Genomic DNA, 56722 nt, shown 5'->3' with positions numbered 1-56722 from the left:
TTTCGGCCGATGATCGATGGCAATGCGCAACGGATCGAGATCGCTCTCGGCGAGCGTGTCGTCGGCTTGCGGCGGGCCCACGCTCAGCACCGCGCCGAGCGTTTCGTTCGGGCGATAGGTGGCGAGGCCTTTGAGGCCGCTTTTCCAGGCATCGAAATAGAGACTTTCGAAGGCGTCGAACGGATAGTCGGCGGGCACGTTGACGGTCTTCGAGATCGACGTGTCCACGTAAGGCTGCACGGCCGCCATCATGTCCAGATGATCGCGCGCGGACATTTGCAGCGCGCTGACGAAATAGTCCGGCAGCCTGTTCACGTCGCCGCCCAGCTCGCGATACAGCCGGTACGCGTAGTCTTCGACATCGAACGATTCACGGCCGCCGTCGGCCATCACCTTCATGCGCTTATAGGTCCATGAGAAGGCGGGCTCGATGCCGTTCGACGCGTTGTCCGCAAACGCGAGGCTCACGGTGCCGGTCGGCGCGATGGAAAGAAGGTGGCTGTTGCGAATGCCGTCGCGGCGGATCGCCTCCTTGACGTCCTCGGGCAGGCGCGACGCGAAGGTGCCCGCTTCGAGGTAACGCGCGGCATCGAAAAGCGGGAATGCGCCGCGCTCCTTCGCGAGTTCCACCGACGCGCGATAGGCCTCGTCGCGCATCAGCCGCGCAATGCGCACGGCGAAGTCGCGGCCTTCCTGCGAGTTGTAGCGCAAGCCGAGCATCACGAGCGTATCGCCGAGTCCGGTAAAGCCCACGCCGATGCGCCGCTTCGCGCGCGACTCGTCGTATTGCTGCGGCAGCGGCCACAGCGTGACATCGAGCACATTGTCGAGAAAGCGCACCTGCGTGCGCGTGCGTTGGGCGAGGCCGTCCCAGTCGAACGAAGGCTGGCGGCCTTTGAGCTGCGCGAACGGATCGGTCACGAAACGCGTGAGATTCAGCGGCCCGAGGTTGCAGCAGCCGTAGGCGGGCAGCGGCTGCTCGCCGCACGGATTGGTCGCGCGAATGGTTTCGACCGCGCGCAGGTTGTTGTCTTCATTCATGCGCGAAATGAAGACGATGCCCGGTTCGGCGACGTCGTAAGTGGAGCGCATGATGCGGTCCCAGATCTCGCGCGCGGGCCGCTCGCTGTAGACCCACAGGCCGTCGTCGCGCTGCCGGACGTCGCCGGCCGCGCGCAGCGCCGGCGACGGCTCCGCGCGATGCACGAGTTGCCACGGCTGATTTTCTTCGACGGCGCGCATGAATTCGTCGGTCACGCCGACCGACACGTTGAAGTTGTTCCAGCGTCCCTTCGAGTGTTTCGCCTCGATGAACTCGAGCAGGTCCGGATGGTTGCAGTCGAGCACGGCCATCTGCGCGCCGCGCCGGGAGCCGGCGCTTTCCACGGTCCGGCACGACGCGTCGAACACGTCCATGTAACTGCATGGCCCGGACGCGGACGAACTCGTGGTGTGAACGCGCGCGCCTTTGGGGCGGATCGCGGAGAAGTTGTAGCCGACGCCGCCGCCGCGCCGCATCGTTTCGGCGGCTTGCAGCAAGGCCACGTAAATGCCGGGAAGCCCTTGTTCGTCGACGCCCTGAATCGCGTCGCCGACCGGCTGCACGAAGCAGTTGATAAGCGTGGCGGCGATGCCCGTGCCCGCAGCGCTCATGATGCGGCCCGCGCCGAGCGCGCCGTGCCGCAGGTTCTCGACGAACTGCGCTTCCACCGGCTCGCGCAACGCGGGCGGCTCGGCCTCGGCGACGCCGCGGGCGACGCGCCGGTATACGTCGTCGGCGGATTGCTCGGCGCCTTTGGCGTATTTCTCGAGCAGGACGTCGGTGGAGAATTGCTGCGGAGCGACTAGCGGGACGGGAGGCGCGCCGCTCGCGGCGGTCTTGCGATGATCAGGCGCGGTGCCTGGCTGATGCGACGTGCGCGGCGTGTCTTCTGCCATGGTAGGCCCTCAAGCGGCGCCGTGGCGGCCACGGCGCGGTGGGTGGTATGTCACCTGCTACGAGTCACTTTAGCGCCGCGCGTCGAGCCGGCTGGATGACGCGGCGCAAGCAGATCCACCTTAACGCACGTGGCGAAGGGCCGCAATCGGGTAGGCGGGTCCGCGGCGCGCCCGGAAAATCTCGGCCAGCAAACCGGAGGACGGGCAGAAATGCCGCGGAAAATTCAGGCTTCGGCCGGCAAGGCACCGAGGATTTCGGCGCAGATCATCGCGGATGCATTGGCCGGCGCGGGGCGCTCGGCCGGCTTGAACACGGCGTCGCCACGGCGAATCTTGCGGCGCGATACTGCGCACGTTCCCGATGTGTGCGCCGACCTGCGCCGCCACCGCTGCTCGCCGTAATGACATCGTCCGGGCTCGACCCAGCGGATCACCAGCGTCGTGTCGGAGCGCTCGAGGATCTCGATGCGTAGGCCGTTGGTTCCGTCAAGGGGGATGGACTCCAGGGTCATCATTGTCGGCTCCGTATTTGTGGGTGTGCCGAATGTAGTCCCGCGCGGGCCGGAGAACCATTGTGTCCGAGTTGAAACACTGTTCCCTGATTAGCAACAATCGGACTTGACTTTTTGTGGCGCTCGAAGCGGCGCGGCCTGGCGGAGCGAGATTTACTCGCAATTGAGATAAGAGCGTTTTTTGCAACGCAGTGTTGTAACCAGTGAGACACCGAAACCGCGTCCAGAAGCGGCTCGCGGGCTTCCTTTAAGATGTTGTTGTTGTTGTTGTTGTGATTGTTGTTGTGATTGTTACTGCCGCTGCGCGAGCGCGTCCCGCAAGTCTAGCGGGTTTGCTTTTTTCGAGTCGGCTCGCGCGCATCTTCCAGCTATGACCCGGACCCACATGAATTCACGCCCACCTGCAGCCCATCCCGAAACGAAGCGTCCCACGTCGTCGCTGCTGACGCCTGAGCGCGTCAAGAAGCAGAGGGCGGCCTCGCTCGTGCTCTACATTGGACTCGTGCTGCTTGCTTTGTGGGTCGTGCGCGACTTCATTCCCGTGGTCGCGTGGGCGGGCGTGCTGGCCATCGCGTTGTGGCCGCTGTTGCGCAAAGTGGAAGGCAACCGCTGGCTTACCGGACGCACCACGCTGATCGCCGTGGTGCTGACGCTCGCGATTGCGTTGCTGGTGGTGCTGCCGGTGGGCCTCGGGATCGCGCAGGCGTTGCGCGAGGCGCGTGATCTGACCGACTGGTTCAAGACCGCGCAGGAGAACGGCATTGCAATGCCGGATTTCATCCACCGTTTGCCGGTTGGCTCGCAGCAACTCGCGGCGTGGTGGCAAGCCTATCTCGCGCAGCCTTTGCGCGATTCGGCCGCGATGAAAGGCTTGCACAGCACCACGGTCGTCACGCTCGGCCGCCACTTCGGCGCGCGCGCCGTGCACGCCGTGACCGTCTTCGCGTTCATGCTGGTGACGCTCTTCGTGATCTTTCAGGCTGGACCGCGTCTGTCGGGCGCGCTCGTCAAGGGCTTGCGGCGCGGTGTCGGCGACGACGGCGCGGAACTCGTTCAACGCATGGCCGCCGCGGTGCGCGGCACCGTGTCGGGACTCGTGGTGGTCGGACTCGGCGAAGGCGCGTTGCTCGGCGTGGCCTATTTCGTGACCGGCTTGCCGCATGTCGCGTTGCTCGCGCTCATCACGGCGATCGCGGCGATGCTGCCGTTCTGCGCGCCGGTGACGTTCGGTCTTGCCGCCTTATGGTTGTTCTCGCAAGGTTCGGTGGCGGGCGCCGTCGGCCTCGCGGTGTTCGGCTCGATTGTCGTGTTCGTCGCCGAGCACTTCGTGCGACCGGTGTTGATCGGCAATTCGACGCGCCTGCCATTTCTGCTCGTGCTGTTCGGGATTCTCGGCGGCGCGGAGACGTTCGGGCTGCTCGGGCTCTTCATCGGTCCCGCGCTGATGACTGTGTTGATGGTCTTGTGGACCGATCTCGTGGAATAGTCGCAAGCGTGCCGCTGCGATCCGCAACCGGCGCGCGCCGGGCTCAAGGCCGCTGATTCGACGGATGCTCCTGCGCCGGCAACCTCGTGCAGCCGAGCGTGTATTTCAGCGCGCCCGGCAGCAACGCGCTCCATACATCCCACGTATGCGCGCCGTCGATAATGCGCAGCGCCGCCGGATTGCCCGCCAGCCGAAGCTGCGTATACAGCAACGACGCGTCGGCCTGGATCGCGAGGTCGTCGTCGCCGGCCGCAATGAACATGGGAACGCGATACGGCCGGCTCATATACCGGTCCCACTGCGCCGGATAGTTCAGCTCATGCCAGATATGCGGATCGAACTGACGCTCGCCGAACACGCCGACGCGCCGCGCGGCCGAGCTGCGCGGGGGCTCGTTCACATAGATGGCGGGGCTCAGCAGCAGCGCGCCGCAAAAGCGCTCCGGCTGCGTCAGCGCGTAGCGCAACGCGCCGAAGCCGCCCATCGACACGCCGCCGATCATCCGCCCCGCGCGCTGCGTCGACACGGCGTAGTGCGTTTCGACTTCGGGCAGCAGATCGTCGAAGAACGCGCTCTCCATTTTCTCCTTGCGATCCACGTACCAGTCCGTGCCGCCTTGCGGCATCACGATTGCGAGCGGCGGGATATCGCGGTGTTCGATCAGCGCGTCGACGGTCGTTTGCAGATGGCCGCGCGTGATCCAGTCGTTGGCATCGCCATTGTTGCCGTGCAGAAGATAGAGAACCGGAATGCGCGCTGCATCCGGACGGTAGCCGGTCGGCAGGTAAAGCGTGTAGGACCAGTCGCGTCCCAGCGCGGACGAATGGAAGCTGTGAGTCGTCACCGTGCTGGCGAACGAGGAAACGCCGAACGCGGCGCACAGAACAACCAGCGCGGGACAGAGGAATAGACGCATGTCAGTGTAGGGAGCCGACGCGAGGGATGACGCGCGGCCGTCATGCTATCAGCATCTCGAGCGCCGCTCACCCCCTGCGGCTCACGGCCATGTGCGAAGCCGCGCGCCGAACACGCGCGTCATCAGGCGCTTGAGCGGCCCGGCGCCGCACGCGACGGCGAACAGCGCCGCGACCGCACAGGCGTCGGCGAGCAAACCGAGCGGGTAGTTCAGATAGCCGTCGGTGGCCGCGTACAGCACCGAGTCGACCACGAGCGAGATCACCGCGCCGGCGATAAAGCAGAGCAGCCCCTTGCGCCCGATCAAGCCGATCAGCGGCAAGCGCTGCGCGAGCTTTTTAGCCCAGCCGAGTTCGATCAGGTTCGCCACGAGCCACGCGATGGCCAGGAAGTTGACGGACCGCAAGTAGGACAGGTTCTGCTTGAAGCTTGCATCGAGCGGCTCGCGTTCGATGAAAAGCTTGTAGTAGGCCGCGGCCGCCACCACGGCGCACGCCGCGAAGGTCGCGAGCCAGCCGAGCCGATGGGCGCTGACTCGCTGATAGACCGGCTGGCAACGCGCGAGCGCGCCGAGCACGAACAGCAACTGCCAGGCAAACGGATTGAAGTCCCAATGCATGTCCGGCGCGGCGGGCAGGTAGGCGTTGATGGCCGGCGCGCCGGCCCACAGCGCGACGCTGCTTGCCAGCAGCAGCCACGGCTTGCTGCGCGCGAGCGGCAGGATCATCGGCACGAGCAGCGCGAAGAGCGCGTACATGGGCAGCACGGAAGCGAGATAGGGCTGACGGCGGAACAGCAGGATGTCGCGCAGAGCCGCGACGGGCGTGTCCATCAGGTCGTCGAGGTCGGTGGTCGCGAGATTCGGCGCGTCGATATGGAGCGCGCTCAAGACCGCGCTCACCAGCAGCATGAGGCCGGCCGTCACGAGAAATGCGCGATAGATTTCCAGCGAGCGGCGCAGGAAGCGGCTACGCGCGATCGTTTCGTTGCGTCGCTCGGCGAGTGCCGCGTAGGCGGTCGCGGTCGCGAAACCGCCGAGAAACACGAAGACCTCGGCGGCGTCGCACAACGCATAAGCATGCAACGTGACGCGCGACAGAATACTTCCGCCGATGTGGTCCACCACGATGATCAGCAGAACGAGTCCGCGAAAAAAGTCCAGCTCGATTAGACGGGATTGCGACGTTTGCATTCTTCTTTTGCCAAAAAGCAGCCCCGTGCGACGGCGCGCTCTTTCAGCGCGTCGGGCGTCTCACAAGGCTTTGGAATAGTGGATTGATGCTGCGGCGGATACGCGACCCGCATCGCCGCTTTCAACCGGCCGGTCTGGCGGCTCGATTGTTCAGGGCAGTAAAAATGACCCCGGCAGCGCGGGGTAGTTCCGCTTCTGCGCTGCGAAAGTCAGCAATTATATTTCTTTCTGTGACGGGCCTGTTTGCCGTCGCACGACCGCGAAAGCCCGTCCAGTCTGCGTGTGCGCCGAAATGGCGCTAACCGGCAGTGGAGATTTCGCAACGTTTTGAGATATCCACGCGACACCCAATGGACGGACGGCCTCCGGCATGTGAGGATTTCCGAACGCGCGTCGGACTTTAGAAGCGCGCTCCCGGCAGACATTGCCGCACAGTCAAGAAGAATGCGTCGGATCGGTTGTTCTGTTAGCCGCGTGCAGGGGGATCGTCATGAACAAGCAAGTGTTCGCGCTGGCTGTTTCCACGGCTCTTTCCGCCGCTTTTGCCGCGCCGGCTTTGGCGCAGACGAGCGTCACGCTATATGGCGTGCTCGACGAAGGTATCAACTACACCAACAATGCCGGCCGCGGCCATGTCTACGAACTGGCAAGCGGCTATGCGCAAGGCAGCCGCTGGGGCCTCAGGGGCGCCGAAGATCTGGGCGGCGGCCTCAAGGCCATCTTCCAGCTCGAAAATGGTTTCGACGTGAATTCCGGCCGGCTCAATCAGGGCGGCCGGATGTTCGGGCGGCAGGCGTTCGTCGGCTTGAGCGCCGAGCGCTACGGCGTGTTGACGTTCGGGCGGCAATACGATTCGGTGGTCGATTATCTGGCGCAGACCACGGCCAATGGCAACTGGGCCGGCTCGCTGTTCTCGCATCCCTACGACAACGACAACACCGACAACACATTTCGCCTCGACAACACCGTCAAATATACGAGCCCGTCGATCAGCGGTTTTCAATTCGGCGGCACCTATAGCTTCAGCAACGCCACCAACTTCGGCAATAACCGCGCATACAGCGTGGGCGGGCAATATGTTTATGGCGGCCTGCTCGTGAGCGCTGCTTATTTGCAGGCGAACAATCCGGGTAATGGCGCGAATGGCGCAATCACCGCCAACGATGCGAGTTTCATTGCGACTCGCATGCGCGTATTCGGCGGCGGTATTACCTATAGCTTCGGTCCGGCTACGGCGGGCTTTGTCTATAGCAATTCGAATTATCTGAATCCGACCGGAAACGGTTATCTGGGTATTACGCCGCTCGTGCCGCCGGGTGTATTGCTGAATTCGCTGAAGTATCAGAATTTCGAGGTGAACGGAAAATACCAGCTTTCACCGATGTTTTTTGTCGGCGCGCAATACGTGTACACGATCGAAACCGTCGATGCGTCGAGCGGCGGCGTCAAACCGAAAATCCATTCGTTTGGTTTGATGGCCGATTACAACCTGTCCAAACGAACCGACGTTTATATTCAGGGCGAATATCAGCAGATTACCGGCGACTCGACGTATTCGATACTCGACGACGCTTTCATACCAGGCGCGCAAGCGCCGTCATCGACATCGAAACAGGTGGTGGTGCGCGCGGCGATCCGGCATAAATTCTAGATTCGCTGGATGGGCCGGCCGCGCTCGAACAGATCGGGCCGCCGCTCAGCTCGTCAGGAAGTTTTGAACCAGAATGCCGATCATCACGCCTGCGGGAATGCCGAAAGTCCGGCCGCGCAGCGTCGCGCTCAGGTCTTCGTCGAGGATGAAACCGCTGCGGCGCTCGCTCCACACGGTCTTGTACAAAAGCGGTTTCGTGCCGCCGATAACCAGCGCGATCAGGGCCGTCGCAATGACCTGTCCGAGCGCATGCACTTTGGCCATGAAGGGGAAGAACTGGCCCGCGGTGCCGAGCGCCACCATGATGGCGGTCGCGATCACCGCGCCAAAGAAAAAGCCGTTCATGAAGCGGTTTGCTGATGTAAGAGAATCCACTTGAACCTCTGAAGGAAAGGTGTTCCGGCGGTGCGCAAGGCGTTTCGCGGCCGGCACTCGAAAAGAGACGTAAGAATATTTTTTTTGCCTTCCCCAACCTATCGTCCATTTCCTAATAAGGCTTCGGAGAAATCCTAAAGCGTGAAGGCGAATGCCGACGCCGCGCATGAACTCCTGCTCGACGACCTGCTCAAACCGAGCGCGCCGCAACCTTCCAGGGCGCCTTTTTTTCGCCGTATCCGAGTCTGGTTTCTTTCACGGAGATGTCATGAGCAATCGCGCGACGCAAATCCTTCCTCACCATCGCTATGTTCATTCGCTGGGCGCGCCGCTGGCCTGCGTGCAAGGCACCATCAGCAAAGTGTTCGCGAGTCCGGACAATCACCACGGCGCGAATCATCAGCACCTGGTCATCAAGATCGACAAGGTATTGAAGTTCGAAGGCGGCACGCAAAACCTCGTAGGCACTGAGGTGTTCGTGGCGATCCGTTTCGGCGACAACGAGGGGCTCGCCCAGGAAATTCCAGGCCTGCAAGCCGGTCAGCCGATCGAGGCGCAAGGCGAATACATTTCCGAGGCAAGCGCCTATCCCACCGAGGACAACACTAATCCCGTGTTGCCGGTCCTGCACTTCACGCATCATCCCGTGGGCTATGTGCGCTACGACGGGCAGTACTACAGCTGAGCCCGGTCAAGGTGCTTGCGGCATGCCGCGATGGACGCAAGATCCATCGCGTTTTTTTTGAAAACCGCCCATTCAAGTTGGCGCGACTTCGTGCCGTTACACAGAGGGCCGAAGTCGCGCGTAACGTTTGTATCAGACTGTGTGACGCGCGATGTTTTCTGTGAAACCCACTTTACAATTCGGCTGGAAATTTAATCTAATCTGGCCCTGTCCAGTCGACGGACAGGACCAGCCGACAAGACCGGATGACAGGCCGCACGAGGCGGTCTCGCCAGGTCGCGACGACACGCAGCGCGTCATTCGGATCGCGCGCATCGAAGCGCCGGGGCGGCATCCCGCTTGTCTATAAACATAAAGCAGGAGTCGGACATGATGGGAAAGCGTTTCGACCGGGCGATGCTGGCCGGCCTTGCCGGCGCATCGCTCGTGCTGGCCATGAGCGGTTGTGCCAACGTGGGGCAGCAGGGCGTCGAGACCGGCGCTGCATCGGCGGCGTCGGGCGTCGCGGTGGCCGGCGCGGCGAATGCGCCGGGTTCCGCGAGTGTGTCGGCGGGAACCGGCGCCCTTGCCGCCACGCCGTTGAAGAAAGCGCCGCCGCTGGTCTACCGTGTCAGGCGCGGCGACTCGCTCGCGCGCATCGCGCAGCACCATCATTGCAGCGTCAAACAGTTGCAGGCATGGAACGGCCTGAAGGCATCCTCGCGACTCCGCACGGGCCAGGTGCTGCACGTCGCGTCGCCGGAAACCGTGCAGGCGGTCAATGCCGCGGCCGCTGCCGCGAAAGCTGCCGCCGCTGCGGCGGCGAGCGCGGGTGCCGCGCAAGGCTCGTCGGCGGCCGCGCCTGTGGCCGCGTCCGGCGGTGCGTCGCAAGCTTCGCCCGCAGTCAGCGGCGCCGTAGCGCGCGAAGTCGCGCATCAAACCACGCGGCACGCAAACGGCGTGTCGCTTACGTGGCCGGCGGGCGGGCGCGTGGTCGAAGCATTCCAGCCGGGCGAGACGCGCGGCATCGAGATTGGCGGCAAGCCGGGCGATCCGGTTCGCGCCGCGGCCGACGGCAAAGTCATGTACGCCGGCACGGGCTTGAACAGCTACGGCAGTCTGATCATCGTCCAGCACAACAAGGACTTTCTGACCGCGTATTCGCACAATCGCAAGCTGCTCGTCAAAGCGGGCGACATCGTTCGACAAGGCCAGCAGATCGCCGAGATGGGCGACGAAAACAACTCCCGCGTCTCGGTCGGCTTCGAGTTGCGCCACGACGGCAAGCCGATCGATCCGATGCCGTACCTGCCGCAAGGACGCGGCTAGGCGCGGGGTTGGACGCAAGGCGTCCGGGTCGCTTCAGTCGAGCCACCTGAGCGCCGCCGCGACGATCGCCTCCGGTGCGTCTTCCTGCATCAGATGACCGGCCCGCGCCACAGCCTGAAAGCGCGCCTCGGGAATCAACGCGGCCAGATGACGGCCGCGCTCCAGCGGAATCCACCGGTCCTCTTCGCCCCACAGAATCTGCGTCGGACAGCGCACGTGCGGATAGCGCGCTTCGACTTCGTCGGTATAGCGCTGATCCATTTGCGCGATCTGCCGGTAGAACGCGGCTTGTCCCGTGGCGCCGAGCCATGGCGCGACGTAGGGCGCGAGTTCTTCGTCCGCGATGTCGCGCGCGATCGCGCCGCGCACATAGGCCTTCACTACGGCTTCGTGAATATACGGCGGCAACCCTGAGAACGCGTCGCCGTGGCGGCGCACATGCTGCACGAAGGGCGAGCCCCACGGTGCGACTGCGACCGGATCGATCAGGGTGAGGCTGCGATAGTCGCAACCGTCGATAAGATGCGCGCGCAACGACGTCGCCCCGCCGAAGTCATGCGCGATCACGTCCGGGCACTCCAACCCCCAATGAGCGAGCAATCGCGCCAGCAACTCATTCTGGATGCCGAGCGACACGTCTTGCCCCTCGCGCATCGCCGACTGGCCATAACCGAGCAGGTCGTAATAATGGACGGTGCGAATCTGCGCGAGATGCGGCGCAATGCGATGCCACACGTACGAAGAGAACGGCGTGCCATGCACCAGCACGAGCGGCGGGCCGGTTCCGGTCACATTGAAGCGCACGGTCTGATCGCGGAACGTATAGCTTTCGGGAAGCGGCCAGTTGTTCATGACGGTTGAGCGGTCGTGATGAAGTCCGCTTACCTTAGCAGGGCTTTGCGCCGCCTGCATTGCCGCTTTTCCGTGGACGCGTCCCGCAAAAGCTCACCTTTGATTTGTTCAGCAAACCCAGGCAATTTGAGCAATGCACCGTGCGTCCCTGTGTTCGACACCCCAAGGGCCGAGCCGAGACCAGTCACATCTTTACGAATCCAGTATGAATCGCGCGGAAACAGCGCGTTTTTGCGCGGATGAAGTTAAGTAAGCCTGGTAATCCTGCCTAACCGGCGCAAGTTCACGAAAAGCACTCGCACGCGATGAGCCTCGCCAAGCTCGAATCGCGTGCTTCCCAACGGTGAGCTAATCCGGGAGCCGCCGGTCTGAACTCGCCGTTTTCAGTCAGCCCGTGCGCCGCGCAACAGCTGCGACACCTGGCCATGCAGATGCAGTATTCCCGGATCGGCTTGCAACAGCGGCAGATAGCGCGGCAAGAAGGCGTTGTTCGGATCATCGGCGGAAAAGAGGCCCGTGACGGCTTCCGCAGCCGCGAGGCGGTCGGCGTCGTCGGCTTCCTTGTCGTCGAGAATTTCGTCGACGTTCGCGATGATCGTCGATAGCGGCGTCAGCCAGCGAAACCCCGAACCGTTGATCAGCACTTGCAGAAACGCCGCGGGCGTGACCGGGCCGAATTCTTTTTCGTACGACGCGCGCTCGTGATCGAGTATCGCTTTATGCAGCGCGAGCAGCGGCCTGCGGATGTCCGAAAGGAATTGGGTGCATTGCGGGTCGTTCATGATGCGGCTCCTTCGGATAGTCGGTACGGGTCGAGGCCGTGGCGTCACGTCGCGTCCATGCTAACAAATTGCGCGGCTGCGGTCCGCGCTGTGACACCCGAAGGTTGGGCACGCGGCGAATTTTTCAATGCCCGGCCGGAGTTCGCGGAATTCTCCCGCGCCGCCGCATAAAAAAAGCGCCGGCCGTCCCAAAGACGGCTGGCGCTCTTCGTGACGCGCGGCATGGGGAATGCTAGCGATGCTGTCCCGCCTTCTGCCGCTTTTCCAGAACGCGCGCGTACCAGGTCAGCGGGAAGCACATCGCGAAGTAGATCATGGCGACCATGCCGTAGATCGGAAACGGCCGGAACGCCGCGTTGGTGATCATCGTGCCGGTCTTGGTCAGTTCGGTGAAGCCGATGATCGACGCCAGCGCCGTGCTCTTCACCACCTGCACGAGAAAGCCGACCGTCGGCGCAACGGCGATTTTCAGCGCCTGCGGCCACACGATATAGCGCAGCTGCTGGCCGAACGTCATGCCGAGACTCGCGCCAGCGGCCCATTGGCCGCGCGGCACGGCTTCCACGCAGCCGCGCCAGATATCGACCAGATAGGCGCTCGTGTACAGCGTCAGCGTGACGGCGGCGGCGACCCACGGCGACACGTCGACGCCGACGAGCGGCAAACCGAAGAACGCGAGGAAAAGCTGCATCAGCAGCGGCGTGCCCTGAAAGACTTCCACGTACAGCACGACGATGCGGCGCAGCGACGCGAGCGGCGACACGCGCATGGCGAGCAGAAGCAGCCCGACGATGCCGCCGCCGACAAACGCGATCAGCGAGAGCAACACCGTCCAGCGCGCGGCGAGCAGCAGATTGCGGGCGATGTCCCACAAGGTGAATTCGACCATGATCAGCGCTCCGTCGGCAGAGTGCGGGCGCCGCGCAACCCGCGCAACATGAGGCGGCTGCGCCAGTTGCGCGGCGTGGCGTCGGCGCCGCGCGCCGCACGGCCCGCGAACAGGCCGCGGCCGAGGCGGTTGAGGATTTGCCGCAGCGCGATGGACAGCAGCAGATACGTCGCGGTGATGATCACGTAGCTTTCGAACGAGCGGAAGTTGCGCGACTGAATGAAATTCGCCGCATACGTGAGATCGGGCACCGAGATTTGCGACACGACCGCCGAGCCGAGCATCACGATCAGCACCTGGCTCAGCAGCGCGGGAAACACATTGGCGAGCGCCTGCGGCAGCACGATATAGCGAAATACCTGTCGCCCATGCAGGCCGAGCGCCTGCGCCGCCTGCACCTGGCCGCGCGAAATCGAATCGATACCGGCGCGCACGATTTCGATGGCATAGGCGCCCAGATTGACGGTCATCGCCAGAATCGCGGCCTGGATTTCGTCGATATGCAGGCCAAGGCTCGGCAAGCCGAAGAACACGAAGAACAACTGCACGATGAACGGCGTGTTGCGGATCAGTTCCACATAGCTCGCCACGAGCCAGCGCGCCCATTTCGGTCCGGCCGCCGCGACGCTCGCGCCGGCGATGCCGACCAGGCCGCCGAGCAAGGTCGAGACGGCCGTCAGCCCCAAAGTCACGGCGACGCCGCGCGCGAGCATGCCCGCGTAGAGGCCGAAGCCGCTGAAGTCGAACGCATAGGTCATGACGGCGCGCTCATCGTGAGGTCAAACTCCGTGCTGGACATTCGCGGCATTCACAGATCGGCCGGCAACGGCGTGCGCAGCCATTTCTGCGAGATCGCGTTCATGGTGCCGTCCTTGCGCGCCTTGGCAATGGTGTCGTCAACCTTCTGCTTCAGGCGCGGCTCGTTCTTGTTCAGGCCGACGTGATCCGGCGAGCTGAAGAGCGAGAACTTCTGCTCCGGATCATTGGCGGGATGACGCGCGAGAATCGTGGCGCCCACGTCGTTGCCGACCACCATCAACTGTGCCTGACCGGACAGGAACGCCGAAATCGCGCCGTTCGGATCGTCGAAACGTTTGATGGTCGCGCTGGGCGGCGCGATCTTCGTCACGCTCAGATCTTCCAGCGTGCCGCGCGCGACCGAAATCGACTTGCCGGCGAGATCGGCGGCGTTCTTCACCGGCAGCGCTTTCGGGCCGAACACGGCGAGGTAGTAGGGCGCGTAGGGCTGCGAGAAGTCGATCACCTTCTCGCGCTCGGGCGTCTGGCCGACCGACAGCAGCATGTCGGCCTTGTGATCCGCGAGGTAGGCCATGCGGTTGTCGCCCGTGACCTGCACGAGTTCGACCTTCGCGTTGAGCGCCTTGCCGATCAGATTCGCGACGTCGATGTCGTAGCCCATCGGCTTCATGTCCGGGCCGATCGAGCCGAACGGCGGATAGTCCATGAACACGCCGATGCGCACGGTGCCCGACTTCGCGATGCTATCGAGCGTGTCGGCATGAGCGGCCGGCGCGAACGCACACAGCGCACCGAGGCTGGTGAAGGCGAGCGTCGCGGCGAGTGTGGCGAATGCGCGGCGAGCGGTCGAGCGAACGGGCTTCTGCTGGTTCATGGTCTGTCCTCGGTCGAAAAATGTCGGGTTGTGCGGAGGTTGGTTTAGGCGTGTGGTTCGGCAATGAAATCGGCGTCGCTGCATTGCGCGCGGCGATCAGCCTGCACGCGTTCGGCGGCAATTCCGCGAGCACCGGCATGTCGGGCGCGAGGCCCGGTTGCCGCGTCGCACGTGATGCACTCTAGGTTTGCCAAAATTCCTCAACAAACGAAATATGCGCATGAGCAGCATGACGTAAGCTCATGCGCCGGTCCGCGCGCGATGCGCTCGCGCGCAGCGGCCAACGGGCGAAAAGGCTGACGCACTGGTGCATTGGGGTTAACGTCCATATTTCGGATGGCGGTGTGGTGTCGCGGAGGTATGAGCAAAGCTCGGTTCCGGTGCAGTTGGGCGCGCATCGTGCACCGCATGGGTGCGCGGCGGCGCGCATGGGGCGTGTTTGTGCCGCAGCGCATGAGCCGCGCGCATGCGCCGGACTTCGCCGCGACTCGTGCGGCACTGCGCGAATCGCGTATCCTGTGGGGCTGCAAGCGGTGTCGGCGATCAGCCTCGCTCGACGCCTCAATGATTTTTTCTGATCCGGACACTTCGATGCGACGTCTTCCGCCCTTGAACGCGCTACAGATTTTTGAAACCGTGGCGCGCCATCGCAGCTTCACGCGCGCGGCCGAACATCTGTGCCTGACGCAAGGCGCGGTAAGCCGGCAGATCATCGCGCTGGAGGAGTACTACAAGTTCCCGCTCTTCAAGCGGCACGCGAAAGGGCTGACGCTCACCGCCGAAGGCGAGATGCTGCTGCCCGCGGTAAAGGAAAGTTTCGCGCGCATCGAGGACATTTCGCTGCGCCTGACACGGCAACGGACGGACCTCGCGCTGAAAGTGCCGACCTGCGTCATGCGCTGGATGCTGCCGAAAATCATGCGCTTCCAGACCGAATATCCCGATCTGCACGTGCAGATCACGACGACATGGCAGCACGACGTGGACTTCCAGCTCGAACCGTTCGACGCCGCGATTATTTACGGCTCGTCGCCGGGCGCGGACGTGCAATCGGTGCCGCTGTTCGAGGAGCGTCTCACGCCGGTGTGCGCGCCCGATCTGCTGAAGGACAAGCCGCTTGCCGGGCTCGCCGATCTCGCGCGTCACACGCTGCTGCATCCGACGCGCGATCACCGCGACTGGAAGATGTGGCTTGCCAAGGTCGCGGAAGCGGACCCGAGCCACGCGCAGTCCATCGACGCCGAACACGGCCCGAGCTTCGACACGCTCGACATGGCGACCAACGCGGCGTTGCAGGGCTTCGGCGTAGCCATCAGCGATCTCGCGCTGATCGACGAAGACGTGGCCGCGCGGCGTCTCGTGCGGCCGTTCGAGACGGTGCTCAAGACAGGTTGGCGCTATTACTTCGTGTATCCCGATTCGGTCGCGCATCAGCAGAAACTGAATTTGTTTCGCGACTGGATCGCGGCGAATTGGGAAGAGTAGGCGGGCGCCCAATGCGCCCGTGCTAAATCGCGCGCTTCACGGCGCGAACGACAGGAACAGATACGCGGCGAACAGCGACAGATGCACGGCGCCCTGAAGAATCGTGGTGCGCCCGGTGCTGAGCGTGAGCGTGGCGACCAGCAGCGTCAGGACGAGCAGCACGGTTTCCTTACCGTCGATGCCGAGCACGAGCGGCTGTCCCGTCGAGAGAAACACGCCGGCCACGGTCGGAATCGTCAGGCCGATACTGGCGAGCGCCGACCCGAGCGCGAGATTCAGGCTGTTTTGCAGCCGATCCGCGCGCGCCGCGCGCACCGCCGCGAGACCTTCCGGCAGCAGCACCAGCGCCGCGATCACAATGCCGACCACGGCGGGCGGCGCGCCCGCGTTCTGCACCGCTGTTTCGACCACCGGCGAGAGCACCTTTGCGAGCAGCACGACCGCGACGAGGCACACCAGCAGCAGGCCGCCGCTCATGAGCGCGAGCCCGGCGCTGGGCGGCGCGGCGTGCACGTCTTCGTCGGGCACGCCGGCGAGAAAATAATCGCGATGCCGCACCGTCTGCACGAACACGAACACGCCGTACAGCACGAGCGACGACGCGCCCGCAAACGCCAGTTGCGACGGCGACAGCATGGGGCCGACACTCGTGGTCGTGTAGTTCGGCATGACCAGCGTCAGCACCGACAACGACGCCAGCACCGCCAGCGCCGCCGCCGCGCCGCGGCTCTGAAAATCCTGCTCGCGATGGCGAATGCCGCCCACCAGCAGACACAGCCCGACAATCCCGTTGCAGACGATCATGACCGCGGCGAACACGGTGTCGCGCGCGAGGCCGGCTTTTTCCGGGCCCGAAGTCAGCATGACGGAGACGATCAGCGCGACTTCGATCACGGTGACCGCGACCGCGAGCACGAGTGTGCCGAACGGTTCGCCGACGCGATGCGCGACGATTTCCGCATGATGGACGGCCGCGAACACCGCCGCGCACAACGCCACGCCCACCAGCACGAGCAACAGCGCACTGCCCGGCAACGCGTAGGACACGCCGAGCACGATCCACGCGACAAAAGGCACGGCCAGCGTCCAGCGAGGCGAGACAGTCGTGGGTGTGGGCATGAGTTCCTTTCCTGTCATCGTTCCTGCTTGCGCAGTCGTTATGAATTCGCGGTAATTCGTTGAAGATTAACGATTTATATTTATTGTCGAAGCTCGCTTGAGGGGCCTCGGCCGAGAGCATCGCGAGCGCCAATGTCCGTGCGACCGGACATTGGCGCTCGCCACTTAGCGGCGCGCGCGAGCCGCGCCCGCTCGTTACTGCCCAACCGGACGAACCGTCAAGCCGTTCTTCACCGACGTCACGCCCGCCACACCTTGCGCCGTTTGGGTCGCCAGATCGATTTGCGACTGCTCGGGCACCGTGCCGGCCAGCGTCACCGCACCGCCGCGCGCACGCACGCTGATGTTCGCGACGCTCATGCCTTTCGTCTTGGCGAGCGCGCTGCGGACCTTGCGTCCGAGCGAGCGGTTGGCGGCCTTCGCCTGCTTGCCCGTCGCCGTCGACGATGCCCCCGCCGAAGGCGTCGCCGCTGTATCGCTGCTTTGCGCGGACGCGTTGAGCGATGCCAATACGATCAGCGCGCCGCCGATCATCCTGATTGCCGTGAATGCTTTCATGTCAGATTCTCCTGTCGACCGGAGTTGACGCGTGAGCGTCTTACTCCTGTCTCATGCAAGATAGTTGCGGTTGTCGTCGATACGCCTGTCCCCGGACGGGGACCGTGTGTTGCACTACAGGTACTGCGGAACCGGATTGGAAGGAATGTTGCTACGGGTCTTGCGAATGCGTCCGTCTGCGTGCCGGGCGAGGCTGCTTCGCGTGAACGGAAGCGAGCACGGGCCGGCAGCCAACGATACTCCAATTGGTTCCATATTGAACGCGGCGCTGCGAGGAAAGCAACGCAACCCGAACGCGCCAACCCGAACGCACAGCGAGGGCCCAACCGTATGCGCAAGTCCCGGCTTCCCATCATCCCCTTGACGCGTGACGATTTGCCCGTCGGCGCGGCCGATCTCGCGCGCTTTATGGTCGGCAAGTACCTCGTGCGCGATGTGCCCGAAGGGCGCATGAGCGGGCGCATCGTCGAGACCGAGGCGTATCCGGTGGGCGACTCGACCGGTCACGCTTTCATCGGACGCCGGGCGTACAACGGCTCGTTGTTCCTCGCGCCCGGCCATGCCTACGTGCGGCTCACCTACGGCGTTTCGTACATGATCAACATGTCGGCCGAGGCGGAGGACGTGGGCGCCGGCGTCCTCCTTCGCGCAATCGAGCCATTGGAAGGACTGCCGCTGATGGAAGCGCGCCGGCCCGGCGTGCCGCTGCGCGATCTTGCGCGCGGACCGGGTCGGCTCACCGTGGCGCTGGGCATAGGCCAGTCGTTCGACGGACACGATCTCTGCACGGGCCGCGACTTGTGGATCGGCGCAATAGAAAAGGGCGGCACGCCGGTGGGTGTGACGACGCGCATTGGCTTGTCGCGCGAAACGCATCGGCCGCTGCGATTTTTCGAGCCCGGCAGCGCGTTCGTGAGCGGCCCGCGCAAACTGCTTCTGGCGCCGCACGCGGAGTTGGGTCGCGACGAGCAGATTTGACCACTTGACGCGGCTTCGGCTGCAAAACCGGCACGCTAACCGTGATGCACGGATACGTCGGACACAAGCCGTTACGAATTCGCTAACTATTGCGTCACTCTTGCGTGCGGCATCGCAAAGAGCGGCAATTTCGTCGCACTTTTTCGTTTCCCACAATTATGTATCTCACAATTAGGGGTTTTCCCTTGGAGAAGCGGTGACTAGACTGGAATCACTCGCTTCCACATGGTGTGGCTAGCGCAGCAAATAAAACCAAGTCTGGAGGTAATGATCATGAAATCGCTTATCAAGGCAGTCGCCATTGCAGCCGCTCTCGCCGCTCCGGTCGCTTCGTTCGCGCAGTCGAGCCAGCAACCCGTGACCCGCGCGGAAGTGCGCAATCAGTTGATCCAGCTGGAACAAGCCGGCTATAACCCGGCTGTGAGCAACGACCCGGACTATCCGGCCGACGTCCAGGCCGCCGAGCGTCAAGTGCAGGCTCAAAATCCGGCCATGGCGCAAACGCAATTGCCGGTCGCCGATACGAGCGGCTACGGCGGCGCGACGAGCGGCTCGTCCAATCGGGCAATATGGGCGCACGGATGACCGCACCAACGAGCGGCCCGAAGTCGGTGTACTTCGGCAACTAAGCCAAGTTGAGTAACCAGGCGGTATCGCGTACGAGGCGGTCCGCCGCACGCAATACAAATCTGGATGTCGAGTAACAGTGCGGGCGCCGCGATGAATGCGGCGCACGCGGCATGAACCGAGGCAAAATCCCCGTCTCAAGTAACGCGCGAAGCAGCGTCGCGAACATGCGACGCCGGCGCGAGACTCGAGCGCGAGTCCACAGGAAAATGCGGCGCGGCGAGTTGCGCCGTCCGCGGTCCACAGGAACCTCCGCTGCCGAAAGGTAGCTTCGCCCAACCGTTTTGCGATTGGGCTTTTTTTGCGGCTTTATCAGGAAAAGGCGCAGGCAAACACGGAGCTATGCGGGCAGACACGCGCGATGCGTCACGGACGCTCGCCGTGAATATAGAACTCGAGCTGCTGAATGGTGAACTGCTGCTCGGCGATGATGTTTTTCACGAGGTCGCCAATCGACACCATGCCGATCAGCCTGTCGTTTTCGATGACCGGCAGGTGACGCATGCGCCGTTCTGTCATGAGCGCCATGCAGTCTTCGGAAGTCTGGTCGGGACGAACGAAGCGCACGGCCTTGCTCATGATTTCGCGCACCGGCGTCGCCTTCGACGACCGGTCCATCAGCACCACCTTGCGCGCGTAGTCGCGCTCGGTGATGATCCCCGCGATGCTGTCGCCATCTGTCACGACCAGCGCGCCAATGCCTTTTTCAGCCATCAGCTTGATCGCCTCATAGACGGAGTCGTCGGCTCCGATCGTATAAACGGTCGTGTTATTCGGTTTCGTTTTAAGAAGCTGTGCAACGGTTGTCATGGAGCGGCTCCGTTTCGCAGTGCAGCACGCCGGCGCGGCGGGCTGTCGAGGACAGGCCATTCCAGTATAGGCGCGACGCGTCAGCGAGTGTGTCCGGGAATACCTGGAGCGCGCAACGCATCGAGATCGGTTAGCGTGCCGCGCTGCGCGTCGTTGCGTCGTTGCCTCCTTGTGTGGCGTTTACGCCTTGCCGGAGCGGGGTTTTGTGCGCCGCGCATGGGCATGCCGATGCGCGGCGCCGATTAGCGGTAAACTCCTGTCCGTACCTAATCCCCGGTTTGCTCGGGTTCATGTCCAGCACCACTGTCTAAAGCCATGCTCACGTCTCACGATCCGTCGCCCGCAGCAGACGGCGCAATCAACGGCGAATGCGTCGTTCTCGACGCCACCGCCACGCTCCCCACGCGCTACGGCACGTTCACTTCTTACGTGTTTCGCGTGGTCGACAGCGGCGCCGAACATCTCGCGCTCGTCATGGGCGATGTCGCGAACCAGTCGTCGGTATTGACGCGTTTGCACTCCGAATGTTTGACCGGCGACGTGCTCGGCTCCTACCGCTGCGATTGCGGCGAGCAACTTGATCTCGCGCTGCGCTATATCGCGGCCGAAGGCTGCGGCGTGCTGTTGTATCTGCGCGGTCACGAAGGTCGCGGCATTGGCCTGTCCAACAAGATTCGCGCGTATGCGCTTCAGGAGCAGGGGCGCGATACTGTCGAGGCCAATCTCGATCTCGGTTTGCCGGACGACTCGCGCGAATACGACTCGGCAGCGGGCATTTTGCGCACGCTGAAAGTGACGTCCGTGCGGTTGATGAGCAACAACCCCGAGAAATTCGACACGCTCTCGAAGCACGGCATTCCGGTGTGCGAACGCGTCGCGCTGGCCATTCCGATGCGCGAGGAAAACGAGCGCTATATCCGCACGAAGCAGCTCAAGTTCGGACACTACTTCGACGAAAACGAATAGCGGAAATCTGGGACTTGTCCAAGTTGTTCCCAGTTAAGCCGATAAGTACATTAAGTCTATGTATTAAAAGAAAAATTTGATGACTTTTCTGGCTTGTATATCACGTTATCGCTCGTCGGCGTGTGACTGAGCTCGCTGCAATGGCGTAGGTTTTTAAAGCGTTGTGCGGGAAACCTACGCCAAGTATGCTTTCCCTCAGAAAAACCTACGCCGAGGGAAGTATGCGCTTTGATGCACGTGCCGCAGCTAAGGTGCCTAGCGGCGAGCACATGACGTTTGAGGGTTTTCCAGGACTGAGACTTCAAGCTTCGACGAGCCGCAAATCCTGGACTTACCGCTACAAGTCGCCAGTCGACAGTCGGATGCGCCAAGTGAAGCTTGGTGAATGGCCGGCAATGTCGTTTGCCGCAGCTATCGCTGCATGGGAGAAGTGCCGGGTCGAAAGGGACTCCGGAGCTGAACTCTCTGCGCTGCGTCGAAAGCAGGAATCAGAGGCTTCTCGGGCGTCACCAGAGGATTACACCGTCAAGCGGCTGTGCCGCGACTATCTGCAGGGATATGTCGAGGTCAATCGAAAGAAAAAAGGCGCGGTCGAGGTCGCACGCATTTTCAAGGCGATGTTGGGGCCCATTGCGGATGTGCGCGCGGCTGCTTTGACGCGTGCCCAGGCTTTCGATTTTCTGGAGTCGTATCGGTCTACGCCTGTACTCGCTGCGCGCCTTCGCATGGAACTCGGCAGTGCGTGGCATTACGCGCTGGATGCAGGTCGCCTTCCCGAAAACGCTGCAAACTGGTGGAAGGAGATTCTAAGAGGGCGGCTGAAGAGCAAAGGACGCAAGATCGAGGGGAAATACACCGGGACACAGAAGAGGGTGTTATCGGTCAACGAACTCGGCACATTAATTCGGTGGTTGCCGAATTTCAGTCTGACTGTCGCGGATGCGTTGACGCTTTATCTATGGACGGGCACGAGAGGGGGCGAAATTGTTTCTATGGAGAGCACCGAGATTGCGGACGAGAGTGACGGTCTCTGGTGGACGATCCCAAAGCAAAAGACCAAGGGGCTTAATAACGAGAAGGCAACGGATCTGCGCGTGCCGCTCATAGGCCGTGCCGAAGTTATTGTGCGACGACGTCTCGATCAGGCAAAGGGAACGGTTCTGTTTCCTAACGCGCGGGGGGAGGCGATGAACCAGACCGTGGTCCAGCACGGCGTCTACTACCATCAGCCGTACTGCAAGATTGCTCCGAACCACGATCGGCCGCGTTTGCCTGTCACCCATTGGTCCGCTCACGATCTTCGACGGACCACCCGGACGCTGCTCGCAACCATCGGATGCCCAAACGAAATTGCCGAGGCCGTCCTCGGACATGTCCAGCCTGGCATTATTGGCGTCTATAACCGGCATACGTACGACAACGAACGGCGCGGGTGGCTTACGCACTTGTCACATCGCCTGGAAGCGATTGCTGCGGAATATTCTTCGAAGAAGTAGCACATGCAATCACTGCGCTGGAATGCTGCAGGGTGTGAGATTAGATACTGGGGCTTCGATTATGCTAGAGGTCATGCCCAGGCTAAGCGATACCATGGTCCACGCCGCATAGAGCGATACCTTTTCGGTCACAGTTGTGCATCGGGCGTTTCGTGTGCTCTCTGGACAGATTCCGACGGTACATTCTGTGCGGCGGTCACCAATCGGAGAGGCGGCGATAGCTTTGAGAGCATGCCGATCAGCGAGTAGGGCATTCTGCATTTCTGCGCGCTGCACGGAATTCAATGATTGAAGTTCAATTGAGAGGGATTGACGCTATAGAAGATGCGTTTGGGAGTTTTCGGCTCAGCTTTGGCTGGCTGGCGGCATTCCACGGAACTTTCGGGAAGTGCATTGTCTGGCGGCTACGGTGCCGGAAGGAATTTCCTTTCTTTGAGGGCGTTTGCCACAATTCCGGCCGCCAGCTAAATTCCTCTGTACATGCTCGACTTTAACGATGAATTGTTGTTCATCTTCCGTCCGTTCGTTTCTTCATGTTGACGGTTTCTCAGGTCGATCAGGAGCTAGCGGAAACAGAAGAACTCGGAGTCGCAATGAAGATTTGTCTCTCGCTGAAAGAAGTGGCAGAGGCGCTGTCTCTGTCACCGACCACCGTCCAGCAACTGGTTCGTGAGAAAACGTTCCCGGAACCACGATTGCTGTCTGGGCGGAGGGTGGGATGGCTCGCACATGAGGTGCAGAGATGGGCCGACACCCGTCCGGTTGCCAGGCTACTACCTCCGGAGAACTCCGGATTCAAAAGGCTTCAAGCCCTTCAAGAAGTGAGAGATCAAATCAAAGACGATTTGGGACTCCTTTTCGAAAAATATAACGATTGATGATGCTGCGGTGTCGCTTAAACGCGGTGTCGGACAGAGTGAAAAAACACGGCGGACGACAGCGGAGTGCGCGTCGCCAATCAAATGACTCACATAAGGCAGAAAACGGCCCCGCGCAACTTCTTTGGCAATGCGAACCTACTTATGCCGCGAGCGTAGGAAAGGGACGCAAACCAGAAGTTAATGGCTCAAACTTTTTAAGCAATCCCCTCCATTTCAGCATCATCTTCCTTGTTCAGGAGGAGCTTGGAATCGCGGAAAGCCTTGCTGGTGGTGGTTTAGCGACTCCTTGAAGGTTGAGAAAGCCGATTTTTACCCGCAATTTACCCGCTGATAGACTGTGAAGATGTTCGGCAATCAACCGTCCCTGCCCGAGCTTTACGAATGGGCATTTTCGACGCCAGAGCCGTCTCCCGATTCACCACTTAATCGATGCCCGTTTCCGAGCGTCAACCGGTCTTCCAAATGAGCGACCTAATTGCGGATCGCTAGCCGTGCCGTTCTGGCCTTGGCGTTTGGTGGGCGGCAGATCGCACAGGAGAACGGCCGCGTGCTGATAAACATCGCATACCATGCGGTGGATATCGCGGCCAACGGTGAAGAAACGGCCAACGGGTGATCAATACAGATCATCGGCTTCGGTCATGTCGTCCCGGTGTAGCTACAGCGTCGCGGGGTCGCCGGCGCCGAGCCGTGCGCGCAGCCTGCGCACCGACACGATCTTGCGGAAGCGGGCGTCGGACGTGGGGGCGGTGTCGCCGGCCTCGGCGAGCATCGCGAGGACGGTGGTGCGGATCGCATCGGGGGTGATGGCGGCGGGGCGGGACATGTCGGCACTCCAGCGCGCCAGGGTCACACGGGTAAAACCCGTTGCACGGGGCGCAGGGCGGGATTTTCAGTGTGGATTACGCACGCGGCTAATGCAAGACAACCCGATCTGGCGTGATTAAAAAGGCGGCAGCGGCGATAAACGCCCTTATCGCGGCTAGCGCGATACAAAGCTCGCGCGCGGGGCGAGCATAAGTATTCGCGGCAATGGCCGAGAACTAGCGGTGGCGGGGAGAGGTCACGAATTGAGTGGAACAGGGCTCGCCACGGACTATCCCGTGGCTGGATTGTGTCGCCCGGCGATCGTCAAACACCGCGTGCGAGGACATCGGGAGGAGAGGGCTAAGGCGCAATCCTGTCACCAGCTACAAACGCCCATTCCTGCATCGATTCGCGAGGACATTCAAACGGCCGCTTTGCCCACAAAACCGCCCAAGGGAGCACCATGAGCGGGCCTATCATCAGCGGCTTCGCTGGAAAGCCGCTGGAGCCGTCGGTCTACTGAGCACTAGTGGTTCGAAGAAAGAATACGGGCGATGTCAGCAGCAGCGATATGCAACTGATCCGCGACCTCATGTATCGGGCGCTTCTTCTTCCGCTCGGACGGCCCTGTCACAGAAAGCAGCCCGATCAGTTCCTGGCGCTCATCACGAACCGGCACGGAAATAGCGAAGAGACTCAGCCGGCGTCGTCGATGTCATGCCCAACGCCAGTCGTGCCGTTCGGTCCGCTTGGGCAGATTCCCGAAACGGTCGGCCACGTTCATCCGAGATACGCACTCGTCGACGTGCAGATAGAGGCTCATGGACGTAGCGCATGAGGAACCGAAAGCGGGAGACGTTAACGACACGTCATTGTCGGCGAACCGTGCCGGCCACAAGAACATCATCGCGCGCAACCTCATTTTAGTAATCACGATTCCCAAATCGCGATTGATAGCGCAATTTCGGCCAAAGACGATAGCGCAGAACATCGCGTTTCACGATTGGCCTACAGAAGCACTTTTTACATAGATCCTCGCGAATGATGAAACAGGGGGCTATGAGTTAAACGAAGACGTATGTCGCATGATGAAGTCAAACAAAGTGAAAGGAGATCACATGCAATCTAAAACCAGGATCGGGATCGCTATCGCGGCGTGCACTACCTGCATCTCGCTGGCGAATGCCGACCAGACAGTGACGATCGGTTTTTCCGGCTCGCTAACCGGACCGGTGGCTCATATCGGCAAGGATGCTGAAAACGGCGCCCGCCTCGCGATCCAGGAGGCAAACGACGCGGGTATCAAGATCAAGGGGGAGTCCGTGCACTTTGCCCTCGACGCAGAAGACGATGCCGCCGATCCGAAGACGGCTGTAGCCGTCGCGCAGAAGTTTGTCGATCAAAAACTCAACGGTGTCGTCGGACCTTTGAGTTCCGGTGCAGCCTTGCCGGCGTCGAAGGTCTACGCAAACGCTGGAATTCCCCAAATATCGCCTTCTGCTACTAACCCAACGTTGACGCGACAAGGCTTTGCGACGGCATTTCGTGTAATCGGCGACGATAGTTACGTAGGTAAGGTCATCGCGCAATACATGGCCAAGATCAAGGGGTACAAGCGTATCGCGGTGGTTGACGATCGGACGGCCTATGGTCAAGGTCTAGCTGACGTCGTTGCCGCGGAACTGAAGGCGAATGGTGTGGACGTAGTCGACCGCGAGTACGTCAGCGACAAGATAATCGATTTTCGCGGTGTGCTCACCGCTATCAAATCGAAGGACGCCCAAGCCGTGTTCTATGGCGGTGTGGATTCGCAAGCAGGGCCATTGCGCAAGCAGATGACGAGTCTTGCGGTGAACATTCCACTCGTGGGCTCATCGATCTCTACTGAAAAGTTCATTCAACTGGCTGGCAATGCCGCAGCCCAAGGTACCGTTTCTGCGGAATCGGGGCAACCTGTCTCGGCGTTGCCGAACGGTCGTGCGTTCCAGGAGCGATTCAAGAAATACGGCCCAGTTGTTCTGTATGCGCCGTACACGTATGACGCAACTTGGGCACTCATCAAGGCGATGAAAACTGCCGATTCGACCGTTCCGAAGGACTATTTGCCCGCATTGCACAAGATATCCTTCGACGGTGTTACCGGCAAGATATCGTTCGACGAAAACGGTGACCTGCGGGCGGCAAACGTGACGCTTTATCAGGTCAACGGCGATAAATACGTTGTTTTCAAGACGGTCAGCCTGAACTGAAGTGATTCGTTCAGGTATAAATTATTTCTTACTATCAAAACAAATAGATAGGATTGCAAAATGAAAAAATCGATTATTGCCGCGGCCGCCTTCGCCGTCTGTGGCTCCGCTTGGGCCCAATCATCTGTGACGCTCTACGGTCTTATCGATGCCGGTATACCAGCACGTACCTGTTCCGCGATGCGCGCCGACGTGAACAACCCGATCGCCACGATGACAAGCAAGGCAGGCGAGCATTTCTTGAGAAATGGAAAAGCATCGGGGATGACGAAGTACCAGAGAAATATCTGAACAAGCAGCGGAATGTCGCGGAACAGTTCGACCCAGGCGGCGCCGAACGACGCGAGCCACGGTGTGTCGGGCAAGGTGCGCAACGTTCCTACTGTCACACCGACGATCAGTGCGACTAGGAGTGCGCCGAGCGAGACCGCCAATGTCCAGCTCCATGCCGAAAGAATCCAGTTCAGGTAAGTCTGATCACCACCGCTGCCAAAGCAGCTGGCGATCACATCGCCCGTCGTCGTTTCCTTGCAGAACACACTCCAGTCCAGCGCCATTTTGATCTCCCGCCTGTCAATGCCGTCTTGTTACCGCGTCGCGTAGCTTTCCATTGGCAAATCATTCGGCTGCGCCCACACCTTGACCAGCGCTTCGGGCGGCTCCATGTTCATGCGGATCCCGCGCGGGGGAATCGGCTGCAGAAACCATTTGCTCCACAGTGTTTTCATCTCGCCGCTGGCGTCCATCTTCCGGATCGTGCCGTCAACAACCTTCTTGAAATCGGGGTCGTCCTTGCGGAACATGATGGCGATCGGCTCCGTGTTGAACGGCTCCCCCGTCACAGTGTAGGCAGCTGGATTGCGCGCGCTCGCGATCGTCGCCCGCAAAACGCCCTGATCGAGCACCCAGGCATCGGCTCGACCTGATTCGAGCATCAGGAAGCTGTCAGCGTGATCCTTGCCGTAGAGGTCGGTCCAGCTCAGGCCCGCTGCCCGTTCGTGCTGACGCAGATGTTGAATGGCAGTCGTCCCCGTCGTTGCGACGACGGTTTTTCCGGAAAGATCGCGCAGGTTGTGAATGCCCGAATCGGCCCGCACGGCCATCCGGTCTTCCTCGATGTAGGTCGTGACGGAGAACGCGACGTCGCGCGCACGTACCTGGTTGTTCGTCGTCGAGCCGCATTCGAGATCCACCGTGCCGTTCTGCACGAGCACCACGCGATTCTGCGAATTGACCGTTTGATACTTCACATCGAGCTTCGGCAAGCCAAGCTGCGTTTGAATGGCGGAAACGATCTGTTTGCAGATATCCATCTGGAAGCCGATGGGTTGACCGTCACCGCCCGTGTACGACAGCGGAATCGAACTATCGCGCACGCCGAGCGTGATCGACTGTGACGCCTTGATCTTCGCGAGCGTCGAATCGTCGGCAAGGGCGATTTGACTTGCGGCCAGGCCGGCCAGTGCAATTACCATCCATACTTTCATCGTCATCCTCCGCTTTATGCGAGTCCGTGAAATGCACGCTCAGACACATGCTCGGATGCGCAAAAAGGCATGTCTATTCCGAATTCAGGAAGGATTCGATACGCCTGGCCTATTGAAAGGCCGATGAAAAAGCGGCGATGCCAATCGACATCGCCGCTGAGGTGAAGGAGATGGAAATGTTTGCGCCGGACGCTATTCGATCAGTCCGTGCGCCGAAAGCACCTTTTGAAGCCATGTCTGATCGCGAGCGCCCGTCGCGATTTCATCCTTGATACGCGCTTCGTTCGCGGCAATCTGCACGACCGCTTCAAGGACGTTCCGTGCGTTCGTCGCAGGAAACGAAACGACACCATCTTCGTCCCCGACGATCAGATCCCCAGGCGAGATGACCTGCCCGCCAATGGAAACCGGCACGTTGATCGCACCCGGCCCGGCTTTGTAGGGACCACGATGGCTCGAACCGCGCGCGTAGCAAGGGAAATCGGCTTCGAAGAATGCCGCGCTGTCGCGGATTGCCGCGTCGAGCACAAAGCCCGCACATCCGCGCTGTTGCGCGTAGAGCATGATCAGTTCGCCCACCAGTGCGTTGGTCGTATCGGCGCCGCCATCTACGACGAGGACATGCCCGGGCGACATATCCATCAACGCCTTGTAGATCAGAAGATTGTCGCCGGGACGCGTCTTTACGGTGAACGCCGTACCGACGAGCTTCCGGCTACGGTGATATCGCCTCAATCCGACCACGCCCGACACGCGCTGGAGACTGTCGCTGATGTGCGGCGTCACGATCTCGCGCAACGCCTCCACAACTTCTGATGGCGCCAGCGCGGGCGGCGGATGAATAGTGAATCCGGAACTCGACACAGCGGCACTCCTTTCCGATCGCGGATATAAATTCCCGCAGACGTGCGGGTAAACGCGGTCAATATCGAGTACCGTGTTGATTCTGTAAATTCCGAAGAACGGAAGGAATCCTTCTGCCGGTCGTATCGAAGAAGCTCTACTTACGCTCTGGCTGTACGACCTGGGCGAGTTGAAGACGCCTTGCCCGTCTGGACAATTCTGCTTTTGGATAGGGTTTCGACTGCCGCATCGACGATCGGGTTTGCCCGCTGGGTCGACCACGCGACCGCAGTCGTGACAACGGTGACCGACTCTTTTAGAGGCCGTAACACGACGTTGTCCGCCGCCATCCTTTTCAGCGAATCGGGCACGAGCGCGATGCCCTGTCCACAGCCGACGAATGCAATCTGCGATGCAACCGAGCGCACTTCGTGCAGCACACGCGGAGAAAAACCCGCACCGCGACAAGTCGCAATGATGCTGTCGAAGTAATTCGGACTGAAGTGCCGCGAAAACATGACGAACGCTTCTTCCGCAAGCGATGCGAGCCGCACGCGCGGCAATTCGGCAAACCGGTGCGTCTTCGGCAAGGCCACCGCAAGCCGGTCCTGCTTGAGCGCCAACGATTGAATCGACGGCCCCTGCTCGCCTTCGAGTCGCGCGAATGCGAGGTCGATGTCGCCGCGCTCCAGAGCCGGCACGGCTTCTACGCTGTCGATCTCCTTGACCGATACAGTCAGCTGGGGAAACTGCGCCTTCAGGCGTTCGATGAAAGGCGGCAGCGTATCGATCATCGCGGATGCAATGGCGCCGATCGTCAATACACCGCTGTTTCCCTGCGTTGCCTCCTGCACGGCGAGTTCCAGCCGTTCGAGCTGCTCGGCGAATTTTCGAACGGCCGGGAGGATTGCAGCGCCGACCTGCGTGAGCTTTGCGCCGTGTCGCCCGCGTTCGAACAGCTTGACCTTCAGCGCCTGTTCGAGCACCTGAATCTGTTCAGTCAAAGGCGGCTGTGACATGCCGAGCCGCTGCGCGGCGCGGCCGAAGTGCTCTTCCTCGGCGACGGCGAGGAACAGCCACAAGTGGCGAACAAGTCGAAAGTTAATCATGGCATTAATAGCTTCAGCGTATGAAAGGGTTCCGTTCTTCGGAATTTACATATACGACTCTACAGCTGAGACTGCATGCTCCGCAACGCATCTGGTCAAGACCATGACGACCCATACTTTGCTCGACAGGCTTGCCTCACTCGATTCCAACACGGTTTCCGACGCACTCGATTTTCTTGGTCTGCCTGGCGCGACGTTCGGCATCCGCCCGCTCTGGGATTGCCCGCGCATCGTTGGACGCGCGAGCACCATTCAACTGGGACCCAAGACAGATGCGACGCCGTCCGTTCATCTCATCACCCCCGTTATCGATGAAATTCGCACGGACGATCGCGTTCTCGTGATCGCGGGCGGACTCGAGGGCATTTCTTGCTGGGGCGACATCATCGCCAACGCAGCGACCGCGAAAAAGATTCGCGGCTCGGTGATCGACGGATGCAGCCGCGATATCGAAGGCAGCGAGTCGATCAGCTATCCCGTGTTTGGGCGCGGCATCACGATGATCAGTGCACGCAATCGCGTTGCGCAGATCAGTTCCGGCAAACCCGTGACGTTCGCGGGCGTGGTCGTGCATGAAGACGATTACGTGATCGCGGATCGCTGCGGCACGGTGTTCGTGCCTGCCGCGCGCATTGAAGAAGTGGTCGAACTCGGTGAACGCATTGCGAAGCGCCAGGACGGCATGGTGAAGGCCGTTCGCGCAGGCCGCTCTGTCGCCGAAGTCATGCATGACAAGGAATTCGAAGCTATCCACGTGAAGGAAGCCAAATGAGCGCTGAAGACAAAGAACTCGTCGCCCTTTTTGAAGGGTTGGACACGCCGGGCGTCTCCGATGCAATGGACAAGCTCGGTCTGCCCGGCCAGTGTCTGGGTATCGCCGCACTGGATGATTACCGGAAGACGGTGGTTGGTCCGGCTTTCACCGTCAAATACGTAAGCGCGAGCACGCCGCCAGGCAGCGTCGGCGATTTCATCGACGATGTGGCCGAAGGCGATGTGATCGTGATCGATAACGACGGTCGAACGGACTGCACGGTCTGGGGCGACATCATGACCCAATATGCGGGCGCGCGAAAAATTGCCGCAACGGTAATCGACGGCGTATGCCGCGACGTAGCCAAAGCGCTAGACGACGGCTACCCGATGTTCAGCCGCGGACGCTTCATGCGTACGGGCAAGGACCGCGTTCAGGTGGAATCGATCAATGCACCCGTTTCGATCGGCACGGCGCGGGTGACCGCACGGGACATCGTCGTTGCGGATGCGAACGGCGTCGTCGTCGTGCCGCGCGCTCGCGCGCACGAAGTTGCGGCGCTGGCACGCAAGATTGAAGAGACGGAATCGCAGATCCGCGCGCGCATTGCAGATGGTATGACGTTAGGCGAGGCGCGCGCGGCACTCGGCTATCACACGTTGCAGAGGAAGGTGTAATGCAAACATCTGCTCGCCCGCTCAATGTGAATCTCTCGCGTGCGCAGCCATCGGCCACTTACCGGATGATGGATCGCGCTGCAGCACGGCGTGCGAGCGGTGCGCACATCATCTCGCTGAGCGCAGGCGAGCCGGACTTCGAGACGCCCGAGCACGTACGCGAAGCGGCAATCGAAGCCATCCGGGCCGGCCATACGCGCTACACGCAGGTTGCAGGCATGCGCAGCCTGCGCGAAGCAGTCGCCGGGAAGTTCCAGCGCGAAAATGAACTGGACGTCGGCTGGCAGGACACCATTGTGTGCAGTGGCGGCAAGCAGGTCATCTATAACGCCCTGGCTGCAACCCTCAACGAAGGCGATGAAGTCATCGTGCCCGCGCCGTACTGGGTGAGCTACCCGGAAATGGTCGCGTTGTGCGGCGCACATGCGGCCGTCGTGTCGTGCGGAATCGAGAGCGGATTCAAGCTGACGCCGCAGGCGCTTTCGAAAGCGATCACCCCGCGCACGCGATGGCTCATTCTCAATTCGCCATCGAATCCGACGGGCGCCGTCTATACGCGAGAAGAACTCGCGGCGCTGGCAGAAGTACTGCTCGCGCATCCGCATGTGCTCGTGCTGTCGGACGATATCTACGAACATCTCATTTTCGACGGAGCATCGTTCTTCACGATCGCGCAGGTCGAACCCCGGCTCGCCGCGCGTACGCTCACCATGAACGGGGTCTCCAAAGCCTATGCGATGACGGGTTGGCGCATAGGCTACGGAACAGGTCCGCGCTGGCTGCTCGATGCGATGGAAAAGCTGCAGGGTCAGCAAACCTCAGGCGCCAGTTCGATCTCGCAACATGCCGCGCTTGCTGCACTGACCGGGCCACAGGACTTCATCATCCGATCGCGTGGGGCGTTCGAACGCAGGCGCGACCGGGTGGTCGACCTGATCAATGCCGCGCCCGGATTGACGTGCCCGAAACCGGGCGGCGCATTCTACGCTTTTGCGTCGTGTTCGGCCCTGATCGGCATGACCACTGTAGCTGGCACTGTGCTTCGCAGCGACGAGGATGTTGCAACGGCCCTGCTCGACGAAGCAGGCGTAGCGACGGTCCATGGCAGCGCATTTGGACTCGGACCTTACATCCGGATTGCTTATGCGCTTGACGATGCCGTCCTGACCGAGGCATGCAGCGCTATTCGCTCGTTTTGCTCATCGCTTTCAGGATGAGGCCTCGTCAAACGGCAGACATTGAGCTTGAAGTAGATCGCTTTGCGTTCAATCTCGCAGTGATGCGGCACACGGGGGACCGCGCTTTCGTCCAAGCGAAACGCATCGCGTCCCTATTCGCCGAAATTCGCGCGGCCACTTTCGATGTACCCGGATACTCAAATATACCGAAGGATCGGGCGGATCCTCCGCGTGGTCGGGGTGTGCCATTGGCCGCTCCCGAGCGTGAAGCGGCTATTCGAATGACGGCTTTCCACGACAAGTGAACGGCAACTATTGGCCGCACTCGGTCTGCGAGGAGCTCGGATCACTCGAACGGGCGCGGTCCGAAAATGCGAGCTGAATCGCGTTCATCTTTCACGGACAAAGTGCAACGAGATGCGGCGGGTTTCAACAAAGTGCAAAAACATCCTTCGTAATGCATTTGCACAATTGGTTGGATCCCTTGTTCGGTCGAGATTTCGGTGCAAAGAGATGGTCCTAGGTGGGCGTAAGAAATTGCTTCCTGGCTCAAACATGTTTGTCAAACGCACGATCTAGCGAGCTCCAGTTCAGACGCCCATGCGCATGGGCGTCTGAACGCAACTGCTTTTAGTATCCGCCTTTGTCCTTCAGCTTGGTTGGCTGTTCAGGCGTTCTGTAAGCGGACAGCAGGGCCGAAGCCGCAGCATTCAACAGTCCGACGTCGGTTCCGATAGCTACGAACGTGGCGCCCGCATCCAGGTACTCTCGTGCGATTGACTGATCCGGTGCAAGGACGCCTGCTGCTTTGCCTGCCCGCCGAACAGTTTCGATACCCGAGCGAATGCTGGAGCGAACCTCATCGGCGCCAGCCTTTCCTAACAGGCCCATCGACGCGCTAAGATCAGACGGGCCGAAGAACACGCCATCGACTCCGTCGACGTCAGCAATCGCCGCGAGATTCTGGAGGCCCGTCGTTGTTTCGACCTGAACTAGCACACAGATTTCTCGGTGAGCGTTTTCCAGATATCCGCCTACGCGGTTAAACCGCGAGGCGCGGGCGAGCGCGCTGCCAACGCCGCGTACGCCGTGGGGTGGGTAACGGGTTGCGGCAACCGCTTCACGGGCCTGTTCGGCTGTATCGATCATTGGCAGCAAAAGCGTCTGCGCGCCGATGTCCAGATATTGCTTGATCAACGCAGTGTCGCTGCGGACTGGCCTGACCACAGGATGCGATGCATACGGTGCGACCGCCTGTAACTGCGCCAATGTGCTTCGCACGTCGTTCGGAGCGTGCTCGTTGTCAATCAGCAGCCAGTCGAACCCGGCTCCCGCGAGTGCCTCGGTTACGTATGCGTCCGCGAAAGCTGCCCACAGACCGAACTGTTGCTCGTTGCGCGCGAGCGCATCCTTGAACGAATTTTTAGGTAGATCCATACGTCCTCACACAAAGTTCAGCGCGATCCCTCCAAGCTGACCATAGTCAGCATGGAAAGTGTCTCCGGCGCGAGCTGCGATCGGTGCGGTGAACGAACCGCTGAGTATCACATCGCCGGCATTAAGAGCTTCATCGTACGGGGCGATTTTGTTGGCCAGCCAGGCGACTCCGGTCGCTGGGTGGTTGAGGACGGCGGCTGCCAGGCCACTTTCCTCGACTGCGCCATTTTTATAGAGGAGAGCGCCTACCCAGCGGAGATCTACATCCATCGGCCGAACCGGTCGTCCTCCAACAACAATGCCGGCATTGGCGGCAAAGTCAGAGATCGTATCGAAGACTTTCCGCGGTGCTTTCGTTTCGCGATCAAACTGCTCAATTCGAGCATCGATGATCTCGATAGCCGGTGTCACGTAAGCTGTGGCGTCGAGGACGTCGAAAATCGTGACATTGGGTCCCTTGATCGCTTTGTTCAGCACGAACGCAAGCTCGACTTCTACCCGGGGAGCGATGAATCGGCTGACGGGAATATCCTGCCCACTTTCGATAAACATGCTGTCGAGAAGAGGAGCATAGTCGGGCTCTGTGATCTGGGATGAACGTTGCATCGCCCTCGATGTAAGGCCAATCTTCCGGCCTTTGATCACATGTCCCTGCGCGAGTTTGAGCTTTACCCACTCTCGCTGAATCGCATATCCGTCCTCAATCGTCATTTGTGGATACGCTGCGGAGAAATGGCGCAGTTGCGTGCGCGTCTTCTCCGCCTCTTCCAGCTGTGCGGCAAGCTTTTTTATGGTGTCGTTGTCGAGCATCTCATTCCTCTCAGGCTTCGCCCTTCAATCTGGCGTGAAGATTGTTGTGCTTCCATGTGCCGGCTTCGCTGAACTCGCCTATCTCGAGCGAGAGTGCAAGCCCGCTTTTTTCGAATTCATTTCTGAAATGCGCCTTGATTGTCTCGAATAGTGCGTCGCCTGCAGCTCTTTTCGCCGAATCTGAGCGGCCCGCTCCAATCTTCAGATTCGCATGAAGGAACGCGGCATCGGCGCGTCCGTCGGCAATGGCGTACTGTTCACATCGCAGGGCACGCACCCGAACGCCGCCGATTGGAAACACAGGCTTCCCGATCTCCTGTTGAGCGACGAGCACTTTTGCGAGCTTGTGACAGAGTTGGTCCATGCTCGAGGCATCACTGAGATTTGCGCTGTATTCAAGAGTCAGATGTGGCATGTCTTTCCCCTTGTTCAATCGCGGAGAGGCGTGACCGGCAGGATCGCATTAATCTGGCCCGTGCCGGAGCTACCGAAGTAAGGCGTGACTACCTCAGCCTTCCCTTCGTAATCTTCCCAACCCAATGCGCCGAGGAGCATGGCGGTATCATGCATCCCACCTTCGCCCCAGCATTTTTCGTTGTAGAGAGGAAGCATTTCGCAGAAAGTCTTCCAATCCCCGTTTTCCCAAAGACGCACTACATTGCGATCTGTCTGCTCAAGAAACGGATCCCAGACCTTGTGCATGAACTGCTCGGCTGTTCCGTTCTGTGCAAAGCGATGGCTCAACGACCCGCTCGCGAGAATCGCAACCGTCCCGTCGTAGTGTTCCTCGATCGCCTTGCGCACGGCCAGTCCGAACCGGGCACTGGTCTCAAGGTCATGCCACATGCACCAACTAGCGACCGACACCGTCTTGAAGTGCTGATCGGCGTTCATGTAGCGCATCGGAACGAGCGTGCCGTATTCAAGGTCTAGCGAGGTCTCGCTATGTGCACGCGTCTTGATACCCATCTCGTTCGCTGCGTTAGCGATGAGCTTCCCGAGTTGAACATTCCCGGGGTACGCGTACTGCATGTTGTTGATGAAGTGCGGAAGCTCGTTACTGGTGTAGATGCCTTCGAACTTCGGCGCGCAATTGATATGGTATTCACTGTTGACCAGCCAGTGCACATCAAAAACAACAATAGTATCGACGCCGAGTTCCCGGCATCGACGACCAATTTCACGGTGACCGTCGATGGCCGCCTGCCGGCATCCCTTGTGAGGGCCGTCGAGTTCCGACAGGTAAAGCGATGGAACGTGTGTCACCTTCGCTGCAAGTGCAAGTTTGCCCATATAAGCTCCTGAGGCGTTATCGGCCGGGTGGAATTAGACGCCCCAGCGCGGAATATGGTGCGAGCCGAGCGACATGCATACGTTTTTCGGTTCGAGAAACACCTCGTGGCTCCAAGTGCCACCTTCCCGGCCGACACCAGACGCCTTCGTGCCGCCAAACGGCTGACGCAGATCACGCACGTTCTGACTGTTCACGAAGCACATACCGGCCTCTACTGCCGCCGCAACGCGCAAAGCGCGACCCGCATTCTCAGTCCAGACGTAGCTTGACAGGCCGTACGAGATGTCATTCGACAGCCGGATTGCCTCTGCTTCGTCCTCGAACGGAATCAGGCAGGCAACCGGTCCGAAGATCTCTTCCTGCGCGATGCGCATACGGTTGTCGACGTCAACGAAGACTGTGGGAGTCACGAAGTTGCCCTTGCTCATGGAGTCAGGCAAGGAGGGCGCGTCGAGACCGCCGCACGCAAGCGTAGCGCCTTCCTTCGGGCCAAGTTCGATGTAGCTGCGAACCTTGGCAAGGTGTCCCTGACTGATCATCGGACCAACCGTTGTTTTCTCGTTTAACGGGTCGCCGACGACAATCTTCTTTGCGCGCTCGACGAAACGGTCCGCGAACTTCGCATAGATCGATTTCTGGACCAGAATGCGCGACCCTGCTGTGCAGCGTTCGCCATTGTTAGAAAAGATCATGAAGATGGCAGCGTCAAGCGCTCGTTCGAGATCGGCGTCTTCAAAGATGACGAAAGGAGACTTGCCACCGAGTTCCATCGAGAACTTCTTGAGGCCAGCCGTCTGAACGATCCGGTTGCCAGTAGCCGTCGAACCGGTGAACGAGATGGCCTTCACATCTGGATGCGCAACGAGAGGCTCACCGGTTTCCTTACCGTATCCGTGCACAATATTGAGCACGCCCGCCGGGATGCCAGCTTCCAATGCAAGATTGCCGAGCATCGAAGCTGTAAGCGGCGACAGCTCGCTCATCTTCAGGACTGCAGTGTTGCCGAACGCGAGGCAGGGCGCCGTTTTCCACGTTGCCGTCATGAAGGGGACATTCCATGGCGAAATGAGCGCGCAAACTCCGACGGGATGAAACAGTGTGTAGTTCAGGTGCGAATCGGTCGGATACGTGTGGCCGTCGACACGCACACACATCTCAGCAAAATAGGAAAAGTTGTCGGCTGCCCGCGGAACCAGTTGCTTGCCGGTTTGTGAGATGGTCTGCCCGGTATCCTTCGTCTCGGTCTGCGAGATCTCGGGAACGTTCTTGGTGATTAGTTCACCCAGTTTCCGAACCAGCTTCGCCCGCTCGGCTGCCGGCTTCGCGGCCCACGCCGGAAATGCGTCTTTTGCGGCTTGCACAGCAGCGTTAACTTCATCAGCGGTGCCACTTGCCACTTCGGCGAGCACTTCTTGCGTTGCGGGATTGACCGTCTCGAAGTACTCGCGGGAGCCAGTCGTCTTTCCGTTGATCAGATGTTCGATTCGCATGTTGGTTTCCTGTATGGTCAGACGCGGTTGAAGTCCGCGTCGGATGCAATGGTGTTGAGGAGGCGGCCGATTCCCTCGATCTCGCAAACGACTTCATCGCCGGCATTCACGTTCACGACGCCTTCGGGTGTGCCGGTAAGGATGATGTCGCCAGCAGATAGCGTCATGAAGCTGCTCAGATACTCGATGAGAGCAGGGATGTCAGTGACCAGATCTCGCGTGTTGCCATGCTGTTTGAGTTCGCCGTTGACAAGCGTGCGTAGTTCCAGATTGTTGACGTCGGCGACGTCAGCGGCGTCAACAAACCATGGACCGAGCACCGTTCCGCCGTCGCGGTTCTTTACGCGAAGGTTGGGGCGGTAGTAGTTCTCAAGGTAGTCACGAATGGCGTAGTCGTTTGCAACGGTATAGCCCGCGACATACTCCATGGCGTTGTCGCGAGTAATGTTCTTCGCTTCGCGACCAATAACGACAGCAAGTTCACACTCGTAGTGCATGAATGCAACGCCTTCAGGACGACGCGTAACGCCTCGATGCCCAACAACGGAACCAGGCCCCTTTAGAAAAACGAGCGGTTCGTCCTGCTTGGAGAAAGCCAATTCCTTGGCATGCTCTGCGTAGTTCAGACCGAGGGCGAAAATAGTCCCAGTCTCCAGCGGCGACAGCCAAACAACTTCGTCTTCGCGACAGACGCGCCCATCGGCAAGACGAACGCCCAAGCTGTCCGGGTACGCTTCATGGATTGCCCCGGAAAATGCAACGCGGCCGCGTATCATCAAACTTCTCCCTTCTTAGCAGTGCGTTTCAACGAAAAACTCAGCGTCGGTAGACTTCCAATTGTGACGTTGATATCGCCACCGTCGCGCGAGACCGGCGACCCGAAAGGCACGCCAAGCGTGAGCACATCACCGGGTGCAAGAGTCATGAAGTCGGTGACGTCTGCAATCAGACGGGCGACACTCCTGATCGATGTAGAAGTGCTGGTTTCTGATCCAGAAATGCCGTCGCCGGACACGCTGATTGAAAGATTGTCGGGATCAGTCACATGACGCTTTGCGACTACCGCTGGGCCAACAACGCAGAATCCATCGCGAGCGCGAAATCGAACAGACGGGCGATAGACGCTCGCGTGAGGTATCGAGAGATCCGCAATCACTGTGTAGCCGGCGATGTAGTCAAAAGCGTGGTCAGGTGCGACCCTTGATGCCGTTCGCCCAATCACGATACCCAGTGAACCACCGATCTCGACGCCGGTGTCGTCGGGAATTTCAACATGTGAGCCGTGGCCGACGAGCGTATTCGCTGGTTTCACATAAAGAATCGGCGCCTTGGGCGGAGCCTTGTAAGGTGGAACGTTCACAGCATCGCCGAGCGCTTCCAATGCATTGCGATCGTTCAGCAACGTGCCGTACACGGTCTTCCGCAAAGGACAACGAAAGGTTTGGGCGGTAGAAGTCAAATGATCAAGCTGCTCCGCAGTGACATCACGCGGAACAGAATCGGTAGTCAGATGAATAAGGTGGTCGTATATCGCGAACATGATTTGGATTTGCGTCAGATCACTAAGATGTTAGTATTATTTATTCGATTTGGAATTTGCGTCAAGCGCTCATCCAATTTTTTTGTATTTGCTCTGTAGCTCAACGAAGGTCCACTGTCACGAATCCCATGGAAACCAGATCGAAACACAGGCTGTCACATCGAAATCTTCCGATGCTTCTTCTGCAAGCTAGAGAGAAGATGATGCAGAGCTTCCGGCCCCTGTTGACAGCTCACGGCCTCACTGAGCAGCAGTGGCGTGTCATTCGAGCGTTACACGATGAAGGGCCACTCGAGCCCAGGCAGATATGCGACATCTGTTCTATTTCGAGCCCGAGTCTGGCTGGTGTCCTTGCGCGAATGGAAGCGGTAGACCTGATCTGCAAAGAACGTTTCACTACTGATCAACGACGAGTGCTTGTGTCTTTGACCCAATCGAGCATCGAACTGGTCAATCTGATTTCCCTCGACCTTGAGAAGCTGTACGAAGAGATAGAAAAGGTAGTCGGCCCGGCAACTGTTGCGCGTGTCTATCGCGCTGTCGATGAGCTCCTGGAGGGGCTTGAGTCGAACTTCAAAGCGCCACAGGTTACGAAAGAGCCTGTGCGCTAACTCGGTATGAAAGAGATAGTGCAATGCGTGCGGAGCATCGTTCACTCGATTGGCTCTTGTCTAGAAAGCGCATCCGTTGCTTACTAGGCGACCGCTACAGACGCACGACTTGCATGACCATCTTCCCAAGACTGTTCTCTCAAGCCACGAATTGTTTGCCAATCCAAACATGGATCGCCGATGTAAAGCAGCGAAGTGACAATTGTTCTGCGTGTCCGATCTTTGGACTATGGTTCGTCAGATGGACATTGGTTTGATGGTAGACGACCCCGTCGGGCAGTGTCAACCAGGGTGCGCCCCGTGGACGATGGATCCGAAAGATGAGGATCAACCGAGCTTGTTCAGGCCGGATTGTCTTGAGTGCGGGGCTGAAAGTGCGTGTCGCAAGGTAGCGTTTCCCTGCATCGCCCAGTGTGGCATTGAAACGCCAGTAAGGGCTGGCGGGTTTGGAGGCGGAACGCTGGGGTTCTCACCGCGCGAGATTCTGAATCGGTGTGATCGCGATTCCAATTTTGAATCACGGCGGCAGTGATAAATACGCGACTCCCTCGAGTGGAGTCGATCAAGCGTTGAGAATTCAAGCAGCTGTCTGGCGATCCGAGCGCTCGGTCGGCGTGCCGAGTAGATGTGAGAGAGTCTGCGCGTGCCCAATGAGCCGCTCCCCAATTTCTTCGATGCGATCCTGATCCATGCGCACACTTGGGCCGAAAACCCCAATCGAACCGGCGACGCTTCCGCCGTGATCGAAAAATGGCACAGCAATAGCAACAGCGCCAGCAATTAGCTCGTTACGGCTTACTGCGTAGCCCAGTTTTCGAACGGAACCAAGTTTTTTCGCAAGCTCTTTGGGTTCGAATTCGAGACCTTCGCAATAGCTAGCGAGTGCTTCGACTGAAGGATTCATCCAAGCGAGAAGCGCACGACCGCTAGCGCCGCGGACGATTTTTTCGCTGTATCCCACGCCCCTGCGGAACGAAAGCGGCTGAAGACTAGGCATTTCGGCGACACAGACCCGAACAGAGCCTTGTGGCACGAAAAGCGCGACGGTCTCGCCTGTTTCCTCCCAGATCGAACGAAGAACTGGCTGCGCCAGAGCGGCGACATCGAGGCTGGATGACCAAGCCCAAGCGAGGCGTCCTACCGCCGGTCCAAGCCGGAAGCGTTGCGGATCTCCCTCAGCGATTACAAATCCATTCTGCTCGAGCGTGTACAGCAGCCTGTACAACGTGGGGCGGCTGAGGTCGACCCGTTTCAACAACTCCCCAACTGTAAGGTCGCGGTCGCTGTCTCCGAAGGCCAGCAGTATATCCAGCGCCCGTTCAACCGAACGAACGCCGTCCGCGCCTTTTTCCTTTTCTACGACGTCAGCCATTGGTTCTCACAGAAGAGTTCAGCGAATGTCGCCATCTTACCCGTTCGCCTGGTGGACACCAAACATAGGCAATACCCCGCTTGACATCCAAGTTTAAGTTCGTAGAATGGACTCAAATATCACAGGACGGACAAGTACCATCCTGTGACACGAAGGAGACGTTCATGAAAACCCCGCAAAATACCGTCAGTCACCTGATCAATTCGCTGAGAACGCTTGTAGCAAGTGTCAGCGGTCAGATCGCTCAATCAAGCCAGCCCGCAGGCTGCGTGTCAGCACCATCCAAATCCATTTCCGTACCTTTTGTATGTCCCTGGTCTGGACTTGTGGTCGGGTCATGGACGAGCGTCTGAAATCTAGAAAGGAAGTGAAGAATGAGCAAGATCCCCGTTACTTTGCTGTTTTCGGACGGCGTCACACAAAAAATTGAAGTTGAGCCAGGCGGCAAGTTGCTGGACGCGGCGGCGGAGGCCGGTTGGACCCTGCTGACTGACTGTTCCAACGGTCAGTGCGGGACATGCTCCGGACAGTGCGTGTCAGGTCGACTTGATCTGGATGACTACGATCCCAGCGTCCTCCCTGATGACGAACGCGAAGATGGCGCAGTACTCTGCTGTGTGGCACGTGTGAACGAACCCGCCATCGTGGAGTTGCCTTATGAGTCGTCAGAGGTCGGCTCGGGCGAGCCGCCGACCCAGCAGGGAACGGTGGTTTCGGTGGAAAAGATCGCCGAAGAAACGATGCGTCTGGAAGTCGAGGTCGCCGAGCCAGTCTCCTTCCTGCCGGGCCAGTACGTGCGTATGCGTCCGGAAGGGCAAGTGGAGTGGCGTTCGTATTCGATGGCTAATGAAACCGGACAAACTCGCCTCGTGTTCTTTATCCGGATGGTCGAGGGGGGAGTGTTCTCGACCTGGCTGTCGGGTGCGGCGCCGGGAAGCGAAATTGAAGTCAGCGCGCCGCGCGGCAGTTTCTTTTTGAGAGCGGATGCGCGTCCGCGACTTTTCATTGCTGGTGGGACGGGACTCGCGCCATTCCTTGCAATGTTGCGGGCTATCAGGAACGGCGGATATGAATCTGCTCCGACGCAACTTCTGGTTGGTGTTCGCAGTGGCGCCCATCTCTTTGCCCGGCAAGAGCTTGACGCAATCAAAGCGGAGTTTCCCGAACTGCAAATTCATTACGCAGCTGAGAAAGACGCACCTCCGGGTTGCCATGAAGGCTATGGCACCGACCTGATTGCGGGGTTGGGCGTGGACCCGAAAACTCAGGTTTATCTCTGTGGACCGCCACCCATGGTTGAGGCTGGGCGCGAAGCAATTGCAAAGGCGGGGCTGCGGAAAAGCGATGCACTCTGCGAGCGGTTCGCGTAACGCGAGCTGGATCACAAACTTCCAAATCACAAGGTGACAGTATGAATTACGATTCGATGATCGACGCAGATCACGGCATGATCAGCCGTGAGATTTTCTCGGAAAAAGCAGTGTTCGACGACGAACTCGAGAAAGTTTTTACGCGAGCGTGGCTCTTCGTCGGCCATGAAAGCCAGATCCCGAATCCGGGCGACTACTTCACGTCGCGCATGGGCGCCGAGTCGGTCATTCTCGCGCGTGACAAGAAGCAACAGATTCACGTGTTTCTGAATTCGTGCCGCCATCGCGGGATGAAAGTGTGCCAGTACGATCACGGTAATACGCAGCTTTTCACTTGCCCGTACCACAGCTGGAGCTACACGACTGAAGGTAAGCTTTTTGGTGTTCCCCAGTACAAGAATCTGTACCAGGAGTGCCTGCAGAAGGAAGACTGGTCACTGATCGAAGTTGCCAAGATTCACAATTACAAGGGCACGATCTGGGCGACCTGGGATAAAGATGCGCCTGACTTTCTTACCTATCTCGGCGATGCCCGTATTCACCTGGATCTGGCGCTCGACGGTCGCGACGGTTCAGAAGGTGGTTCTGAAGTGTTGATGGGTGTCCACAAGTGGATCATCCCCTGCAACTGGAAGTTTGCGGCGGAGAATTTCCTGGGTGATACATACCACAACGTAAGCCATCGTTCGGTCGACCTGATTGGTATCGGCCCGAGCGCAGAGGCTGGTGTCAAAGGTCGACGCGATAACGAGCTTGAGTACGCGAAGCACGTCTGGGTGAATTTCCCGAGCGGCCACGGCGTTCACAGTGCGATCATGCCGGAGAACACTCCGTTCGTGGACACCTTTAAGAATGACCCGATTGTCGCAGAGTACTTCCGGCACTGTCACGAGGAGCGTCAGCGGCGCCTCGGAGATCAGGCCCGACTCGTTCCGTTTGTGGGCACCATCTTCCCGAACGCATCTTTCCATGGAAAGCAGCCGCGTTCCATCTGCGTATGGCATCCACACGGTCCGCAAGCGACCGAGGCATGGCGTTTCTTCCTCGTGGACAAGGCCGCACCGCAAGAGGTGAAGGACTTCCTGCGCAAGTACTACATGCGGTATTCGGGCCCTGCCGGCATGACCGAGCAGGACGACATGGAAAACTGGAATTACGCTACAGCTGGTAGCCGGGGCGTCATTGCGAAGCGCTATCCGTACAACTATCAGCAATCGCTGGGTACAGCACTACCTGCTGGCGAAGGTCCGGTGGCCGGCAACGTCAGTCTTCAGGTTAGCGAAGAAAACCCGCGTCAGTTCTACCGCCGCTGGCGCGATTACATGAACGGTGCCGACTGGGAAACGCTCCTCGGTCAGCGCGACCATGTAGCAGCAACGGCTGCACAAGGTTAAGGGCATCCGCGATGCCAGTCACTATCGTTACCGGAGGTACCTTCGGACTGGGTCAGACGATCGCTATCGATCTGGCTCGACGGGGTCACAAGGTCGTTGCTTTCGGCCTGCGCAACGCGCAGGTTTCCAGCATGGCCGAAGGATTCGAATCAATCCTCGCTGAAATCGAGAGCAGTGGTCTGTCCGATTCCATTGACGTGCTCGATGTGGATGTCTCGGATGAAAGCGCGGTGCAAGCTGTCGTCGAGCACACGGTGCAAAAACATGGCACGGTCGACGGGCTTGTGAACAATGCCGCGATCGGGCCTCTCGGAACTGTTTTGACAACGGAACCGGCCATGTTCGATCGCATCCTCGCCGTCAATGTGCGTGGAACCTACCTGTGTTGCCGCCACGTGATCCCTCACATGGCAAAGGCCGGTGGGGGATCGATCGTCAACATCGGCTCAGGTGCGGGATATGGCAAGCCGAACATGGCGGCCTACGCCAGTTCCAAGGGCGCAATCCAGGCCCTCACCATGGCCATGGCTTACGACCATTTCGCGGACCGCATCCGTGTGAACCTCGCTATCCCCGGAGGCGGGGGCATCGTATCCGGCATGAGCATTGGTCGGTTCAATGGCGATGAAGCGCTCTTCAAGAGTCGGAACATTTCCGGAACGGTGGCCGGTAGGCCGGTGGATGGGCACGATCTTGGAAATGCCGTGGCGTTTCTTCTATCGGACGAGGCAGCGACGATCTCGGGAACGGTGATCGATGTCGGCTGCTTCTTCCATCAGGGTGGCCCTCTCGGCCGCAAATAACGAATGCATGGATGGAGCAATCAAAATGACCGAACTAGCAACTGAAGTCGAAGCATCACAGCAGCCCAAGGAAGAGCGGATCGTCCGCGATGCCAGGTACTATGAGATCAAGCGCGAGATTGAGGAGCATCTGTACGACGAAGCCGCAATGCTTGATGAGCGGCGCTTTCGTGAGTGGCTTGATACCCTCGCCGAGGATCTCGTCTACTTCATGCCGATGACCTATAACGTCAAGTTTGGTGATCATGAGCGGCGTGAACGGACCCGCATCGAAAAGGATATGAGCTGGTTTAACGAAGGTAAGTGGACGTTGACCAAGCGCGCTGAACAGATTCTGACCGGTGTGCATTGGGCGGAAGAGCCGTTGTCGCGGCTGTGCCGCCTCGTGTCGAACGTGCAAGTCACGGCGATCCGGGACAATGAGCAAGGCGAGCAGGAAGTCAGCGTCTCCAGCCGCTTCATTACCTATCAGAACCGCTGCGAGTACGAGGAATATTACTTCGCTGGCTCGCGCCATGACGTACTTCGCCGTGTCGGCGATAGCTGGAAACTGGTTCGCCGCGAGATCCATCTCGGTCAGACGGTGTTGTTGGCCAAGAACCTCACGATTTTCTTCTAAAGGTAAGCATCATGATTAACTTCATGGATCTCAAGGCTGGTCAACGACTGAAGCTGAAAGAAGGGGTCCTTGCCGAGGTGATTGAAAACCTCGGCGACGGCATCTGGGTACAGGTACGATATCTGGAAGCACCTGACTCTCCCTCGATTGTCGGCACAGAAGAGCTCTGTCATTGCGAGGAAGCCGTTGGGCTTGCCTGAGCGGGCAAGCCGACTTAGCTCTTGAACGACGAAAGCCGCATCGCTATAAACGTTAGCCGGTAAATCCCTCGAAAACATTCTTAGTGGTAAGGGCGGGTCGATACTGACGTATCGACCCGCTGCTGTTGTCTCCATCCCTTCCTCGATCAGCCTTGACGTTCAAGTCGAAGGCGACTCTCTTTGTTGCGCAGGCGCGCGGCCACATAACTATGTCATCCATATCCCACCTTCTCAAAGACCCGACGCTTATTCGGACACAAGCTTTCATCAATGGAAAATGGGTCAATGCGTTCGCAAATGAAAGCTTTGACGTGAGCGACCCCGCAACGGATGCAGTGATTGGTGCGGTTCCTCTGATGGGGGAGGCAGAAACCAAGCAAGCCGTCCTTGCCGCGCATAATGCGTGGCCGATCTGGAAGCAGCGCACGGCGCGTGAACGAGGTGCGGTGCTCAGGAAGTGGCACGACCTTCTGCTTTCGAATATCGACGACCTTGCTGTGATCCTGACGAGTGAGCAGGGGAAGCCGATCGCAGAGGCACGTGGAGAGATCCAATATGCGGCATCCTTTCTGGAGTGGTTCGCTGAGGAAGCGAAACGCGTGTATGGGGATACGATTCCCACACCAGCGAGCGACAAGCGCATCCTGGTAACGAAGGAACCGGTCGGTGTGTGCGCCGCTATTACACCCTGGAACTTCCCTGCCGCGATGATCACGCGTAAGGCCGCGCCCGCGCTGGCAGCCGGGTGCACCATGGTTGTCAAGCCAGCAGAAGCGACACCTCTTACTGCTCTCGCGCTCGCGGTGCTTGGAGAGCGTGCCGGTATTCCGGCCGGCGTTTTCAATGTGGTGACCGGCGACCCGAAAAAGATCGGTGCTGAGTTGACAAGCAATCCCCTGGTCAGAAAGGTCTCATTCACGGGATCGACAGCTGTGGGTCGATTACTCGCGAGTCAAAGTGCTTCCACGTTGAAAAAGATGTCGCTGGAACTGGGCGGCAACGCTCCTTTCATTGTGTTCGAAGATGCCGACATTGATGCGGCAGTGGCAGGGGCGATCGCCTCGAAGTATCGAAACAGCGGACAGACATGCGTATGTACCAACCGCTTTTACGTGCATGAAAATGTCTATGAAGAGTTTTCCACGAAGCTGTGCGCGGCTGTGAGGGATCTCAGGGTTGGCAATGGATTGACAGAGGGAACAACGCAAGGTCCGTTGATCAATGAAGACGCAGTCAAGAAGATAGAGGCTCACATCAAGGACGCGGTAGAAAAAGGCGCGCAAGTTGTCGTGGGTGGCCACCGTCATGAGAAAGGTGGGCGCTTCTTCGAGCCGACCGTGCTCAGGGATGTAACAAAGGAAATGGCAGTCGCGAACGAAGAAACCTTCGGACCCCTCGCGCCCCTGTTCCGCTTTACCTCCGACGAAGAGGTCGTCGCTTTTGCCAACGACACGGAGTATGGGCTCGCTGCATATTTTTTCAGCCGGGACCTCGCTCGCGTCTGGCGGGTTGCAGAGTCACTCGAATACGGCATGGTCGGAATAAACACCGGATTGATCTCAAACGAAGTTGCACCGTTTGGCGGCGTAAAACAGTCTGGAGTCGGTCGTGAGGGTTCGCACTACGGGATGGATGACTACATGGTAGTTAAATACTGGTGCGTGGGCGGCCTCTAATTGCAGTTGAGTAAGCGCGGTTTTATCCCGATTCTATTGGGGTGCCGCGCTACTCGCCGTTGGCTAATAGTCTCCTGGCAGAAAGACGCTCATAGCTGATCGAATGGGTAGCGGCATCGATCGTCTTTCCCGTTTAGGGATTGCTGCGGTTGTTCGTGCGGTAGAGCGTGCGGCGGCAGTCGACGGGCCTTTTCCCCCCGCGATCCCCATTCTAGAACAGGTGATTGATGCCAATCGCCACGCCAGTCTGGTTTGCTCCGGCGACGATTCCAGAACCGAATCCAGCGACGCCGAGGTTTGAGCCGTTATTGTTTTTCACATAATTGATTTCGGCATAAAGGCTCGTTCGCTTGGAGAGCGAGTAGGCGGCATTGACACCGAAATCGATCGGATGTTGACCCGCAGTGGTGATGTCTGTGTAGTACGTTGCGGCAGCCAGGGAAAAAGCCGGAGTGAAGCGATATTGCATGCCCCCGAAGTACATGTCCGAGCGTGCGGCCGTTGCCGGAACGGAACTGTTGAACCACTTGTATCCCGCGAACAGTTTAAGTCCGTTGGCAACCTGGTATGAGGCACCTACCGCAAGTCGCTGCTCCTTATTACTCTGGGTTTCCACAGACGTTCCACGCCGCATATCGTAGGCGACGGCTACCAGAAACGATCCCGTGGCAAATGATGTTCCCAGGCTAGCTTCCTGGCCGACGCGGAACTCACCTGGTACCTGACTGCCGTTCACAATCGTCGCGTCGTAGCCCGTGCTAAACAACGCGTCGACTGTAAAGGGGCCGAGATTGACGAAGTACTTGGCCGAGTTGTCGGCGCGATTGGCAAATTGCGTGTCTTGGGTAGCAAGAGACCAACTGTAGTAGGAAAGCGGATCCAACGGATAGAAATAGTCATAAAGGACTGTCTTTTGCCGACCCAAAGTCAAGGTGCCATAAGGCGACTGGATGCCGACAAATGCCTGACGCCCGAAGAGGCGCCCTCCCTGCTGAAGTGTCCCGTTTGCTACGCTGAACCCGCTCTCAAGCGTGAAAATTGCCTTGTAGCCACCGCCAAGATCTTCGACGCCCTTAAATCCAAATCGGTCCGCCGCCTGGCCACCAGAAAGCATTTGAATTGCGGAGCGATTCTTGCCATCTACATGAGCCGCATTGGTAATGTAGGAGATACCTCCGTCAATGATTCCGTAGAGCGTGACGCTAGATTGTGCGTGTGCTGCAGTAGCGATAACACTTGCCGTGGCGAGCATTGATTGAAGCAAAATAGACGTTCTGATCGATTTCATGGATGTCTCCTGTTTTTTTATAAGTAGAAGTGACGCCTTCAAAAGGAAGGCTGTGCTGTGGCGCAGGATCGTTTGCCACAGCAGGAAAGCAATCAGTTGCTAGCTACCGCAGGGGTGGAATCACTCCTCATCGTCGAGTCGTTAATGGCCGGCGCTTTGCGGAGGTTTACGAAAATCAGAAGCACTGCGCCGCAGACAGGGCCGACGGCGAGTGTTAGAAGAGCCATAAAGAACGAATGCGTAGAGGCGTAGACCTGACCTACGGCGATTGGAGCAATGGCGCTGCCGGATTGCCATACCGCATTCGTGAGGCCAGCTGCCGCCCCCGCAAATTTGACACCGGATGCCTGTGTCACCTGCGCGATGAGTACAGGGGTATAGCCGAAAGCAACCGCTCCGAGGAACGGAGCAACCAGATAAAACTGCAACACGGTCGAACACTGTGCAAACACGAGCAGCATGGCCGAGAAGCAAAGGAGCACTCCGATCGCGAGCAACTTCGTGCGACCGCGCAGTAGGTCGGAACCCCAGCCTAGGAGGGGTTTTGCTATGACGGCGCCGACCCCAAAAAGCGCCGATATCGAGCCAGCAACGACCGGAGCAATGCCATACTGTTTGGTCATCAATGCGTTGCCCCATGCACCAAAACCAACAGTAGCCCACAACGCTCCGCAGCCTGCAAACGCAAGCAGCACCAAGTTGCGGTTCTTAACCAGTTCGCCGATTTCCCGCCGCGAAATGCGGACCGATAGCGCTTTGAGGGGGCTGTCGCGCAGCAGAAGAACGCAGACAATAGCCCATGCGAACGTGACTGCTCCGAGTGCCCGGAATGCAGTCTGCCAACTGAAGGCGGTTGCCAGGCTCGGGACGATCGCGTTTGCTATCACAAGCGCGAGCGAAGTAGCGGTAGAGTAAAGACCGATGGCTCGTCCCCGATCCTTCCCAAACCATGCAGTGATGATCTTCACCCCTGCCGAATAGTCTGCACCGGCCGCGATGCCCATCACGAACTGTACAGCGAAGCCTACAGTCAGGTTACGCGTGAAACTGAATCCAAACGTGGCAATGCCGAGAGGAATCATTGCCCAGACTAGAGTTCGCTTTCCGCCGATGGTGTCGGTGATCAGTCCACCGGTTATGTTAGCCAATACGTAGCCGACGTAAAAGGCAGTGACGAAGGCGCCCAGAAGGGCGACTGAAATACCAAGAGAATGTCCCACGGGCGCGGCAACTGTGCTCCATGCTACGCGATCGACGTAGCTGAGAAGAAATGCTATCCAGACGACGAATAAAACCACCCAACGGTAAGCAGGCGGCTTTGTCTCCGTGATGCTAGCGGTGTCGGTGCACGCGTTTGCGGCGGCGCCGGTGCGGAGTGTCTCCATCTATTCTTCCTATGCGTTCAGCACGCGTATGTGGGTAGGGGGCGTCGTTCGTATGTCTGCGTCGCTCACTCGTGTCTTACCGTGGTTCGATATTGTCCATCAGGCAGACGCACGTCTCATTTTATAGGTGAGTATCGGGCTTGCCGCTTCGGCTGTCACGTCTGGTTTACGAGAATAAAATTCGTATGATGGACATGTTCTTGCTTCGGAGGGGCATCGTCGCAGATAGGCTGTAGTTGAGGACGAGACGGGCCGCCGTGTTGAATCGTTACCTATATCTCGTTACTATCGATTGACCGAACTCGTTTTTTATCAATAAAATGAGATTTAAATCCATCAAGCGAACGAGTGTGGCGGCCCATAAAAGAAGTTGGATCGGCCGCGGGAAATCTTGGCTTGGATGAAACTACGAGCGGCGAGCAAGGGATGACATCGACGGCATTTTCAGTTGCAGATTGTTTTAGCCGTACTTATGCAGAGGCGAGAGGAAAGTTCAGGTCTGCAGCGCATCTGATCGGTGCGAATGTGGTCGCTGACATTCACCCGGAGTTACGTGGGATCGAGGGAGAGGAGCTTGCGATCGATGTTGTCTACATCGGTCCGGACAACCCTTCGCGACTGACGATCGTCACATCGGGTACGCATGGCGCCGAAGGATACTGCGGAAGCGCATGTCAAACGGCGTTGCTGCGTGACAGGCAACTGCTGGATCGTTTCGAACAGGGTTCCGGAGGTCTTTTGCTTGTCCACGCAGTGAACCCCTATGGTTTCTCGTGGATGCACCGTACCAACGAAGACAACATCGACCTGAACCGCAACGGGGTGCAGTTTCCTCTAGTGGACAGGGATGATGCCGATTACCAGCGGCTGGAACGCCTGCTTGTCGGCGAGAGCTGGCCCCGCACGCACGACGAAGCCAACAAGCTCGCCGCTTACTGTGAAAAAAACGGTGGTCTGGCGATGTTGTGGAAAAAGCTGAGTGGCGGCCAATACAGCTATCCGGATGGGCTTTTTTATGGCGGAACTGCATCCTCGTGGAGCATTAACGTCGTTCGGGAAGTTTTGTGCCGATATGCGGGCGGCTCGATGGATGTCGCGTGGATCGACATCCATACCGGTTTGGGTCCTTATGGACATGCGGAGAAGATCTTTCCCGGACGGCAGGAAGATGTTGGGTTCGCCAGAATGCTCTGGGGGAGCGATGTTGTCGACACTTCGAGCGGTCGCTCTGTGTCAGGCGGGGTGTCTGGCTCCGTCATCAAGTTAATTTACGAAGTTTGCCCGTCTGCTCGCGCCGCAATCCTCGGTCTCGAATTCGGCACAGTGCCTTACGACCAGGTAATCGATAGTCTCGTCGCCGATGCGTGGCTGCGCCGGCAACGAGCGCCCACGCCGTCGCAGAGCGCGGGAGTGGCTGCCTTGGTACGCAGCGCCTTCTACTGCGAGTCAGATGACTGGAAGGGAAGTGTGTTGGGTCAGGCGAGGATGGTTTTTTTGCAATGCGCGGTCGGCATGACCACCTGAACCGGTGGCGCGAGAGTGATGAGCCCCACGTTAATTATGTTCCGGCATCTGAGAGAACAGGTTTTAGATGATGGGTATAGGCGGAGTTGCCGGACAGTTTCTGCGCAGAATCCGGCGGCGCAATTTCCGGTCGCGCTTTTGGTCAGTTGATCGAGTTGGGTGCTATGCCGCGGTGCTACAGCCGGCGCAACCAGTAGGCTGCGAAGTTCGTATTTGCTCGGCCGTTTCAGCGAGGACGAAATTGAATTGAGTGCGAGTACCTTCTTGCGACTCTACACCGACTGACAGGAAATTCGGCCGATCGCTCGAATCGAGACGTCGGTTTGATCGGCCGACGTGAGTCGAAAGGCTTGACCCCAATGGAGGTGGTTCTATTTCGAGCTCAACTGCCTCCCGTCACTCGCTGCCCTTGCGCATAACGTGTGTCGCGACGGGATTTAATTTTTTTGAACCAGATAGCAGGAGACAGTCATGCATTCGACCGATGAACAGCGACTTGAACAGGCAGCAGAAACCGCCGCAGACGTCAACCCAAATGCGGCTGCCGAACAAGAAGCGCGTGTTGAACTCGCGTCATGCTACCGACTCTTCGATTGGCTTGGATGGACGGAGCTGATTTTTAATCACATCACCGTTCGCGTCCCTGGAACCGAAGGCGAGACAACGCAATACCTGATTAACCCGTTCGGATTGCACTATTCAGAAGTAACCCCGGAAAACCTTGTCAAGATTGATATCAGCGGCAAAGTGATCGGCCAATCTGATTACGCGGTGAACAAGGCAGGCTTTGTCATCCATTCCGCTCTGCACGCAGCGCGCGAGGATGCTCATTGCATTATGCATATGCATACGACAGCGGGCTGCGCAGTCTCGTGCAAGGAAGAAGGCCTTCGCCACGACAACTTTTACAGTGCCATGCTTTTTGACGACGTTGCGTACCATGATTACGAAGGCGTCACGACAGACTTGAGCGAGCAGCCGCGACTTGTTGCATCGATCGGTACCAGAAACCACGTAATTCTTCGCAACCATGGAATTCTTGCCATGGCGGCTGATCTCCCTACGGCATTTAACAGACTGTGGACCCTTCAGCGAGCCTGTGAGATACAACTTGCATCCGACGCTGGTCACGGCCCAAACCGATCTATTAGTGAGTCAATCCTTCGTGCAGTTCCCGCGACCCGGGTCGGCGGCCGTGCCTCGGTTAACCGGATGATTTTCGACGCGATGGTGCGCAAAGCGGCGATCAGCTTTAGCTAACTTTCACCAGACGTTATTCAGTATCGAGCCGTCGTGGCGAGAAGGTCGCTGTGCGGGGACTTACCAAAGAAGATGCCGGCCGGTCCGTACATGGCAAACTACCCATCAACGTGCCCTTCCTGTCCGGTGAGGCCAGCACAGGAAGATGCTCAGCGATCTCAGTCGTCCCGGCAGGTCTTCTCTGTTGGTTTAGCTTTCTTCATACCTGCGATCGACCGACGGCCGAATGGCCGGTTATCTCGTCTTGCGGGCTTCGCATGCGTCGGTGGCATGTCACCAGCAACGCGATGCGAGCCTTCCTTTAGCTGAATTTGGATGATCTTAACGGCGCGAGCACCAGCCGTGAACCATCACACCTGAATAGTGAGGGTTCTGAGTTCGGTAAACTCGTGAATGGCAGCATTCCCGCCAAATCGACCATAGCCGCTTGCCTTCACCCCGCCAAAGGGCAATTGCGATTCACTCTTCACTGTGGGTGAGTTAATGTGGCATATCCCTGTCTCAATGCGCTGGGCCACGTCAAGCGTGCGGGCAAGATCTCGGCCGAACACAGCGCCAGCGAGGCCATATTCAGTGTCATTTGCGACGCGAATAGCTTCCTCGGCGTTATTGACTCGAACGATGGGCGCGACTGGACCAAAAGACTCCTGATCATAGATGTCCATTCCTGGAGCAACATGATCAAGGACCACGGGTCGGAGGCGAGTCCCGTCGCGCTGGAGCGGGGTGAGCAACTTCGCTCCCTTGTTGATGGCGTCCTGCACCATTGCTTCAACATGTACAGCCGCGTAGCAACTGATGAGACCGCCTTCCTGCGAGAGGTTTGCCGCTTTCAGCACAAGGAGTTCCGCGAAGCGATCGGCAATTTTCGCGTCCACAATAACCCGCTCGGTCGACATGCAGATTTGTCCCTGATTCATGTAGGCGCCGAAGCTGGTCGCAGCAGTAGCTTTCTCGAGATCAGCATCTTCAAGGACGACGATTGGTGATTTTCCGCCGAGCTCAAGCACTGCAGGCTTAAGATATTTGCCAGCGAGGGATCCGATGATGCGTCCGACTTTTGTCGATCCGGTGAAGTTCACGCGGCGCACAGCCGGATGCGCGATCAAAGTCTCAACCGTCAGCGCGGCGTCCTCTGGACGGTTCGTCACAATCCGGACCACGTCGGCAGGCAGTCCTGCCTCGCGCAATACCTCCCCGATGAGCCAATGACTACCAGGGCATGCCTCCGATGCCTTTAGAATTGCGGTATTTCCGCACGCGATGGGCATCAAAACAGCGCGTAGGCCGAGCAGAAGTGGCGCATTCCACGGAGCGATACCGAGCACTACGCCCACGGGCGTCCGGATGGTCATGGCGAAACAGCCAGGGACATCAGACGGGATCGTTTCTCCCCTGATCTGGGTCGTCAGAGCTGCTGCTTCGTTTAATGCACCTATTGCTCCTCGTACGTTGAACTGCGCCCAGGTGACTGATGTTCCCGTCTCCGCAACCATGCAATCTATCAGTCGATCTGAATAGTTTTCCATAACCGCGGCTGCTTTCAGCAACACACTGCGTCGGTCTTTGGGCGAAGTCTTCGACCAGGACGGAAACGCCTTCGCTGCGGCTGCGGCAACAGTGCAAACATCGTCAACGGTTGCAGCTGTGGCAGTAGTTACGGTTTGACCGGTGATAGGGCTTTTAACTTCAAACGCAGGCGACTCAGGGAAAGTAATTGCTCTCATACTTCGCTCCGTGCGTTCTGGTCGCTGTAGCTCTTAACCGTATCGGCGAATCGTGACGATGTAAGACCGCCTTCAGTCGGGATGTCCGCTCCTACAATCCAACCGGACGCCTTGCTCAATAGGAACAGGACGACCGGCGCAATATCGTCCGGGGTCGCTGCGCGCCCAGTTCTATGGATGATGTCAGCGACGTGCGCTTCGCCCATCGACTTACGGAAGTCTTCAAGAATTGGAGTCTGCACAGGACCGGGGCTGACGCAATTCATCCGGATACCAGTGCGGCGCTCCAGCGCGTTCGCCGTTCCGAGCGTCCAGACGACCACGGCTTCCTTGAATTTTCGATATGCCTGGTCACTCATTTCCGGATGAGCTTTGATCCAGGCTTCTGCTTCATCCCAGTCGTCGATCGAGGTAAGTTCGCACAGAGCGGCAGCCCGCTCCCGCCATGCGGACCCAGCCATGCTGGCAAGATTCACGATCGACGAACCTTTTGGCATCTGTGGAACAAGACCGGCTGTGATTGCTTTCAGACCAAGATAGTTCACTCGCCATACGACTTCGTCGGGGAGGGTGCCGGGAACACCAGCTATGTTCGCAAGACCGTTGATGACGATGCTCTTAAGACTGCCGACGGCGCGAGCGATGCTCTCAGGATCAGACAGATCGGCACGCACGAAGCGGAAAACTGGAAAGTCGGGCTCGTCCCGATCAAGTGCGATCAGATTGGCGCCATTTTCGATAAGGAGTTGTGCAGTCCGTCGGCCAATGCCGGACGTGGCGCCGGTCACAACAATGGTCTGATCCGAAAAATCCAGTAATGACATCCTTTTTCTCCTTTCGTGATTGCAATTGATTTGTACGCAAGCGGTATCAGTTAATTTTCCTGATAAATGGAGCTTCTCGCTAAGGAGCAACTTCAGGAATGTCTGGCGCCAATTCTTGCGCGGGTGATCAGCTCAGGTGTGTGCGTCAATAGAGCGTGTTTAATTCTCGTTGACGACCTTTCCCGAAAAGCGTTTGAGAAAAAACACCGCGATGACAGTCAAGGTCGCGCAGAACGCCATGAACGCGGATGGCGCGGCGTTGTTGCCAGTTAGCTTGATCAATGAAGTAGCGATCAACGGGGCAGTGCCGCTAAATATAGTGAAACCGATGTTGTAGGTCACTGCTACGCCAGAGAAGCGCACGCGCGTTGGAAAGAGGTCAGCAATCGCGCTTGCGAACGTCCCACTGGTGAAGCCGCCTGCCAATGCGGCCAGTGACAGGAGAACCGTGAGGTTGATGGAGTGGCTCGACAGCGCGAGATAGAACGGATAGCTGAACAACACCATCAGAAGCGCTCCCGTACCGAGGATGAACCGTCGTGGCATTCGGTCGCTCATGTATCCCCAAAACAGAATGCCTGCCGACAGAACGACAAGCGCGACATTCTCAGCCAGGGCTGCCTGCCTGGCGTCATATTGGAGAACTCTTGCCAGATGCGCGGGCATATGGGCGAACATCAGACCGTTGTAACCAGCAACGGCGGTGGTGGCGCCGATCGCGATCAAGACCGGCTTACCATGTTCTCGAAGTACTTCCCTCAGTGGGTGTTTGGCGGCTGTATGTTTCATTTGCGAAAACTCGCGCGTCTCTTCGAGTTTTCGTCTCATCCAGAAACTGCAAAGCCCGAAGATTCCGCCGGCGATGAAGGGAAGGCGCCATCCATAAGTTGATAGCTCGGCCGAGCTCATCGCATGTTGCACCACGAGATTGGCAACCGTGCCAAAAATAACCCCAAGGTTCACGAAGAAAAACACGAAGGCGCACGCAAATCCCGCACGGTGAGGGACGGTTTCGACAACGTATGTGATGGATCCTGGCATTTCTCCGCCAAGGCAGAAACCTTGCACAAGCCGTAGCGAAATCATGAGCGCTGTCGAAAAAACTCCCCATGTGGCATACGTTGGAATGAAACCCATAGCCAAAGTGGAGAGCGATACCACCATGACGGAAATGATGAATACAGGCTTGCGCCCGAAACGGTCGCCAAAATGACTAAGGATGAGACCGCCGAGCGGTCTTGAAAGGTAGCCGATTGCGAACACGGCGAAAGAAAGTACGAGAGCGACAACCGGGTCCGCCATAGGAAAGAACGCAGAACCAATGTACTGCGCAAAAATCCCGTAGATGATGAAGTCGTAGAACTCGAGCGCCCCGCCAAGACTCGCGAGGATGAGCATCCGCCATTGAGCAAATGTCAGAGACTCCGAGCTGGCTTCTGCTACAGCGGCGTCACTGTTCAAGTTCATTGTGTCTCCATAGGTTTTTTTGGTGAATCGCAAACTCAGAGCATTGCCGTGGAAAGCCAGTGCGGTGCGACTTATCTTCATCTGACGCGGAGCGCCTAGCGTATTTGTTGTCCGCTATGCGGACACAAGTATCACAATTAGAAGTATCGGATGACAGATTGGGACTGTCATGCTGGGGTTTACGTGTGTCCGCAAGGCGGACACTTTGAGTCCGACCGCATCAGTCATTTAGTAGGTGCCCCGGCGAACAGGAACGCATCTCGCAACGTAAGGGTCCGGTGAAGTCACGTTGAAGCTGTGGTCTGCGCATAGGAGCATCGTGTCCATCAAAAACGTGATGGAGACGTGTACACGATGGCGGACAACGATCGGGTTGATGATGAAGTGGT

General features: G+C 59.0%; 53 protein-coding genes and 4 pseudogenes (1 of these 57 cut by a window edge). 25 read left to right on the top strand and 32 right to left on the bottom strand.

Going from position 1 to position 56722, the window contains the following annotated elements:
• Together VOM14_RS24140 and VOM14_RS24135 are read right to left on the bottom strand one after the other, a co-directional pair.
• Positions 1 to 1938, bottom strand: partial view of an adenosylcobalamin-dependent ribonucleoside-diphosphate reductase gene (locus VOM14_RS24140; protein ID WP_327631274.1) — the 5' portion only. The gene continues 663 nt to the left of window position 1, outside the view; the window shows 1938 of its 2601 coding nt (coding positions 1-1938); its start codon is at positions 1936 to 1938; its stop codon lies beyond the left edge, outside the window.
• Positions 1939 to 2162: 224 nt separating this feature from the next.
• A complete protein-coding gene (locus VOM14_RS24135; RefSeq protein WP_327631374.1) occupies positions 2163 to 2450 on the bottom strand; it encodes a DUF3331 domain-containing protein in 288 nt (95 codons plus the stop codon).
• 385 nt (positions 2451 to 2835) lie between these two features.
• On the opposite strand from VOM14_RS24135, the gene VOM14_RS24130 reads away from it, so the two are divergent.
• Positions 2836 to 3936, top strand: a complete 1101-nt coding sequence (locus VOM14_RS24130) for an AI-2E family transporter (RefSeq protein ID WP_327631273.1) — start codon at positions 2836 to 2838, stop codon at positions 3934 to 3936.
• Positions 3937 to 3979: 43 nt separating this feature from the next.
• Here VOM14_RS24130 and VOM14_RS24125 read toward each other — a convergent pair whose 3' ends face one another.
• Both VOM14_RS24125 and VOM14_RS24120 read right to left on the bottom strand, forming a co-directional pair.
• Complete coding sequence (locus VOM14_RS24125; protein WP_327631272.1) at positions 3980 to 4852, bottom strand: alpha/beta hydrolase; 873 nt, start codon at positions 4850 to 4852, stop codon at positions 3980 to 3982.
• A gap of 81 nt (positions 4853 to 4933) precedes the next feature.
• A complete protein-coding gene (locus tag VOM14_RS24120; protein WP_327631271.1) occupies positions 4934 to 6043 on the bottom strand; it encodes an OpgC domain-containing protein in 1110 nt (369 codons plus the stop codon).
• A 490-nt stretch (positions 6044 to 6533) separates the two neighbouring features.
• Here VOM14_RS24120 and VOM14_RS24115 point away from each other — a divergent pair, with 490 nt between their 5' ends.
• Complete coding sequence (locus tag VOM14_RS24115) at positions 6534 to 7694, top strand: porin (RefSeq protein WP_327631270.1); 1161 nt, start codon at positions 6534 to 6536, stop codon at positions 7692 to 7694.
• 45 nt (positions 7695 to 7739) lie between these two features.
• Here the strand turns inward: VOM14_RS24115 and VOM14_RS24110 are convergent, their stop codons facing one another.
• Positions 7740 to 8237 carry a hypothetical protein gene (locus tag VOM14_RS24110; protein ID WP_327631269.1) on the bottom strand — a complete coding sequence of 166 codons (498 nt, stop codon included), beginning with the start codon at positions 8235 to 8237 and terminating at the stop codon, positions 7740 to 7742.
• Positions 8238 to 8337: 100 nt separating this feature from the next.
• Between VOM14_RS24110 and VOM14_RS24105 the strand changes: the two genes are divergently transcribed.
• Entirely contained in the window at positions 8338 to 8754 is a 417-nt protein-coding gene (locus tag VOM14_RS24105; protein WP_327631268.1) for a hypothetical protein, read from the top strand.
• 372 nt (positions 8755 to 9126) lie between these two features.
• Entirely contained in the window at positions 9127 to 10062 is a 936-nt protein-coding gene (locus VOM14_RS24100) for a peptidoglycan DD-metalloendopeptidase family protein (RefSeq protein WP_327631373.1), read from the top strand.
• Between the two features lie 33 nt (positions 10063 to 10095).
• On the opposite strand, the gene VOM14_RS24095 is transcribed toward VOM14_RS24100, so the two are convergent.
• The 5 genes from VOM14_RS24095 to VOM14_RS24075 form a co-directional block, all read right to left on the bottom strand.
• A complete protein-coding gene (locus VOM14_RS24095) occupies positions 10096 to 10914 on the bottom strand; it encodes an alpha/beta fold hydrolase (protein ID WP_327631372.1) in 819 nt (272 codons plus the stop codon).
• A 383-nt stretch (positions 10915 to 11297) separates the two neighbouring features.
• Positions 11298 to 11696, bottom strand: coding sequence for a hypothetical protein (locus VOM14_RS24090; RefSeq protein ID WP_327631267.1), 399 nt, complete (start codon positions 11694 to 11696; stop codon positions 11298 to 11300).
• A 232-nt stretch (positions 11697 to 11928) separates the two neighbouring features.
• The gene (locus tag VOM14_RS24085) at positions 11929 to 12585 is read right to left on the bottom strand and encodes an amino acid ABC transporter permease (protein ID WP_327631266.1); all 657 of its coding nucleotides are present in this window, start codon (positions 12583 to 12585) and stop codon (positions 11929 to 11931) included.
• A 2-nt stretch (positions 12586 to 12587) separates the two neighbouring features.
• The gene (locus VOM14_RS24080) at positions 12588 to 13343 is read right to left on the bottom strand and encodes an amino acid ABC transporter permease (protein WP_327631265.1); all 756 of its coding nucleotides are present in this window, start codon (positions 13341 to 13343) and stop codon (positions 12588 to 12590) included.
• A gap of 50 nt (positions 13344 to 13393) precedes the next feature.
• Positions 13394 to 14218, bottom strand: a complete 825-nt coding sequence (locus VOM14_RS24075) for a transporter substrate-binding domain-containing protein (protein ID WP_327631264.1) — start codon at positions 14216 to 14218, stop codon at positions 13394 to 13396.
• A 50-nt stretch (positions 14219 to 14268) separates the two neighbouring features.
• Between VOM14_RS24075 and VOM14_RS24070 the strand changes: the two genes are divergently transcribed.
• Positions 14269 to 14403 carry a hypothetical protein gene (locus tag VOM14_RS24070; protein ID WP_327631263.1) on the top strand — a complete coding sequence of 45 codons (135 nt, stop codon included), beginning with the start codon at positions 14269 to 14271 and terminating at the stop codon, positions 14401 to 14403.
• A 406-nt stretch (positions 14404 to 14809) separates the two neighbouring features.
• Positions 14810 to 15703: a LysR substrate-binding domain-containing protein gene (locus VOM14_RS24065; RefSeq protein WP_327631262.1), complete on the top strand. Its 894-nt coding sequence runs from the start codon at positions 14810 to 14812 to the stop codon at positions 15701 to 15703.
• 36 nt (positions 15704 to 15739) lie between these two features.
• Here the strand turns inward: VOM14_RS24065 and VOM14_RS24060 are convergent, their stop codons facing one another.
• Positions 15740 to 16822, bottom strand: a complete 1083-nt coding sequence (locus tag VOM14_RS24060; protein ID WP_327631261.1) for a calcium:proton antiporter — start codon at positions 16820 to 16822, stop codon at positions 15740 to 15742.
• Between the two features lie 195 nt (positions 16823 to 17017).
• Positions 17018 to 17380, bottom strand: coding sequence for a BON domain-containing protein (locus VOM14_RS24055; RefSeq protein ID WP_327631260.1), 363 nt, complete (start codon positions 17378 to 17380; stop codon positions 17018 to 17020).
• Between the two features lie 330 nt (positions 17381 to 17710).
• Here VOM14_RS24055 and VOM14_RS24050 point away from each other — a divergent pair, with 330 nt between their 5' ends.
• Entirely contained in the window at positions 17711 to 18358 is a 648-nt protein-coding gene (locus VOM14_RS24050; RefSeq protein WP_327631259.1) for a DNA-3-methyladenine glycosylase, read from the top strand.
• A gap of 273 nt (positions 18359 to 18631) precedes the next feature.
• Positions 18632 to 18987, top strand: a pseudogene (locus VOM14_RS24045) (DUF4148 domain-containing protein).
• Between the two features lie 364 nt (positions 18988 to 19351).
• On the opposite strand, the gene VOM14_RS24040 reads toward VOM14_RS24045, so the two are convergent.
• On the bottom strand, positions 19352 to 19795 hold the full coding sequence (locus VOM14_RS24040) for a CBS domain-containing protein (protein WP_327631257.1): 444 nt from the start codon (positions 19793 to 19795) through the stop codon (positions 19352 to 19354).
• A 315-nt stretch (positions 19796 to 20110) separates the two neighbouring features.
• Between VOM14_RS24040 and ribA the strand changes: the two genes are divergently transcribed.
• The 3 genes from ribA (at position 20111) to VOM14_RS24025 (ending at position 23135) form a co-directional block, all read left to right on the top strand.
• Entirely contained in the window at positions 20111 to 20761 is a 651-nt protein-coding gene (gene ribA / locus VOM14_RS24035; RefSeq protein ID WP_327631256.1) for a GTP cyclohydrolase II, read from the top strand.
• 221 nt (positions 20762 to 20982) lie between these two features.
• Positions 20983 to 22257 carry a tyrosine-type recombinase/integrase gene (locus VOM14_RS24030; RefSeq protein ID WP_327631371.1) on the top strand — a complete coding sequence of 425 codons (1275 nt, stop codon included), beginning with the start codon at positions 20983 to 20985 and terminating at the stop codon, positions 22255 to 22257.
• 533 nt (positions 22258 to 22790) lie between these two features.
• Positions 22791 to 23135, top strand: a complete 345-nt coding sequence (locus tag VOM14_RS24025; RefSeq protein WP_327631255.1) for a helix-turn-helix transcriptional regulator — start codon at positions 22791 to 22793, stop codon at positions 23133 to 23135.
• Positions 23136 to 23799: 664 nt separating this feature from the next.
• Here VOM14_RS24025 and VOM14_RS24020 read toward each other — a convergent pair.
• Positions 23800 to 23964: pseudogene (locus VOM14_RS24020) on the bottom strand (DNA-binding protein); the annotation flags it as partial.
• Positions 23965 to 24471: 507 nt separating this feature from the next.
• Positions 24472 to 24579 carry a hypothetical protein gene (locus VOM14_RS31490; protein WP_442955579.1) on the bottom strand — a complete coding sequence of 36 codons (108 nt, stop codon included), beginning with the start codon at positions 24577 to 24579 and terminating at the stop codon, positions 24472 to 24474.
• Positions 24580 to 25063: 484 nt separating this feature from the next.
• Between VOM14_RS31490 and VOM14_RS24010 the strand changes: the two genes are divergently transcribed.
• Both VOM14_RS24010 and VOM14_RS24005 read left to right on the top strand, forming a co-directional pair.
• Positions 25064 to 26194, top strand: a complete 1131-nt coding sequence (locus VOM14_RS24010) for a branched-chain amino acid ABC transporter substrate-binding protein (RefSeq protein ID WP_327631253.1) — start codon at positions 25064 to 25066, stop codon at positions 26192 to 26194.
• A 60-nt stretch (positions 26195 to 26254) separates the two neighbouring features.
• Positions 26255 to 26353: pseudogene (locus tag VOM14_RS24005) on the top strand (hypothetical protein); the annotation flags it as partial.
• Here the strand turns inward: VOM14_RS24005 and VOM14_RS24000 are convergent.
• The 4 genes and pseudogenes from VOM14_RS24000 to VOM14_RS23985 all read right to left on the bottom strand — a co-directional run.
• A pseudogene (locus tag VOM14_RS24000) lies at positions 26344 to 26751 on the bottom strand (ABC transporter permease subunit); the annotation flags it as partial. The pseudogenes VOM14_RS24005 and VOM14_RS24000 overlap by 10 nt on opposite strands.
• 30 nt (positions 26752 to 26781) lie before the next feature.
• A complete protein-coding gene (locus VOM14_RS23995; RefSeq protein ID WP_327631251.1) occupies positions 26782 to 27681 on the bottom strand; it encodes an amino acid ABC transporter substrate-binding protein in 900 nt (299 codons plus the stop codon).
• A gap of 192 nt (positions 27682 to 27873) precedes the next feature.
• Positions 27874 to 28545, bottom strand: a complete 672-nt coding sequence (locus VOM14_RS23990) for an RraA family protein (RefSeq protein ID WP_327631250.1) — start codon at positions 28543 to 28545, stop codon at positions 27874 to 27876.
• A gap of 140 nt (positions 28546 to 28685) precedes the next feature.
• Positions 28686 to 29633 carry a LysR family transcriptional regulator gene (locus VOM14_RS23985; protein WP_327631249.1) on the bottom strand — a complete coding sequence of 316 codons (948 nt, stop codon included), beginning with the start codon at positions 29631 to 29633 and terminating at the stop codon, positions 28686 to 28688.
• A gap of 103 nt (positions 29634 to 29736) precedes the next feature.
• On the opposite strand from VOM14_RS23985, the gene VOM14_RS23980 reads away from it, so the two are divergent.
• From VOM14_RS23980 to VOM14_RS23970, 3 genes are read left to right on the top strand one after another with little or no spacing between them, the layout of a single operon-like run.
• Entirely contained in the window at positions 29737 to 30405 is a 669-nt protein-coding gene (locus VOM14_RS23980) for an RraA family protein (RefSeq protein ID WP_327631248.1), read from the top strand.
• Complete coding sequence (locus VOM14_RS23975) at positions 30402 to 31064, top strand: RraA family protein (RefSeq protein ID WP_327631247.1); 663 nt, start codon at positions 30402 to 30404, stop codon at positions 31062 to 31064. The genes VOM14_RS23980 and VOM14_RS23975 overlap by 4 nt, the downstream gene beginning before the upstream one ends.
• A complete protein-coding gene (locus tag VOM14_RS23970) occupies positions 31064 to 32281 on the top strand; it encodes a pyridoxal phosphate-dependent aminotransferase (RefSeq protein ID WP_327631246.1) in 1218 nt (405 codons plus the stop codon). Before VOM14_RS23975 ends, VOM14_RS23970 begins: the two co-directional genes overlap by 1 nt.
• A 591-nt stretch (positions 32282 to 32872) precedes the next feature.
• On the opposite strand, the gene hpaI is transcribed toward VOM14_RS23970, so the two are convergent.
• The 7 genes from hpaI to VOM14_RS23935 are packed head-to-tail and all read right to left on the bottom strand — an operon-like array spanning position 32873 to position 38813.
• Positions 32873 to 33679, bottom strand: coding sequence for a 4-hydroxy-2-oxoheptanedioate aldolase (gene hpaI, locus VOM14_RS23965; protein ID WP_327631245.1), 807 nt, complete (start codon positions 33677 to 33679; stop codon positions 32873 to 32875).
• A 6-nt stretch (positions 33680 to 33685) separates the two neighbouring features.
• A complete protein-coding gene (hpaH, locus tag VOM14_RS23960; RefSeq protein WP_327631244.1) occupies positions 33686 to 34489 on the bottom strand; it encodes a 2-oxo-hept-4-ene-1,7-dioate hydratase in 804 nt (267 codons plus the stop codon).
• A 10-nt stretch (positions 34490 to 34499) separates the two neighbouring features.
• Positions 34500 to 34904, bottom strand: a complete 405-nt coding sequence (locus tag VOM14_RS23955; protein WP_327631243.1) for a 5-carboxymethyl-2-hydroxymuconate Delta-isomerase — start codon at positions 34902 to 34904, stop codon at positions 34500 to 34502.
• A gap of 14 nt (positions 34905 to 34918) precedes the next feature.
• A complete protein-coding gene (hpaD, locus tag VOM14_RS23950; protein ID WP_327631242.1) occupies positions 34919 to 35782 on the bottom strand; it encodes a 3,4-dihydroxyphenylacetate 2,3-dioxygenase in 864 nt (287 codons plus the stop codon).
• A gap of 33 nt (positions 35783 to 35815) precedes the next feature.
• Positions 35816 to 37273 carry a 5-carboxymethyl-2-hydroxymuconate semialdehyde dehydrogenase gene (hpaE, locus tag VOM14_RS23945; RefSeq protein WP_327631241.1) on the bottom strand — a complete coding sequence of 486 codons (1458 nt, stop codon included), beginning with the start codon at positions 37271 to 37273 and terminating at the stop codon, positions 35816 to 35818.
• Between the two features lie 17 nt (positions 37274 to 37290).
• Positions 37291 to 38049: a fumarylacetoacetate hydrolase family protein gene (locus VOM14_RS23940; protein ID WP_327631240.1), complete on the bottom strand. Its 759-nt coding sequence runs from the start codon at positions 38047 to 38049 to the stop codon at positions 37291 to 37293.
• Positions 38049 to 38813: a fumarylacetoacetate hydrolase family protein gene (locus VOM14_RS23935; RefSeq protein ID WP_327631239.1), complete on the bottom strand. Its 765-nt coding sequence runs from the start codon at positions 38811 to 38813 to the stop codon at positions 38049 to 38051. Before VOM14_RS23935 ends, VOM14_RS23940 begins: the two co-directional genes overlap by 1 nt.
• A gap of 173 nt (positions 38814 to 38986) precedes the next feature.
• Here VOM14_RS23935 and hpaR point away from each other — a divergent pair, with 173 nt between their 5' ends.
• Positions 38987 to 39424 carry a homoprotocatechuate degradation operon regulator HpaR gene (gene hpaR / locus VOM14_RS23930; protein ID WP_327631238.1) on the top strand — a complete coding sequence of 146 codons (438 nt, stop codon included), beginning with the start codon at positions 38987 to 38989 and terminating at the stop codon, positions 39422 to 39424.
• Between the two features lie 577 nt (positions 39425 to 40001).
• Here hpaR and VOM14_RS23925 read toward each other — a convergent pair.
• A complete protein-coding gene (locus VOM14_RS23925; RefSeq protein WP_327631237.1) occupies positions 40002 to 40796 on the bottom strand; it encodes an IclR family transcriptional regulator in 795 nt (264 codons plus the stop codon).
• Positions 40797 to 41170: 374 nt separating this feature from the next.
• Here VOM14_RS23925 and VOM14_RS23920 point away from each other — a divergent pair, with 374 nt between their 5' ends.
• From VOM14_RS23920 to VOM14_RS23895, 6 genes are all read left to right on the top strand, one after another.
• Entirely contained in the window at positions 41171 to 42166 is a 996-nt protein-coding gene (locus tag VOM14_RS23920; RefSeq protein WP_327631236.1) for a 2Fe-2S iron-sulfur cluster binding domain-containing protein, read from the top strand.
• A gap of 41 nt (positions 42167 to 42207) precedes the next feature.
• Positions 42208 to 43560 carry an aromatic ring-hydroxylating oxygenase subunit alpha gene (locus VOM14_RS23915; RefSeq protein WP_327631235.1) on the top strand — a complete coding sequence of 451 codons (1353 nt, stop codon included), beginning with the start codon at positions 42208 to 42210 and terminating at the stop codon, positions 43558 to 43560.
• An 11-nt stretch (positions 43561 to 43571) separates the two neighbouring features.
• Positions 43572 to 44363, top strand: a complete 792-nt coding sequence (locus tag VOM14_RS23910; RefSeq protein WP_327631234.1) for an SDR family NAD(P)-dependent oxidoreductase — start codon at positions 43572 to 43574, stop codon at positions 44361 to 44363.
• A 25-nt stretch (positions 44364 to 44388) separates the two neighbouring features.
• A complete protein-coding gene (locus VOM14_RS23905) occupies positions 44389 to 44982 on the top strand; it encodes a 3-phenylpropionate/cinnamic acid dioxygenase subunit beta (protein ID WP_327631233.1) in 594 nt (197 codons plus the stop codon).
• A gap of 11 nt (positions 44983 to 44993) precedes the next feature.
• Entirely contained in the window at positions 44994 to 45182 is a 189-nt protein-coding gene (locus VOM14_RS23900) for a hypothetical protein (RefSeq protein WP_327631232.1), read from the top strand.
• A 209-nt stretch (positions 45183 to 45391) separates the two neighbouring features.
• Complete coding sequence (locus VOM14_RS23895; protein WP_327631370.1) at positions 45392 to 46858, top strand: NAD-dependent succinate-semialdehyde dehydrogenase; 1467 nt, start codon at positions 45392 to 45394, stop codon at positions 46856 to 46858.
• Positions 46859 to 47069: 211 nt separating this feature from the next.
• On the opposite strand, the gene VOM14_RS23890 is transcribed toward VOM14_RS23895, so the two are convergent.
• Both VOM14_RS23890 and VOM14_RS23885 read right to left on the bottom strand, forming a co-directional pair.
• On the bottom strand, positions 47070 to 48146 hold the full coding sequence (locus tag VOM14_RS23890; RefSeq protein ID WP_327631231.1) for a porin: 1077 nt from the start codon (positions 48144 to 48146) through the stop codon (positions 47070 to 47072).
• A 92-nt stretch (positions 48147 to 48238) separates the two neighbouring features.
• On the bottom strand, positions 48239 to 49531 hold the full coding sequence (locus VOM14_RS23885; protein ID WP_327631230.1) for an MFS transporter: 1293 nt from the start codon (positions 49529 to 49531) through the stop codon (positions 48239 to 48241).
• 396 nt (positions 49532 to 49927) lie between these two features.
• Here VOM14_RS23885 and VOM14_RS23880 point away from each other — a divergent pair, with 396 nt between their 5' ends.
• The gene (locus tag VOM14_RS23880; RefSeq protein ID WP_327631229.1) at positions 49928 to 51055 is read left to right on the top strand and encodes a DUF2817 domain-containing protein; all 1128 of its coding nucleotides are present in this window, start codon (positions 49928 to 49930) and stop codon (positions 51053 to 51055) included.
• Positions 51056 to 51526: 471 nt separating this feature from the next.
• The gene (locus VOM14_RS23875; RefSeq protein WP_327631228.1) at positions 51527 to 52315 is read left to right on the top strand and encodes a class II aldolase/adducin family protein; all 789 of its coding nucleotides are present in this window, start codon (positions 51527 to 51529) and stop codon (positions 52313 to 52315) included.
• Positions 52316 to 52665: 350 nt separating this feature from the next.
• Here the strand turns inward: VOM14_RS23875 and VOM14_RS23870 are convergent, their stop codons facing one another.
• The 3 genes from VOM14_RS23870 to VOM14_RS23860 form a co-directional block, all read right to left on the bottom strand.
• Positions 52666 to 54042: an aldehyde dehydrogenase gene (locus VOM14_RS23870; protein WP_327631227.1), complete on the bottom strand. Its 1377-nt coding sequence runs from the start codon at positions 54040 to 54042 to the stop codon at positions 52666 to 52668.
• A complete protein-coding gene (locus VOM14_RS23865; protein ID WP_327631226.1) occupies positions 54039 to 54866 on the bottom strand; it encodes a coniferyl-alcohol dehydrogenase in 828 nt (275 codons plus the stop codon). Before VOM14_RS23865 ends, VOM14_RS23870 begins: the two co-directional genes overlap by 4 nt.
• Positions 54867 to 55025: 159 nt before the next feature.
• Entirely contained in the window at positions 55026 to 56333 is a 1308-nt protein-coding gene (locus VOM14_RS23860) for an MFS transporter (RefSeq protein ID WP_327631225.1), read from the bottom strand.
• Positions 56334 to 56722 lie beyond the last annotated feature (389 nt).

The sequence above is a fragment of the Paraburkholderia sp. MPAMCS5 genome (assembly GCF_036016995.1).
Lineage (GTDB): Bacteria > Pseudomonadota > Gammaproteobacteria > Burkholderiales > Burkholderiaceae > Paraburkholderia.
Note: the sequence above shows the minus strand (reverse complement) of the source record. Positions and strands in the feature narration are given on the sequence as shown.

Bases quoted from the DNA above. Each gene is read 5' to 3' on its own strand.
- VOM14_RS23940 (WP_327631240.1), bottom strand. From the start codon at position 38,049: ATGATACGCGGCCGCGTTGCATTTTCCGGGGCAATCCATGAAGCGTAC.
- VOM14_RS24075 (WP_327631264.1), bottom strand. From the start codon at position 14,218: ATGAACCAGCAGAAGCCCGTTCGCTCGACCGCTCGCCGCGCATTCGCC.
- VOM14_RS24085 (WP_327631266.1), bottom strand. From the start codon at position 12,585: ATGGTCGAATTCACCTTGTGGGACATCGCCCGCAATCTGCTGCTCGCC.
- VOM14_RS23860 (WP_327631225.1), bottom strand. From the start codon at position 56,333: ATGAACTTGAACAGTGACGCCGCTGTAGCAGAAGCCAGCTCGGAGTCT.
- VOM14_RS24050 (WP_327631259.1), top strand. From the start codon at position 17,711: ATGCGCAAGTCCCGGCTTCCCATCATCCCCTTGACGCGTGACGATTTG.
- VOM14_RS23910 (WP_327631234.1), top strand. From the start codon at position 43,572: ATGCCAGTCACTATCGTTACCGGAGGTACCTTCGGACTGGGTCAGACG.
- VOM14_RS23875 (WP_327631228.1), top strand. From the start codon at position 51,527: ATGCATTCGACCGATGAACAGCGACTTGAACAGGCAGCAGAAACCGCC.
- VOM14_RS23915 (WP_327631235.1), top strand. From the start codon at position 42,208: ATGAATTACGATTCGATGATCGACGCAGATCACGGCATGATCAGCCGT.
- VOM14_RS24110 (WP_327631269.1), bottom strand. From the start codon at position 8,237: ATGCGCGGCGTCGGCATTCGCCTTCACGCTTTAGGATTTCTCCGAAGC.
- VOM14_RS23975 (WP_327631247.1), top strand. From the start codon at position 30,402: ATGAGCGCTGAAGACAAAGAACTCGTCGCCCTTTTTGAAGGGTTGGAC.
- VOM14_RS23900 (WP_327631232.1), top strand. From the start codon at position 44,994: ATGATTAACTTCATGGATCTCAAGGCTGGTCAACGACTGAAGCTGAAA.
- VOM14_RS23870 (WP_327631227.1), bottom strand. From the start codon at position 54,042: ATGAGAGCAATTACTTTCCCTGAGTCGCCTGCGTTTGAAGTTAAAAGC.
- VOM14_RS23865 (WP_327631226.1), bottom strand. From the start codon at position 54,866: ATGTCATTACTGGATTTTTCGGATCAGACCATTGTTGTGACCGGCGCC.
- VOM14_RS23955 (WP_327631243.1), bottom strand. From the start codon at position 34,904: ATGCCACATCTGACTCTTGAATACAGCGCAAATCTCAGTGATGCCTCG.
- VOM14_RS24060 (WP_327631261.1), bottom strand. From the start codon at position 16,822: ATGCCCACACCCACGACTGTCTCGCCTCGCTGGACGCTGGCCGTGCCT.
- VOM14_RS23985 (WP_327631249.1), bottom strand. From the start codon at position 29,633: ATGATTAACTTTCGACTTGTTCGCCACTTGTGGCTGTTCCTCGCCGTC.
- hpaI (WP_327631245.1), bottom strand. From the start codon at position 33,679: ATGGATCTACCTAAAAATTCGTTCAAGGATGCGCTCGCGCGCAACGAG.
- VOM14_RS23885 (WP_327631230.1), bottom strand. From the start codon at position 49,531: ATGGAGACACTCCGCACCGGCGCCGCCGCAAACGCGTGCACCGACACC.
- VOM14_RS24055 (WP_327631260.1), bottom strand. From the start codon at position 17,380: ATGAAAGCATTCACGGCAATCAGGATGATCGGCGGCGCGCTGATCGTA.
- VOM14_RS23995 (WP_327631251.1), bottom strand. From the start codon at position 27,681: ATGAAAGTATGGATGGTAATTGCACTGGCCGGCCTGGCCGCAAGTCAA.
- VOM14_RS23925 (WP_327631237.1), bottom strand. From the start codon at position 40,796: ATGGCTGACGTCGTAGAAAAGGAAAAAGGCGCGGACGGCGTTCGTTCG.
- VOM14_RS24090 (WP_327631267.1), bottom strand. From the start codon at position 11,696: ATGAACGACCCGCAATGCACCCAATTCCTTTCGGACATCCGCAGGCCG.
- hpaR (WP_327631238.1), top strand. From the start codon at position 38,987: ATGCTTCTTCTGCAAGCTAGAGAGAAGATGATGCAGAGCTTCCGGCCC.
- VOM14_RS23905 (WP_327631233.1), top strand. From the start codon at position 44,389: ATGACCGAACTAGCAACTGAAGTCGAAGCATCACAGCAGCCCAAGGAA.
- VOM14_RS24065 (WP_327631262.1), top strand. From the start codon at position 14,810: ATGCGACGTCTTCCGCCCTTGAACGCGCTACAGATTTTTGAAACCGTG.
- VOM14_RS24010 (WP_327631253.1), top strand. From the start codon at position 25,064: ATGCAATCTAAAACCAGGATCGGGATCGCTATCGCGGCGTGCACTACC.
- VOM14_RS24130 (WP_327631273.1), top strand. From the start codon at position 2,836: ATGAATTCACGCCCACCTGCAGCCCATCCCGAAACGAAGCGTCCCACG.
- VOM14_RS23935 (WP_327631239.1), bottom strand. From the start codon at position 38,813: ATGTTCGCGATATACGACCACCTTATTCATCTGACTACCGATTCTGTT.
- VOM14_RS24025 (WP_327631255.1), top strand. From the start codon at position 22,791: ATGTTGACGGTTTCTCAGGTCGATCAGGAGCTAGCGGAAACAGAAGAA.
- VOM14_RS24040 (WP_327631257.1), bottom strand. From the start codon at position 19,795: ATGACAACCGTTGCACAGCTTCTTAAAACGAAACCGAATAACACGACC.
- VOM14_RS23980 (WP_327631248.1), top strand. From the start codon at position 29,737: ATGACGACCCATACTTTGCTCGACAGGCTTGCCTCACTCGATTCCAAC.
- VOM14_RS24030 (WP_327631371.1), top strand. From the start codon at position 20,983: ATGCGCTTTGATGCACGTGCCGCAGCTAAGGTGCCTAGCGGCGAGCAC.
- VOM14_RS24135 (WP_327631374.1), bottom strand. From the start codon at position 2,450: ATGACCCTGGAGTCCATCCCCCTTGACGGAACCAACGGCCTACGCATC.
- VOM14_RS23895 (WP_327631370.1), top strand. From the start codon at position 45,392: ATGTCATCCATATCCCACCTTCTCAAAGACCCGACGCTTATTCGGACA.
- VOM14_RS24080 (WP_327631265.1), bottom strand. From the start codon at position 13,343: ATGACCTATGCGTTCGACTTCAGCGGCTTCGGCCTCTACGCGGGCATG.
- VOM14_RS23970 (WP_327631246.1), top strand. From the start codon at position 31,064: ATGCAAACATCTGCTCGCCCGCTCAATGTGAATCTCTCGCGTGCGCAG.
- VOM14_RS24120 (WP_327631271.1), bottom strand. From the start codon at position 6,043: ATGCAAACGTCGCAATCCCGTCTAATCGAGCTGGACTTTTTTCGCGGA.
- hpaH (WP_327631244.1), bottom strand. From the start codon at position 34,489: ATGCTCGACAACGACACCATAAAAAAGCTTGCCGCACAGCTGGAAGAG.
- VOM14_RS24095 (WP_327631372.1), bottom strand. From the start codon at position 10,914: ATGAACAACTGGCCGCTTCCCGAAAGCTATACGTTCCGCGATCAGACC.
- VOM14_RS24105 (WP_327631268.1), top strand. From the start codon at position 8,338: ATGAGCAATCGCGCGACGCAAATCCTTCCTCACCATCGCTATGTTCAT.
- VOM14_RS23890 (WP_327631231.1), bottom strand. From the start codon at position 48,146: ATGAAATCGATCAGAACGTCTATTTTGCTTCAATCAATGCTCGCCACG.
- VOM14_RS24125 (WP_327631272.1), bottom strand. From the start codon at position 4,852: ATGCGTCTATTCCTCTGTCCCGCGCTGGTTGTTCTGTGCGCCGCGTTC.
- VOM14_RS24115 (WP_327631270.1), top strand. From the start codon at position 6,534: ATGAACAAGCAAGTGTTCGCGCTGGCTGTTTCCACGGCTCTTTCCGCC.
- VOM14_RS24100 (WP_327631373.1), top strand. From the start codon at position 9,127: ATGGGAAAGCGTTTCGACCGGGCGATGCTGGCCGGCCTTGCCGGCGCA.
- ribA (WP_327631256.1), top strand. From the start codon at position 20,111: ATGCTCACGTCTCACGATCCGTCGCCCGCAGCAGACGGCGCAATCAAC.
- VOM14_RS23920 (WP_327631236.1), top strand. From the start codon at position 41,171: ATGAGCAAGATCCCCGTTACTTTGCTGTTTTCGGACGGCGTCACACAA.
- hpaD (WP_327631242.1), bottom strand. From the start codon at position 35,782: ATGGGCAAACTTGCACTTGCAGCGAAGGTGACACACGTTCCATCGCTT.
- hpaE (WP_327631241.1), bottom strand. From the start codon at position 37,273: ATGCGAATCGAACATCTGATCAACGGAAAGACGACTGGCTCCCGCGAG.